50 protein-coding genes (1 of these 50 running past the window's edge) are annotated in these 57,671 nt (G+C 29.0%); 15 read left to right on the top strand and 35 right to left on the bottom strand.

The window, feature by feature from the left end:
- From H8S20_RS12605 to H8S20_RS12595, 3 genes are all read right to left on the bottom strand, one after another.
- A protein-coding gene (locus H8S20_RS12605) for an ABC transporter ATP-binding protein (RefSeq protein ID WP_186860347.1) crosses the window boundary here: on the bottom strand, positions 1 to 871 show its 5' end (the start). Its footprint begins 956 nt before the window's first position; only the first 871 of its 1,827 coding nucleotides appear in the window; its start codon is at positions 869 to 871; its stop codon lies off the left edge, out of view.
- Between the two features lie 137 nt (positions 872 to 1,008).
- Positions 1,009 to 2,169, bottom strand: a complete 1,161-nt coding sequence (locus H8S20_RS12600; protein WP_243177659.1) for a sensor histidine kinase — start codon at positions 2,167 to 2,169, stop codon at positions 1,009 to 1,011.
- Positions 2,160 to 2,876 (bottom strand): LytR/AlgR family response regulator transcription factor, encoded by a 717-nt coding sequence (locus H8S20_RS12595; RefSeq protein WP_032119399.1) that lies wholly within the window; start codon positions 2,874 to 2,876, stop codon positions 2,160 to 2,162. The genes H8S20_RS12600 and H8S20_RS12595 overlap by 10 nt, the downstream gene beginning before the upstream one ends.
- 328 nt (positions 2,877 to 3,204) lie before the next feature.
- Here H8S20_RS12595 and H8S20_RS12590 point away from each other — a divergent pair, with 328 nt between their 5' ends.
- Positions 3,205 to 3,750 (top strand): ECF transporter S component, encoded by a 546-nt coding sequence (locus H8S20_RS12590; RefSeq protein WP_032119400.1) that lies wholly within the window; start codon positions 3,205 to 3,207, stop codon positions 3,748 to 3,750.
- A 30-nt stretch (positions 3,751 to 3,780) separates the two neighbouring features.
- Entirely contained in the window at positions 3,781 to 4,914 is a 1,134-nt protein-coding gene (locus tag H8S20_RS12585) for a pyridoxal-phosphate-dependent aminotransferase family protein (RefSeq protein ID WP_186860346.1), read from the top strand.
- Positions 4,915 to 4,980: 66 nt separating this feature from the next.
- On the opposite strand, the gene H8S20_RS12580 is transcribed toward H8S20_RS12585, so the two are convergent.
- The 4 genes from H8S20_RS12580 to H8S20_RS12565 all read right to left on the bottom strand — a co-directional run bounded on the left by H8S20_RS12580 (position 4,981) and on the right by H8S20_RS12565 (position 8,837).
- A complete protein-coding gene (locus tag H8S20_RS12580; RefSeq protein ID WP_032119402.1) occupies positions 4,981 to 5,184 on the bottom strand; it encodes a hypothetical protein in 204 nt (67 codons plus the stop codon).
- A 169-nt stretch (positions 5,185 to 5,353) separates the two neighbouring features.
- Positions 5,354 to 6,184, bottom strand: coding sequence for an undecaprenyl-diphosphate phosphatase (locus tag H8S20_RS12575; RefSeq protein WP_032119403.1), 831 nt, complete (start codon positions 6,182 to 6,184; stop codon positions 5,354 to 5,356).
- A 203-nt stretch (positions 6,185 to 6,387) separates the two neighbouring features.
- Positions 6,388 to 7,347: an alpha/beta hydrolase gene (locus tag H8S20_RS12570; RefSeq protein ID WP_186860345.1), complete on the bottom strand. Its 960-nt coding sequence runs from the start codon at positions 7,345 to 7,347 to the stop codon at positions 6,388 to 6,390.
- Between the two features lie 218 nt (positions 7,348 to 7,565).
- On the bottom strand, positions 7,566 to 8,837 hold the full coding sequence (locus H8S20_RS12565) for an MFS transporter (protein WP_186860344.1): 1,272 nt from the start codon (positions 8,835 to 8,837) through the stop codon (positions 7,566 to 7,568).
- A gap of 222 nt (positions 8,838 to 9,059) precedes the next feature.
- Here H8S20_RS12565 and H8S20_RS12560 point away from each other — a divergent pair, with 222 nt between their 5' ends.
- Positions 9,060 to 9,572: a hypothetical protein gene (locus tag H8S20_RS12560; protein ID WP_186860343.1), complete on the top strand. Its 513-nt coding sequence runs from the start codon at positions 9,060 to 9,062 to the stop codon at positions 9,570 to 9,572.
- A 232-nt stretch (positions 9,573 to 9,804) separates the two neighbouring features.
- Here H8S20_RS12560 and H8S20_RS12555 read toward each other — a convergent pair whose 3' ends face one another.
- The 4 genes from H8S20_RS12555 to H8S20_RS12540 all read right to left on the bottom strand — a co-directional run bounded on the left by H8S20_RS12555 (position 9,805) and on the right by H8S20_RS12540 (position 12,932).
- Entirely contained in the window at positions 9,805 to 10,029 is a 225-nt protein-coding gene (locus H8S20_RS12555; protein WP_032119407.1) for a glutaredoxin domain-containing protein, read from the bottom strand.
- On the bottom strand, positions 10,029 to 10,940 hold the full coding sequence (gene trxB, locus H8S20_RS12550) for a thioredoxin-disulfide reductase (RefSeq protein WP_186860358.1): 912 nt from the start codon (positions 10,938 to 10,940) through the stop codon (positions 10,029 to 10,031). The genes H8S20_RS12555 and trxB overlap by 1 nt, the downstream gene beginning before the upstream one ends.
- A gap of 360 nt (positions 10,941 to 11,300) precedes the next feature.
- On the bottom strand, positions 11,301 to 12,488 hold the full coding sequence (gene nhaA / locus H8S20_RS12545; RefSeq protein WP_186860342.1) for a Na+/H+ antiporter NhaA: 1,188 nt from the start codon (positions 12,486 to 12,488) through the stop codon (positions 11,301 to 11,303).
- A 114-nt stretch (positions 12,489 to 12,602) separates the two neighbouring features.
- Positions 12,603 to 12,932 (bottom strand): winged helix-turn-helix transcriptional regulator, encoded by a 330-nt coding sequence (locus H8S20_RS12540; protein ID WP_032119409.1) that lies wholly within the window; start codon positions 12,930 to 12,932, stop codon positions 12,603 to 12,605.
- A 145-nt stretch (positions 12,933 to 13,077) separates the two neighbouring features.
- On the opposite strand from H8S20_RS12540, the gene H8S20_RS12535 reads away from it, so the two are divergent.
- Positions 13,078 to 13,482: a pyridoxamine 5'-phosphate oxidase family protein gene (locus H8S20_RS12535; protein WP_186860341.1), complete on the top strand. Its 405-nt coding sequence runs from the start codon at positions 13,078 to 13,080 to the stop codon at positions 13,480 to 13,482.
- A 53-nt stretch (positions 13,483 to 13,535) separates the two neighbouring features.
- Here H8S20_RS12535 and H8S20_RS12530 read toward each other — a convergent pair whose 3' ends face one another.
- The 4 genes from H8S20_RS12530 to H8S20_RS12515 form a co-directional block, all read right to left on the bottom strand.
- Entirely contained in the window at positions 13,536 to 14,858 is a 1,323-nt protein-coding gene (locus H8S20_RS12530; RefSeq protein ID WP_186860340.1) for an MATE family efflux transporter, read from the bottom strand.
- A gap of 361 nt (positions 14,859 to 15,219) precedes the next feature.
- Complete coding sequence (locus H8S20_RS12525; RefSeq protein WP_186860339.1) at positions 15,220 to 17,109, bottom strand: PTS fructose transporter subunit IIABC; 1,890 nt, start codon at positions 17,107 to 17,109, stop codon at positions 15,220 to 15,222.
- Between the two features lie 18 nt (positions 17,110 to 17,127).
- Positions 17,128 to 18,033, bottom strand: a complete 906-nt coding sequence (pfkB, locus tag H8S20_RS12520) for a 1-phosphofructokinase (protein WP_186860338.1) — start codon at positions 18,031 to 18,033, stop codon at positions 17,128 to 17,130.
- On the bottom strand, positions 18,033 to 18,785 hold the full coding sequence (locus tag H8S20_RS12515; RefSeq protein ID WP_186860337.1) for a DeoR/GlpR family DNA-binding transcription regulator: 753 nt from the start codon (positions 18,783 to 18,785) through the stop codon (positions 18,033 to 18,035). Before H8S20_RS12515 ends, pfkB begins: the two co-directional genes overlap by 1 nt.
- Before the next feature lie 536 nt (positions 18,786 to 19,321).
- Between H8S20_RS12515 and H8S20_RS12510 the strand changes: the two genes are divergently transcribed.
- The gene (locus H8S20_RS12510; protein WP_186860336.1) at positions 19,322 to 20,671 is read left to right on the top strand and encodes a [Fe-Fe] hydrogenase large subunit C-terminal domain-containing protein; all 1,350 of its coding nucleotides are present in this window, start codon (positions 19,322 to 19,324) and stop codon (positions 20,669 to 20,671) included.
- Between the two features lie 309 nt (positions 20,672 to 20,980).
- Here H8S20_RS12510 and H8S20_RS12505 read toward each other — a convergent pair whose 3' ends face one another.
- Together H8S20_RS12505 and H8S20_RS12500 are read right to left on the bottom strand one after the other, a co-directional pair.
- Positions 20,981 to 21,415, bottom strand: coding sequence for a MarR family winged helix-turn-helix transcriptional regulator (locus H8S20_RS12505; RefSeq protein WP_243177657.1), 435 nt, complete (start codon positions 21,413 to 21,415; stop codon positions 20,981 to 20,983).
- A 169-nt stretch (positions 21,416 to 21,584) separates the two neighbouring features.
- On the bottom strand, positions 21,585 to 23,366 hold the full coding sequence (locus H8S20_RS12500) for an FUSC family protein (RefSeq protein ID WP_243177655.1): 1,782 nt from the start codon (positions 23,364 to 23,366) through the stop codon (positions 21,585 to 21,587).
- Positions 23,367 to 23,558: 192 nt separating this feature from the next.
- Between H8S20_RS12500 and H8S20_RS12495 the strand changes: the two genes are divergently transcribed.
- The 3 genes from H8S20_RS12495 to H8S20_RS12485 are packed head-to-tail and all read left to right on the top strand — an operon-like array spanning position 23,559 to position 24,615.
- Complete coding sequence (locus H8S20_RS12495) at positions 23,559 to 23,720, top strand: spore coat associated protein CotJA (RefSeq protein WP_186860335.1); 162 nt, start codon at positions 23,559 to 23,561, stop codon at positions 23,718 to 23,720.
- 13 nt (positions 23,721 to 23,733) lie between these two features.
- Positions 23,734 to 23,982 carry a spore coat protein CotJB gene (locus tag H8S20_RS12490; RefSeq protein WP_186860355.1) on the top strand — a complete coding sequence of 83 codons (249 nt, stop codon included), beginning with the start codon at positions 23,734 to 23,736 and terminating at the stop codon, positions 23,980 to 23,982.
- A 15-nt stretch (positions 23,983 to 23,997) separates the two neighbouring features.
- A complete protein-coding gene (locus tag H8S20_RS12485; RefSeq protein WP_186860334.1) occupies positions 23,998 to 24,615 on the top strand; it encodes a manganese catalase family protein in 618 nt (205 codons plus the stop codon).
- A gap of 39 nt (positions 24,616 to 24,654) precedes the next feature.
- Here H8S20_RS12485 and H8S20_RS12480 read toward each other — a convergent pair whose 3' ends face one another.
- A complete protein-coding gene (locus tag H8S20_RS12480) occupies positions 24,655 to 25,869 on the bottom strand; it encodes a BaiN/RdsA family NAD(P)/FAD-dependent oxidoreductase (RefSeq protein WP_186860333.1) in 1,215 nt (404 codons plus the stop codon).
- 377 nt (positions 25,870 to 26,246) lie between these two features.
- Here H8S20_RS12480 and H8S20_RS12475 point away from each other — a divergent pair, with 377 nt between their 5' ends.
- A complete protein-coding gene (locus tag H8S20_RS12475) occupies positions 26,247 to 27,161 on the top strand; it encodes an ABC transporter ATP-binding protein (RefSeq protein WP_032119421.1) in 915 nt (304 codons plus the stop codon).
- The gene (locus tag H8S20_RS12470; protein ID WP_186860332.1) at positions 27,161 to 28,447 is read left to right on the top strand and encodes an ABC transporter permease; all 1,287 of its coding nucleotides are present in this window, start codon (positions 27,161 to 27,163) and stop codon (positions 28,445 to 28,447) included. Before H8S20_RS12475 ends, H8S20_RS12470 begins: the two co-directional genes overlap by 1 nt.
- Before the next feature lie 118 nt (positions 28,448 to 28,565).
- Here H8S20_RS12470 and H8S20_RS12465 read toward each other — a convergent pair whose 3' ends face one another.
- The 3 genes from H8S20_RS12465 to H8S20_RS12455 all read right to left on the bottom strand — a co-directional run bounded on the left by H8S20_RS12465 (position 28,566) and on the right by H8S20_RS12455 (position 32,013).
- The gene (locus tag H8S20_RS12465; protein ID WP_186860331.1) at positions 28,566 to 28,742 is read right to left on the bottom strand and encodes a hypothetical protein; all 177 of its coding nucleotides are present in this window, start codon (positions 28,740 to 28,742) and stop codon (positions 28,566 to 28,568) included.
- 132 nt (positions 28,743 to 28,874) lie between these two features.
- The gene (locus H8S20_RS12460) at positions 28,875 to 30,041 is read right to left on the bottom strand and encodes an AI-2E family transporter (protein WP_186860330.1); all 1,167 of its coding nucleotides are present in this window, start codon (positions 30,039 to 30,041) and stop codon (positions 28,875 to 28,877) included.
- 208 nt (positions 30,042 to 30,249) lie between these two features.
- Positions 30,250 to 32,013 (bottom strand): aminopeptidase P family protein, encoded by a 1,764-nt coding sequence (locus H8S20_RS12455; RefSeq protein WP_186860329.1) that lies wholly within the window; start codon positions 32,011 to 32,013, stop codon positions 30,250 to 30,252.
- 205 nt (positions 32,014 to 32,218) lie between these two features.
- Here H8S20_RS12455 and mprF point away from each other — a divergent pair, with 205 nt between their 5' ends.
- Positions 32,219 to 34,777, top strand: a complete 2,559-nt coding sequence (gene mprF / locus H8S20_RS12450) for a bifunctional lysylphosphatidylglycerol flippase/synthetase MprF (RefSeq protein WP_186860328.1) — start codon at positions 32,219 to 32,221, stop codon at positions 34,775 to 34,777.
- Between the two features lie 245 nt (positions 34,778 to 35,022).
- Here mprF and H8S20_RS12445 read toward each other — a convergent pair whose 3' ends face one another.
- The 10 genes from H8S20_RS12445 to H8S20_RS12400 form a co-directional block, all read right to left on the bottom strand.
- Positions 35,023 to 36,039, bottom strand: coding sequence for an oxidoreductase (locus H8S20_RS12445; protein ID WP_186860327.1), 1,017 nt, complete (start codon positions 36,037 to 36,039; stop codon positions 35,023 to 35,025).
- The gene (locus H8S20_RS12440) at positions 36,040 to 37,749 is read right to left on the bottom strand and encodes a diguanylate cyclase domain-containing protein (protein WP_186860326.1); all 1,710 of its coding nucleotides are present in this window, start codon (positions 37,747 to 37,749) and stop codon (positions 36,040 to 36,042) included. It abuts the gene before it with no gap.
- Between the two features lie 151 nt (positions 37,750 to 37,900).
- Positions 37,901 to 38,335, bottom strand: coding sequence for a DUF3021 family protein (locus H8S20_RS12435; RefSeq protein WP_186860325.1), 435 nt, complete (start codon positions 38,333 to 38,335; stop codon positions 37,901 to 37,903).
- Positions 38,328 to 38,780 (bottom strand): LytTR family DNA-binding domain-containing protein, encoded by a 453-nt coding sequence (locus H8S20_RS12430; RefSeq protein ID WP_186860324.1) that lies wholly within the window; start codon positions 38,778 to 38,780, stop codon positions 38,328 to 38,330. Before H8S20_RS12430 ends, H8S20_RS12435 begins: the two co-directional genes overlap by 8 nt.
- Before the next feature lie 25 nt (positions 38,781 to 38,805).
- Entirely contained in the window at positions 38,806 to 41,262 is a 2,457-nt protein-coding gene (locus H8S20_RS12425) for an FAD-dependent oxidoreductase (protein ID WP_186860323.1), read from the bottom strand.
- A 214-nt stretch (positions 41,263 to 41,476) separates the two neighbouring features.
- Positions 41,477 to 42,238 (bottom strand): N-acetyltransferase, encoded by a 762-nt coding sequence (locus H8S20_RS12420; protein WP_032119431.1) that lies wholly within the window; start codon positions 42,236 to 42,238, stop codon positions 41,477 to 41,479.
- An 18-nt stretch (positions 42,239 to 42,256) separates the two neighbouring features.
- Positions 42,257 to 42,874, bottom strand: coding sequence for a GyrI-like domain-containing protein (locus H8S20_RS12415; protein ID WP_186860322.1), 618 nt, complete (start codon positions 42,872 to 42,874; stop codon positions 42,257 to 42,259).
- 86 nt (positions 42,875 to 42,960) lie between these two features.
- Complete coding sequence (locus H8S20_RS12410) at positions 42,961 to 43,872, bottom strand: helix-turn-helix transcriptional regulator (RefSeq protein WP_186860321.1); 912 nt, start codon at positions 43,870 to 43,872, stop codon at positions 42,961 to 42,963.
- A gap of 119 nt (positions 43,873 to 43,991) precedes the next feature.
- A complete protein-coding gene (locus H8S20_RS12405; protein ID WP_186860320.1) occupies positions 43,992 to 44,735 on the bottom strand; it encodes a response regulator transcription factor in 744 nt (247 codons plus the stop codon).
- The gene (locus H8S20_RS12400) at positions 44,713 to 46,452 is read right to left on the bottom strand and encodes a cache domain-containing sensor histidine kinase (protein ID WP_186860319.1); all 1,740 of its coding nucleotides are present in this window, start codon (positions 46,450 to 46,452) and stop codon (positions 44,713 to 44,715) included. The genes H8S20_RS12405 and H8S20_RS12400 overlap by 23 nt, the downstream gene beginning before the upstream one ends.
- A gap of 158 nt (positions 46,453 to 46,610) precedes the next feature.
- Here H8S20_RS12400 and H8S20_RS12395 point away from each other — a divergent pair, with 158 nt between their 5' ends.
- Positions 46,611 to 48,386, top strand: a complete 1,776-nt coding sequence (locus H8S20_RS12395) for a flavocytochrome c (protein ID WP_032119435.1) — start codon at positions 46,611 to 46,613, stop codon at positions 48,384 to 48,386.
- Between the two features lie 94 nt (positions 48,387 to 48,480).
- Here the strand turns inward: H8S20_RS12395 and H8S20_RS12390 are convergent, their stop codons facing one another.
- From H8S20_RS12390 to H8S20_RS12380, 3 genes are all read right to left on the bottom strand, one after another.
- Positions 48,481 to 49,329: a PRD domain-containing protein gene (locus H8S20_RS12390; protein ID WP_032119436.1), complete on the bottom strand. Its 849-nt coding sequence runs from the start codon at positions 49,327 to 49,329 to the stop codon at positions 48,481 to 48,483.
- A gap of 28 nt (positions 49,330 to 49,357) precedes the next feature.
- Positions 49,358 to 50,764, bottom strand: a complete 1,407-nt coding sequence (locus H8S20_RS12385; protein ID WP_186860318.1) for a glycoside hydrolase family 1 protein — start codon at positions 50,762 to 50,764, stop codon at positions 49,358 to 49,360.
- Positions 50,765 to 50,872: 108 nt separating this feature from the next.
- Positions 50,873 to 52,741, bottom strand: a complete 1,869-nt coding sequence (locus H8S20_RS12380) for a beta-glucoside-specific PTS transporter subunit IIABC (RefSeq protein ID WP_186860317.1) — start codon at positions 52,739 to 52,741, stop codon at positions 50,873 to 50,875.
- A gap of 337 nt (positions 52,742 to 53,078) precedes the next feature.
- Here H8S20_RS12380 and H8S20_RS12375 point away from each other — a divergent pair, with 337 nt between their 5' ends.
- The 3 genes from H8S20_RS12375 (at position 53,079) to H8S20_RS12365 (ending at position 55,303) form a co-directional block, all read left to right on the top strand.
- Complete coding sequence (locus tag H8S20_RS12375; protein ID WP_032119439.1) at positions 53,079 to 54,257, top strand: MFS transporter; 1,179 nt, start codon at positions 53,079 to 53,081, stop codon at positions 54,255 to 54,257.
- A 71-nt stretch (positions 54,258 to 54,328) separates the two neighbouring features.
- On the top strand, positions 54,329 to 55,021 hold the full coding sequence (locus H8S20_RS12370; protein WP_032119440.1) for a FadR/GntR family transcriptional regulator: 693 nt from the start codon (positions 54,329 to 54,331) through the stop codon (positions 55,019 to 55,021).
- A gap of 87 nt (positions 55,022 to 55,108) precedes the next feature.
- Entirely contained in the window at positions 55,109 to 55,303 is a 195-nt protein-coding gene (locus H8S20_RS12365) for a hypothetical protein (RefSeq protein WP_032119441.1), read from the top strand.
- 611 nt (positions 55,304 to 55,914) lie between these two features.
- Here H8S20_RS12365 and aspS read toward each other — a convergent pair.
- Positions 55,915 to 57,204, bottom strand: coding sequence for an aspartate--tRNA(Asn) ligase (gene aspS / locus H8S20_RS12360; RefSeq protein ID WP_186860316.1), 1,290 nt, complete (start codon positions 57,202 to 57,204; stop codon positions 55,915 to 55,917).
- Between the last annotated feature and the right edge of the window lie 467 nt (positions 57,205 to 57,671).

The raw sequence follows: 57,671 nt of genomic DNA, 5'->3' as shown, positions 1-57,671 counted from the left end.
TATCCATCCCTCCATATACTCCATAAATTAAATATCCATAACAACAAATATCACGAATTAAACTCACTATTCTCTCTACTGATTGCGAATTAAATTTCCTTATTATTTCTTTTCTATTCCAAGAAAGTCTTTTTCCAATTAGCTTATTAAAACTCTTTACAAACCAGCCTTCTATTTGGTACATCCTAATATCTTTTCCATGCTTAAGATCAAGACATTCCTTTTGAAGATATCTTATTTTCACTTCTATAGGTATCCAATCTTTCTTATGGTTTTCTTTCCATTTTCTATTTATATTTAAAACAAATAACCTTGCTACAGGACATATAATTAATATCACCATTAAAACTGGATGTAAGCTTGCTGTTATTAAAGCATAGACTATTAACCCTAAAACTCCAACACCTAGCTTAGCTACTAACATAATCATGGCTTCTATTCCAACTTCATTACCACTATAAATAGCAGCTATAGCCTTTTGAAAACTTTCCTTTCCCTTAGGACTTTCTACATCTTCATAAGGTATAGATATACTTTTAGCTGTAAACTCCTTAGCAATACTTACACGGAATAAAAAAGTTTCATTTATTGCTACAATTTCTAATCTCTTTAATAAAAACTGAAGAATACATACTATTGATATAACCACCATAACAATACTAATCATTTTAAATATATCAAATTTGCTTAATAAAATTTTTATCACTACGCTAGGAAGTACTGCAATACTTAAAGGAACTGCTACAGATGTTAATACAAATAGCGGCACTAAAATAAAATACTTTCCCCCTCTATACTCCTTCAGTTTTTTATGACAATATATTATATTTTTAATTAATCCATATTTCTTTTTCAAGTTATCTCCTATCATATCTTATTTACCTCTCTCAAAATTTATAAGCTTTAATCACTATATAACTAGTGTATAACTTAAACAAAGCTATTAAAAAAAATCGCACGAAATGTATACCATTCCGCACGAAATGCACATTGATAATTTAATTCTATCTATATAGGTACTGTTACCTCCGAAGCAAAAATCCCTGGTTCATTTTGTAGATTTAAAAAGCCATTATACTTATTTACTAATATATTTACCCTCTTCATACCAAGTCCATGGTTTCCTCTTTTATTAGTTATATAATTCCTATCATTAAAATCCAACTCCTCTTTAGCTGAATTTTGTATAGAAATATATAGTTGTTTCTTAATTATTGCCACATAAATTCTTATAAATTTATTTTCATTTAGTTTCTGGCAAGACTCTATTGCATTATCTAAAAGATTTCCTAATATAACACATAAGTCTATATCACTAACAGGTAAATCTTTATTAACTTCAGCCTTACACTTTACTTTAATACTATATTTTTCAGCTATAGCAATCTTACTATTTAAAATGGCATCTAGCATTAAATTCCCCGATCGAACTCTAGAATCAATCCGTTCAAGCTCCCCCTCTAGCTCTAATAAATATTCATCTACTAAATCTAATCTATCCATATACAAATGAGCTTTTATAACTTGAATATGATTATGATAATCATGTCTAAACCCTCTCATATTCAAATATACAGTCTTAATCTCTTCATACTGATTTGTTAGTAAATCTTCTTGAAATTCAGATGTCTTTCTTTTGAAAATTTTGTTATAACCTAATAATATACTCTCAAAAGCACCAAATGTACTAACTACAAGAAATAAAATAACATAACTATATCTGCTATTATTAAGGGAATAGGCAAGAAATATATATGATAAATATATACTTATTACAATTACATTAGTTTTACTAGATATTAATTTACGATAACTACTCAATAATATATACATAATCAAAAATATAGCTATAATAACAACTACTTCTGTAAAATTTTTAAAAAGCTTATGTAAAAGAAATAAGGAACATACAGCTACACCAAAAGTTAAAATCCATTTATATTGTTTATGGAAACTTTCTTCATCATAAAATAAATCAAATAAAATAATTATAATCGTACCTAATACTGCTCCTAAATATTCTTTAACAAAAATCGCACTAACTATGGTACATATACTCATTAAAATAAATACAACTACTTTCTTTAACTTACCAGCTTCTATACTTCCAATCTGGCATACGTAGTATAAATATATAGCTGGCAACATAATCATAGATATTATCCACATATTACACCTCTATAGAAGTCTAAATAAGCTTTGTTTAAAGCTTCCCACTTCCCTCTAGCAATAGGAACATTTAAGCCATCTTCTAAGATAACTTCTCTTTTAGATATAGTCGATATTTTAGATAAATTTACCAAGTATGATCGATGACAGCGGTAAAAATATTCTTTCTTTACTTCATTTTCTAAAAGACTTATGCCTTTTTTACATACGATTTCTTTATCTATCATATGTAATATACTTTCATGTCCAATACTTTCAATGCTACATATATCTAACTGTCTAATCTTATGCTTAGCTCCATTACAGTTTACAAAAAGAAAATCCTCCTTTTTTTTAGTACATTCACTAACCTTATCAAGAATATTAAACAATCTCTCCTTATTAATTGGCTTCAATATATAATCTAGTGCTTGTACCTTATATCCTTCAAATACATAATCCTTATCACCTGTGATAAAGACTATTATCATATCTTCCCCAAAGCTTCTTAGCTTTTTTGCTAAAGCCATTCCATTAAGCTCCCTCATCTGTATATCAAGAAATAATACCTCATAATCTTTTACATCTTCATAATTAAACAAAAATTCTTCTGCACTTCTAAAAATATCTATAATGCAAACATCTTTTTTACTCTTGCTCCATTCATTGCAATATTCAGATATTAACTCTAATTCTACTCTTTCATCATCACAAATCGCTATCTTCATTAACTGCTACTCCAATCAATCGTTTTTTATAAATCAATTTCTTCTATTAATTATAAAATATTTACCCTTATAATTCCATATATTAATTTTTATGTAAATTAAGTCATATCTCCACTTAGCTTCCCTATCAAGCTTACTAACTTTCACCCTTTTGTGTTAGCAAAACTTTTTACCTACCATAAGCACCTTTCCCCATTGACGAAGTCAATATTTTTATATTCATGCTAGCAAAACCTTTTTGTATCGATACACTTGCATTATTCCATCATTATCCTATTATAATATTATGATTTAAAATTCAACTAACAAACAAGGGGGCTTTAATTTTATGAACACTAATTCCAAATCAAAATTTAACGCAAAAGAAATAGCTATATATGGTTTATTTATCGCTTTAGTATATATAGCTACAACAATCAATATTCAAATCGGATCTACCAGTGGAGGATTATTTCATTTAGGCAATGTTATGTCTTTTACTATAGCTATGGTATTTGGTAAAAAAGCTGGGGCTTTATCAGGTGGTATAGGTATGGCTTTATTTGACATCCTAAGTCCATATGCAGTTTGGGCTCCATTTACTTTAATAATAAGATTAATCATGGGATATGCTATAGGGTACTTTGCCTTCAAAGCTTCTAACAGCAAAAAGCAAAGCATTATAAACAATAGCATAGGATTAATTATAGCTTTTATAGTTATGATAGTTGGATATTATGTGGCTGAAGGCCTTATATACGGAAACTGGATAATACCTCTTCAATCAGTATTTGCTAATGCACTTCAATGTATTGTCGGAACTTTAATTGCAGTTCCAATATCAACAGCTTTAAGAGCTGGTTTTAAAGTAAGACATATAAAAACTGAGATATAATTAAAAGAGAATTTATGGAGGCTAAAAGCTATGGAAAAACTAATAATGACACCTGGCCCAACGTTTATAAGAGAAAATGTTAGAGAAGCTATGGGGAGACCTATAACTAATCCTGACTTAGATTTAGAATTTTATGATTTTTACAAAAACACTTGTGAAAAACTTCAAAGCATAATGCATACCAAAACCCAAGTTTTAATCTTAGATGGTGAAGGCATACTTGGTTTAGAAGCAGCCTGCGCTTCACTAATTGAAGAGGGAGATAAAGTCCTTTGTATTGAAAATGGTATCTTTGGCTATGGTTTTAAAGACTTTGCTGAAATGTATGGGGGAAATGTAACATTCTTTCATGGAGAAAGAGATCATGGAATAAACATTGAAAACCTTGAGAATTTCTTAAAAGAAAATCATGATTTTAAGGTTGCTACAGTAGTTCACTGCGAAACTCCATCCGGTATAACAAATCCAATAAAAGATATCTGTCCGCTACTAAAAAAATACGGTATATTATCAATAGTTGACTCAGTATCAAGTATTGGTGGTGAAAAAATACATGTTGATGAATGGAATATTGATATAGCTCTAGGTGGCTCTCAAAAATGTCTTTCTGCTCCTCCTGGATTAACTTTCCTAAGCATTAGTAAAGATGCCACAGAAGCTATGAACAACCGTAAAACTCCTATTAGAAGCTTCTACGCCAACCTTACTATTTGGAATGATTGGTATGAGAATAAATGGTTCCCATATACTCAACCTATTAGCGATATTTATGCCTTTGATAAAGCTATTGATAATTTCTTAGATGATAAAGATGCACTTCAAAGACATGAGCGTTATGCTGAAGCTTGTAGATATGCTTTAAAGGAATGTGGTTTAGCCCTACTACCTAAAGACTGTCACTCTAATACCGTTTCAACAGTATTAGTTCCTGATGGAATCAATTATAAAGATTTATTTAACAAGCTATATTCTGAGCATAATATTATAATTGCTGGAGGCTTTGATTTTCTACAAGATAGGATCTTTAGAATAGGTCATATGGGCGAAAACTGCTATGAAGAAAAACTTTATATTACACTTAAAGCTATCAACACAGTTCTTAATGAATTAGGCTTCAACCTTAAAGGCGACCTTCATAAGAAATTTGCAAACTATCTAAGTTAATATAATATGACATAAAAATAACCAGTCAACAAGACCGGTTATTTTTATTTATATTAATTACTTAAACTATTGAAGTGAATTTTGTTGTTGAGATTTTTTGAAGTTCTCAATATTTTGGTCTATTTGAGCCTTGCTTTGCATTTGACCTTGGCTTTGTGAAACATTATTCATTCCTGACTGCATTGATCCTTGGCTTTGATTGCTCATAGCATTATTCTGCATAGAATTTTGTTGTCCTTGTTGTTTGCTTTGGTTTGCGTATTTGTTCATAAGATTTCCTCCTTAATTTAAATTCATTATTATCTTGTGGAAATCTAATTTTAAAATACCTGTCAAAAACTTCTTAAGACAACTTGTGTAGAGATGGTCTATATTTCCTAGGTTGTCTAATACTTAAAAATAAAAGGACTATCACTATTGGATAATCCTTTTAATCTAACTATTTAATTATGTAGAAATATGCTAGAACTATAATACCAAGTACAATTCTATACCATCCAAACACTTTAAAGTCGTGCTTTTTGATATATGTCATTAAGAACTTGATTGCAATTACTGATACTATAAAAGCAACAACAAGCCCTACAACTAATAGTATAAGTTCATTTCCTGTAAAGCTAAATCCAAACTTAAGTAGCTTTAATGCACTTGCTCCAAACATAACTGGTATAGCAAGGAAGAATGTAAATTCAGCTGCTACAGTTCTAGATACACCAATTAATAACGCTCCTACTATAGTTGCTCCTGAACGTGAAGTTCCTGGGAATACTGCAGCTATAAGTTGCCATATACCAATTATTATCGCAGTAGTATATGTTATATCTGCTAAGCTATTAATAGTTGGTCTCTTACCTTTATTATAATTTTCAACAACTATAAATAAGATACCAAATACTATTAACATTATAGCAACCGTTGTTGGGTTATAAAATAATGCATTAAGCTGATCATCAAATAAAAGACCAACTACTGCAGCTGGTAAACAAGCTACTACTATCTTAAACCACATAGAGAAAGTATCTTTTTCTATATGCATTCCCTTATTATCAAAGGTAAAGGGAAATATCTTTTTCCAATAAAGAATAACAACAGCTAAAATAGCACCAAGCTGGATAACTACTAAAAACATCTCCATAAATTCTGGTGACACATTAAGCTTTAAAAACTCATCTACTAATATCATATGCCCTGTACTACTAACAGGAAGCCATTCTGTAATACCTTCAACAACTCCAAGTATTATGGCTTTTATAATTTCTAAAAATTCCATTTAATTACCTCCAACTAAAAAAGTCTTTACTTAACCCCTTCCCTATTATATATTATTTTTCCAATTTATAATAGCCAAATTACATATTCTTAATTATAATTTAAGAATATGTAACCTTATTTCCCCACATTGACTTTATTGCTAACCTCTCTATAATAAATTAAATCTATATTTTCTTATAAAAATATTATCTCACTATAAACTTAAACCATTTTTCTACTATATACCTCCTTTAAAGCATAATAAAATGATTCTGGTTCATCCATCATAGTCATATGCCCTGCATTAGGAACCATGTATATCTCCTTATCTGGTGCTGATATACTTTCAAAATACTTTTGCGCTATTGGATAAGGTGTTTGCCAATCCTTTTCTCCTAAAATATAATATACAGGAACTTTATAGTCTAAGGAATAAGAGTTCAAATCATATTCCCATAAAAAATAATATAAAGTTTGATTAGCCATAAGTGACTTTATCAAAGATGATATATCTGAAAATTTCATAATTGGACTTTTTAAAACAATTGATATAATTTTAAAGTTTAAGCTTATAGCCAATTTATATTTATTTTGAAGTCTACGTAGCTTTCCTATTTTAATAAAAGTATCATTTTCAAACTTATCTCCTGGATAATCCCCAAGAACTTCTAGTGTTTTTAGAGACTTTTTATCATCAACTTCTATTATTAGCTCCTTCACCTTTTCATAGCCTACTCTCTCATTTTCAATCATATTTACAACTTGCCCTACTCCAATATAATACTCAACCTCTTCAGGATGATTTAATACAAAAGTACTCCCTAAAACACTTCCCCACGAATGTCCAAGTAATATTATCTTACCTTTATTATACCGTGCCTTTAAATGCTGAATTATTTGATATAAGTCTTCAAGCATCAAATCCATAGTAGGGAAACTATTTGGATTTTTAGTAAGAGTTTTTCCTGCCCCTCGCTGATCCCAATGAACTACAGTATAAATTTCTTCCCATTTTTCTTGAAATGAATAAGCAAAAATAGACTCTGCCGAACCAGGCCCACCATGTAAAAAAAGCATAACCGGATTATTTTCATCAGTACCTGCATGGAATAAATATTGAAGTATACCATTTATATTTATATATTCCTCATCATAAATTTTTCTTTTTAATTTATTTTTCATACAATCACTTCCTTGTATACACTATATATAATTATATTTTATTAACTATAGAATTGATTTATGTTAACTTATTAAATGATGTAGAACAAGAAATGGAATGAGCTTAATTCCCATTCAGCTCATTCCATTTCTTCATATTAATTTTATATAATTTTACCCCATTGCAAAGTTCATTCCACCTTTGGCGAAGTTAACCCCCTTACCTTTTAGCAAGCAACCTAAACTCTTCTATTATATATTTTCTTAACGTACTCTCTTCCTCTATACATTACAAATAACACTGCTAAAATATTAAAAATAGAGAAGATTACAGTTACACTTCTTTCACTAATAAATTCAGCCATTCCTCCACCAAGAAGTTGGCCTAATATTCCTCCTGCTGCACATATCATATTAAATATTCCATTAAATCTACCTCTTTTTTCATCTGGTACATAGCTTTGTGTTGCAGAAATTCTTATATTATATGAAGTAACACCCATTATTCCTGTGATGAAGAAGCATATCATCATAACATTTACAGGCATAAATAGTTGAATACCTTCAATTATAGAAATACTCATATAAACAGTTATAGCAATTAAAAACTTCTTACTTACAGGGTACTTAAATTTATAATAAATCATTCCTCCAATAAGCCTTCCTATAACTCCGCAGCCTGTTACAAAAGTAAATAAAGTAACAACATCTATAGGAATATTACTAAATAATCCCGGATTATTCTTGAAGAATGGTAAAAGCACCGTCTGAGTAGCACCTCCTGAAAACATAGTTAAACAAAAATAGATAGTTATAACAAGAAGACCTTTTTCAACCCATATATAAGATAATCCTTCTTTAAAGTCATCCTTATATCCTTTAAAATCAAATTTCTTATACTCTTCATTAGATATATGGGTTTCTTTATATTTAATACTTGCTTCAAAACAAGCTGCAATAAAAAACGATATAGCATTAAACAAAAATAAGTATGCTGCTGTTCCCATAGAATTATATATAAAGGATGCAACTGGAACCATAAAAGCAGCTAGTGGATATATCATACTTGAAATTGAATAAGCCTTAGAAAAATTACCTTTCGTAATTAGGTTAGGGTAAAAACTTTCATACGCAACCGCATAAATTCCATCAATAACTCCTATTAAAAGACTTACTGCCATTAATATTCCATAGTTAAAATATCCCCCACTAATAAAAAGAAAAATCCCAAAGTAAATAATAGAAGATAAAAAGTCTAAAGTATAAATAACTTTCTTCCTAGAGAATCTGTCTAAATATGGCCCCGCAAATAAAGGCACTACAATCTTAGGTAAATTATATACAACCATAAATAATGCATATAAAAATGTTGAATTAGTATAATCAAGTACTACTAGCCCAATAGCAAACCCTGATACTGAATTCCCCAACATTGATATAATAGATCCGATAGTTATAATGGTAAAATCCCTTGTCCATAGTTTATTTTTATTTAATATTTTTTCATTCATAGCCTTTGCCCCCTTTAGCTAATTATTTTACCAATACTGTTAATTATATCATTTAATTGCATATATATACTATAAATTTCTGTATTTATAAATAAATCTCTTTTACCTAAACTATTTTAACCAAATATAATTTTAAAACCTTAATAAAGATATTTATAAAAAAACTTTCATATACTTTAATAAGATAATTACACTTGTAAAGTTAAAGGGGATGAAAAAGGTATGAAGAAATTTTTAATAAGCTTAATATTAGGAATATCCGCATCAGCATTGATTTCTTGTAGCAATAATGAAGTAAATCAAGACAATATCCCTAATAAATATCCTATTAATGAATTCACTGAAAAAGGAGCTACATTACAGGAATATAAAAAAACAGGCTCTGCTATTATGACAGATACAAAAAGTCAAAATTTTTTTGCATCTTTTAATAGCACGTATAAAGTACTATTAACTTCAGATGGAGTTTTAATGCCCTTAATTGTAGTTAATAACACTCCTTATTATTATGACTTTAAAGAAACTAAAAACGAATTACCTGAAAACTATAAAAAGACTGGAATATCATTTTTTAGTGGGAATAGCGAGGAACTTATAGGTGAAAAAGATAGTTATAAGTTTACACAATTAGTGACTGCTTATATAAATAAAGAAGATAAAAGTTCTATTTACTTAAAAATTAAAGATAAAGATGAATATCAGCTTTGGAAAAGCTACGACTCTTTAGCTAAATAACATAATCATAGCATACTCAAAAGAAAATGGAGCGTAAATTTACGCTCCATTTTCTTTTAGTTCATATATTTAAAATCAACTTTTCTATTTAAATCAAACTGCATATAATCTGTATTAAATAATAATTTATTTAATTACTATAGTAAATTCTTCACCAACTTGCTTATAATCATGTCTAATCTTACCACTTTTCTCTGGAAATGCTACTGAATATGGTATTAATGTTAATGTACTACTCCATTGCATCTTCGATTTTCTTTTTATCGAAACCTACGATGATTTCTCCATCAATATCAATTACAGGAACTGTTCTTTGTCCTGAAACTCTCATTACTTCTTCCCTATCTTCATGCTTGTCAGCAACGTTTATTTCTTGGTATTCCCATCCTTTCATTTCAAAAAATCTCTTAGCCTTTACACAAGATGGGCACCATGATGTTGAATATATTTTTATCATTACTTATCTCTCCTTTTTTCTACTATATACTTCTCTGCTGCTAAACTAGCTATTGTTCCATCGGCTACTGCAGTAGTTATTTGTCTAAATTCTTTTTCTCTTACATCTCCAGCTGCAAATACACCCTTAACATTTGTCCTCATATTTTCATCTGTAACTATATAGCCAGTTTTAGTAGTTTTTATATAATCTTTAAATAATTCTGTCTTAGGCTCAGTTCCTATATATCCAAATACAGCTTCAAGATCAATTTCTCTTTCAGTATTATCCTTAGTATTTCTTATAATAGCCTTTTCAACAAAATTGCTACCTTCAACATTAACCAAATCTTCATTATAAAGAATTTCTATCTTAGGATTATTTTCTACTGCTTCTAGCATAGCTTTTTCACCTTTGAAGTAATCATATCTTCTTATTATATATACTTTACTAGCAAACTTAGTCAAGAATTCCGCTTCTTCTAAAGCTGAATTTCCTCCACCAACTACAGCTACAACTTTATCTTGATACATTGCACCATCACAAACAGCACAATAGTGAACACCTTTTCCTGAGAATTTCTCTTCATTAGGAATAGGTAGTTTCTTTGGACTTGCTCCTGTTGCTATTATCACTGCTTCTGGCTTGTAAATATAATCTCCAGTTTCAACTATTAGTTCTTCTCCACTAAACTCTACTCTTTCAATCACATCAAATTCATCTATTTTCGCTCCTAAGCTTTCAGCTTGGTCTTGCATAATATCAGCAAGTTCACTCCCGCTTACCTTCTTAAATCCTGGATAATTCTCTATTGTATAACTATTACGTACTTGTCCGCCTAATATTTTATCTTCTAAAAGTAACATATCTAAATTAGCTCTTGCTGCATATATAGCTGAAGAAAATCCTGCAGGACCCCCACCTATAATCATTAAGTCTAATTCTTTAGTATTCTTTGCCAAAGCTATCAACTCCTTTCTTAGCTTTTAATTAAATATATTATATATACTTTTCGGAAATTAATCAATAATAATTATTATTTAATATATTTTGTTTTAATCTTTCAAACTCTTATAATAAGTATATTCTACTTTACTATTACTTTTCACTATATATTATTCTTTATTTAGCTTTATTTTATTTAACATAAAGGTGTCATTTATAAAGTAATTCCTATACTATAATGATTGTACTTATTAATTCTACCATTATTACTATCTGCGAGTCAAAAACTGGAAAGTCCTTATATTAATGAAAAGAGACCTTGAATAAACAAGATCTCTAAAAACATATTAACTACTCCTCTCTTTCTTTTTTTCAAACCTTGATACTATGAAAGCCAATACTATAGACAGAAGTGAAGCTGCTAAAATAGATACCTTAGATGCATTTAATTCTTCTGCTGTACCTTTAAATGCTAACTCAGCTACAAATATAGACATAGTAAATCCTATACCTGCTAATACTGAAACTGCAAATACGTCAAACCAACTAGCATTATTAGGCTTCCTAGTTATCCCTAGTAAGCTCGCTATATATGTAAATGTCATAATACCTATAGGTTTTCCTATTACTAGTCCTAAAACTATACCTGTCATAAGAGGATATTCCTTAAACAAATTAATTGATCCACTTAAGTTTACACCTGTATTAGAAAAAGCAAAAATCGGTAATATAAAATAGTTAGTAATAGGTTCTAGACTATGTTGCACCTTAAGACTTAAATCATTATCTTTATGTCCATCCTTAGTTAGTGGTAAGCTTAAAGCTAAAATAACTCCACTTATTGTTGCATGAATTCCACTAAAATATATAGCAACCCATAATCCCAAACCTACTATTATATATGGCCACAATCTATTCTTCTTATTTAAAGTCTTTATTAAAAATAGTATAGCTGTTAAAAATACTGCTGCAATTATCGCTGGAATATTAAACTTAGAAGAATAGAATATTCCTATTATAACTATGGAAAGTAGATCATCTACTACCGCTAAAGTAAGTAAAAATACTTTTAAAGATAAGTTTAATCGCTTACTTAAAATAGTAAAAATCCCTATAGCAAAAGCAATATCTGTTGATAATGGTATTCCAGCTCCTATTTCAAATCCACTATTATAATTAAATAAGGTAAAAATTATTGCTGGAGCAACCATACCTCCTATAGCTGCAATAACTGGAAAAGATGCTGCTCTAATATTAGATAACTTGCCAAAAACAACCTCTCTTTTAATCTCACAACCTACAACCAAAAAGAATATAGCCATCAAGAAGTCATTTATGAATATATGAAGATTAAACTCTCCAAAGCCTATATCTTTAAGTATAAATTCATAATACTTATCTAATGGGGTATTAGCTAAAATAAGCGCTACTACTGTTGCTATAACTAAAAGAATTCCAGGAAAAGCTTCCGATTGGATAATACTATTCTTTTTCTTTTTATTATTAAATTCTATGTTATTGATATGTTCTTCCATAACCTAACCTCCAGTTATGTATTTTATCTTTTGTTATAACATTAGTATTCTATAAAACAATCAATAATATTAATTTAAATCATCAAATAGAAAAACTAGTTATAGCTAACCGCTCTAACTAGTTTTTTCACGAGTTTTTTTATAATTATCTCCCCATTGTACCATAGCATCTAAAATAGGCTTTAAACTATATCCAGTTTGAGTTAATGTATACTCTACTCTTGGAGGTACTTCTGCATAAACTTTTCTTGTTAATACTCCACTTTCCTCCATAGCTCTTAAATTTGAAGTAAGAACTTTTTGAGTTATAGTTCCTAGCGACTTCTTTAGTTCTCCAAATCTCTTAGTTCCATCTAATAAATCACGAATTATTAAAACTTTCCAACGATCACCTATCAGACTTAAAGTAATTTCAACTGGACATATCGGTAAATTTTTATTCATCTTAATCCCCCTTAATTTCACAATAGTATCCAAAAGTATACTATAGCACTTTAAAGTGCTTACTATACAATTGATATCATTAAATTTATTATAATATTGTAATATAAAAAATACAACAAATCACTTTTAATAGGGGGAATTCATAATGAATGAAATAGTAAATTTTTTAAATGAAAATCCAGTACAATATTTTTCTAGCATAGGTATAGATGGTAATCCTAAAGTTCGTCCATTTCAATTTATGTTTGAAAAAAACGGGAAGTTATATTTCTGTACAAATAACCAAAAAGATGTATATAACGAAATAAAAAATAATCCTTATATAGAAATCTGTACATCTTCTCCTAATTTTGCTTGGATTAGATTAAATGGTAAGGTTACATTCACTAATGACTTAGAAATTAAAAAAGCTATAATAGAACATAGTCCATTAGTTAAGTCTTTATACCAAAATGCTGAAAATCCAATATTTGAAGTATTCTATATTAAAGATGCAAAAGCAACTATCGCAGACTTTAGTGGAAACTCACCAAAAGAATACAGTCTTTAATTAAAGATGCTCCTTTATTGAAATAAAATTAATAAAGGAGCATTTTCATTTTATTATAAATCTTTATTATTCATTACTTTTTTATCAGCATATAGTTTCCATACAGAAACAATAAATGTTAATAGTTCTGCAACAACAAAAGATATCCAAACTCCGTTCATATTGTAAATGTTAGCTAGAATATATGCTATAGGGATTAATAATACAAATCCCCTAAGCATAGAAATCATGAAAGCTGGTTTTACATTACTAGTTCCACTTAAAAATGCTGCTGATATTATATTTATTCCAACAAAAATAAAGCCTACAAAGTAAATTTTAATACCATTTATAGCTAACATAGTAAGCTCTGCAATATTTTCACTATTAAATATTGCAACTATTTCTTTTGAAAAAATATTTGCCACAATATATATAACTATTGATATAAATACTGATAATATAATAGAATACTTTAAAACTCCATTCATTAGTTCCTTATTTTTCTTCCCATATCCTTCACTTACAAGAGGCTGCATTCCCTGAGCTATTCCTGTAAAAATTGCTATTATAACAAGAGATATATTAGCTACAATTCCATATGCTGCAACTCCAATATTTCCAGAAATATTTAATATTATAAGGTTAAAAACCATAAGTACAACTCCTGAAGATACTTCTGTAATAAAAGAAGACATTCCAAGACTTATAATTTTAGATACTATCTTAAAATTAGGTTTAATAAGCTCTAACTTAAAGTTATTTCTCCTCTTAATAAAGTGTATTGATAGAACTCCTATACTTATAATTGGGGCAAGACATGTAGCAAAGGCAGCCCCAAACATTCCCATAGATAATGGGAAAATGAAAATATAATCAAGTATAATATTTGAAAGACTTCCTACAATCATTCCTGTCATTGATAATCTTGGATCTCCATCATTACGTATAAAAGCTAACAAAATATTATTCGAAATGAAAAATGGCGAAAAACAAAGTATAGTCTTAAGATAGACATTTGACATATTAATAGTATCTGTATCTGCCCCAAGAATCTGAGATAATTTTCTTGAAAATATCAGTCCTATAATTGCTAAGATGAAACTTACTATTAATCCAATAGTCAAAGCATTGGAAAATACTTTCTTTGCTTCTTTGTCTCTATTTTTAGATCTTAAGATTGTATACCTAGTAGCTCCCCCAATACCTATCATCAATCCAAGTCCCTGTATTATACAATATATTGATATTGAAAAATTAAGGGCTGCAAGTCCATTTGCACCTAAAGCCTTAGAAATAAAAAACGTATCCGCAAGAATATAGCAAGATAAACCTATCATCCCAAGTATATTTAAGCTTACATACTTGGCAAACTTTCTTAATATTTTTTTCTCCATATAAATTCCTCCAATCAAAAAAGTGCTTAAACATATTCCTTCTATGACCTACTGGAATATACCTAAACACTATCTTATTTACCCGGTGGCAAATATTATTTCTTCATATAAATTTTTATTTATTATACCATAAAATATTTCATTTTTAAACTATTTACATTTAAATAATTACCTTCCAAAATCAAAGCATTAAAATTTATTCTATTTTATTCATAATATCTTATATTATTTCACTTAAATATGAATCTATATAATAATAATCATAAATTTTCATATTTTATAATTCAAAAAGGGAAGTTGTTTTTACAACTTCCCTTTATATCAAACTAATGTCTATAAATTAAACATTAGTGACGAGGCATTATGCTTCTATTTTCTTTTTTAATGCTGCAAGCACTACCATTCCAACTACTGAACCTATAGCTATTGCTGCTAAGTACATAAGTGGGTTTGATACTATTGGAGTTACGAAGATTCCACCGTGAGGTGCTTGTAATCCACATCCAAATGCCATTGATAATGCACCTGCTGTAGCTGATCCAACTACACATGCAGGTATAACCTTTAATGGATCTGCTGCTGCAAATGGAATAGCTCCTTCTGTAATGAATGATAATCCCATTACATAGTTAGTTAATCCTGATTGTCTTTCTCTTGGTGAGAATTTATTCTTGAAGAATGTTGTACATAAAGCAATTGCTAGAGGAGGCACCATACCGCCAGCCATAACAGCTGCCATTATTTCAAATTGTCCACTAGCTAATGATGCTGTACCAAATACGTAAGCTGCCTTATTGAAAGGCCCACCCATATCTATTGCCATCATTCCACCTAAAACTGCACCAAGTAATATCTTACTGCTTGATCCCATACTCATTAGGAAGTTGTTCATTGCAGTATTTAAAGCTCCTACTGGAGGGTTAACAACAAATATAATTATCGCACCAATTAGTAATATACCAAAGAAAGGATATAGTAATACAGGTTTTAATCCTTCTAAGCTTTGTGGTAACTTACCAAATAATTTCTTTAATCCTACTATTAAATATCCAGCTATGAAACCTGCTGCTAATGCTCCAAGAAATCCTGAACCACCTTCATTTGCAAGCATACCACCAACGAAACCAACTGCTAATGCTGGTCTATCACCAATACTCATAGCGATATATCCTGCAAGAACTGGTAACATAAATCCAAATGCAGTTCCACCTGTGGTCTTTAAGAATGCAGCAAATGGTGTATTCATACCAAAGTTTGCTGGATCTATACTATAATCATCAAATAAAAATGCAAGAGCTATTAGTATACCTCCACCAATTACGAATGGTAACATATGAGAAACACCATTCATTAAGTGTTTGTATATTTGTCTTCCAACACTTTCTTTTTCTCCAGAATCTGAAGCTTCTTCTCCTCCACCAGTATGATGATATACAGGAGCATTTCCACTTATTGCATCATTTATTAAGCTTTCAGCCTTATGTATTCCATTAGCAACCTTAGTTTGGATAACTTTCTTACCTTCAAATCTAGCCATCTCAACTTTCTTATCAGCTGCAACTATTATACAATCAGCATTTTCTATTTCCTCTTTAGTTAAAACGTTCTTAGCTCCACCTGAACCATTAGTTTCAACCTTTATAGATATTCCCATATCTTTAGCTTTATTTTCTAAACTTTCAGCAGCCATAAATGTATGTGCTATACCTGTTGGGCAAGCTGTTACTGCTAAAACTCTATATCCAGTATTATTTGCTTTTGCTTCTTCTTCTTTTTTATTTTCAGCTTCTTGTCTTTCATTCTCTTTTGAATCAATAAGATTTAAGAACTCATCAACTGACTTAGCACTTATTAACATATCCTTAAACTCTGGATCCATTAACATCATTGATAATCTTGCAAGTACATCTAAGTGAAGGTTATTTTCTCCTTCTGGTGCTGCTATTAAGAAGAATAGTTTTGCTGGCTCTCCATCTAGAGAATCATAATCTATTCCATCTCTTAATATCATTGCTGCAAGACCTGGCTCCTTAACTGCTGTAGTCTTAGCATGAGGAATAGCAATATTATCACCAATTCCTGTTGTACTTAAGCTTTCTCTTGTAAGAACTGCTTTTTTGTATTCTTCTTTATCACTTAATCTGCCAGTAGCGTCCATTAGATCTACAAGCTTGTTTATTGCTTCTTCCTTAGTTTTAACTTGAGGATTGATAGCAATACCGTTTTTCTTTAGTAAGTCTGTTATCTTCATCTTTTGTGTCCTCCTATGTTATTTTAGTTCAGCTAATAACTCTTCTACTTTATCTTTAGTTGCTAAACCTTCTGAGAATGCTGACGCACTTCCTGTAGCAACTCCCATGATAAATCCATCTTCTAATTTTTCTTCTTTAATAAATCCAGCTATAAATCCAGCTACCATTGAGTCTCCAGCTCCAACCGAGTTTTTTAGAACACCTTTTGGCACTTCACTATATATAGCTTCTCCATTTGATTTAATTAATATAGCACCATCTCCAGCCATTGATATAAGAACATTTTCAGCTCCCATTTCTTGAAGTTTCTTACCATATTCAACTATTTCTTGCTGAGAATTTATTTTCACATTGAAAAGTTCAGCTAATTCATGATGATTTGGCTTTATTAAAAATGGTTTATAATTTAATACCTTTAATAGAGATTCTCCTGTAGTATCAACTATAAACTTAACACCTCTATCTCCATACTTTTTCATGATTCTTTCATAAATATCTACAGGTAAAGTCTTTGGAATACTTCCTGCAAGAACTAATATGTCTCCTGACTTTAAAGCATTTAATTTTAAGTAAAGCTCCTCTAAAGCTTCATTAGAAATATCAGGTCCTCCCCCATTTATTTCACTTTCAACATCAGCCTTCATTTTAACATTTATTCTTGACATACCATTTTTTAATCTAACGAAATCAGTTTCACAACCAAACTCTCTTACTCTTCTCTCTATCTCTTCACCAGTGAATCCAGCGATAAATCCAAGAGCTTTATTTTCTACAGATAAGTTGTTTAAAACTATTGAAACGTTTATTCCCTTACCACCAGCATAAACATCTTCTCTAGTTGTTCTATTAACATGCCCTAACTCAAACTTATCCATCTTAACTATATAGTCTAATGCTGGATTAAAAGTAATTGTATAAATCACTATTTGTCCACCTCCACAATTTCTGTCACTTTTCTATATTTATTATTTTCTATTTTTGTAGTAATTATTTTACTTTTTTCAAGTTTTCCAAAATTTATTGAGCTTACTTCACCAAACTTAGACATATCTGCTAATATATATGAAGTTTTACTTCTTCTTAAAGCCTCTTCCTTAACCATACCTTCTCTTAAATCAGGCGTTGTAAATCCTCTCTCTACATCGATTCCATTAGTTCCAAAGAATCCTTTAGTAAAATTGTACTTTTGTAGACTATTTATAGCTTCTACACCAACAATTGCTTCTGTTTTAAGTTTTAACTCTCCACCTAAAATATATGTAGTCAAGTTTTTATGAATAAGCTTTTTAGCATGACTAACTCCATTCGTAACAAATGTTGCTCCTTTTGCTTCTATATAATCTATCATAAGCTCTGTTGTCGTTCCTGAATCTATATATACAAAATCATCATGTCCTATTAAACTTGCCGCATATTTTGCAATTCTTAGTTTTTCCTCTTTGTTTATGCCTTGCCTTACTTCAAATTCAAAATCTTTCGTATTTATAAGACTACTATTTAATGAGGTAGCTCCTCCATGAACCTTCTTTAATAATCCTGCTTTGTCAAGCTGATTTAAATCTCTCCTTATAGTAAACTCTGAAGTTTCTAACACCTTAACTAAGTCATTCACATAAACAACAGATTCCCTTTCCAACTTATCTAAAATCAATGCATGTCTCTCTTGAGTTAACATTTACATCCCTTCCTTGTCCTTATAATACTCCAAAAAAAATCATCAGTCAATCACTTTCGGTCATTTTCATTCATTTTCAGTCATTTTGCCAAATTTCTTGCTAATTCATTCTTTATATTACATATTTTATAATATAAAAACTCCATAATCCACCAATACCATTCACATTTGTGCATATATTTACTTTACCCACTTTCCTTTATCTTTAATTATAATAAAATTATCTCTTTTAGTACTTGAAGCTATATACTATATATAAAAAATAAACATAACTATAAAATAAAAAAGAGACAACTTGTCTCCTCTTCTTATAACATCAAGCATATTTTCCCATTTATCATTTTTTAACCTAAGCACATAAAATTCTTCTAAAAAATGTATACTAACAATATCTATAATTTAAAGAAAATAAATCTTCATTGCATTCAGATCTGTAAGTTCAAATAACTAAACCGTAGATGCACTTTGTAAAAGTTTAATTAACAAAATTAAACTTTTGAATTTCATTTTTAGATTTTTATTTATGGGAGGAAAATATGAACAGTAAATATAACGATTTATTTGATGACTTGGTTAAGTCTTACTATATAGGAAACTTTGATGAAACACTTCATATGATAATGACATGTCATGATAAATCTCCACAAGAGACTTTTCAAATAATTACATCTCTTTGTGGAGTAGATATACCTTTTGATAATAACTTTGTATATAACTTAAAAAAGGCTATAACTAACTATGCAGTAAATAAGCGTATTGTAGCTAAACTTGAAGACTGTAGTACTAGTTGTACTCCAGATGAAAATCATAAATTTAGATGTCAAGCTACTTGTCCTTTTGATGCTATTAAATATGATGATAAAAAACATACAACATACATAGATCCTAATACTTGTGTTGAGTGTGGTTTATGTGTAGATGCATGTAAGGATGGTAAAATATTAGATAGAGTTGAATTCATCCCTATAAAAGATCTTATAGATCATAATAAAACAGTAGTAGCTGCAGTAGCTCCATCAATAATAGGTCAATTTGGTCCTAATGTAACTATAGATCAATTAAGGGCTGCTTTAATGAAAGTCGGTTTTACAGATATGTTAGAAGTAGCCTTTGCTGCTGATATGCTTACAATAAAAGAAGCTGTAGAGTTTAATAAACATGTTAATGGACCTAATGATTTAATGATAACTTCTTGTTGTTGCCCAATGTGGGTAGGAATGCTAAAAAAGGTTTATAGGGAACTTGTTCCAGATCTTTCTCCTTCGGTTTCACCTATGATTGCAGCAGGAAGAGTTATAAAAGAATTAAATAAAGATGCAAAAGTAGTATTTATTGGTCCCTGTATAGCTAAAAAAGCTGAAGCAAAAGAAAAAGATGTAGCCGGTGCCATTGACTTTGTATTAACATATCAAGAACTTGATTCAATATTTAAAATATTAGATATACACCCTGAAGAGCTTCAAGGTATTCCTAGTGTTGAATATGCATCAAAAGGCGGAAGATTATACGGAAGAACTGGTGGCGTTTCAATTGCTATTAACGAAATGGTAGAAGAATTATACCCTAATAAAAGCGAACATCTTAAAGCTGTTAAAGCTGATGGCGTTAAAGGCTGTAAAGAATTATTAGATAAAGCTATGAAAGGTGAAATAAACGGAAACTTTATAGAAGGTATGGGATGTGTTGGTGGATGCGTTGGTGGTCCTAAAGTGCTTATTCCTAAAGAAGAAGGAGCTATGGCAACAAATAATTTTGCCTTCTACTCACCTATAAAGATTGCAGCTCATAGCTCTACCTTAGATGATGTATTAAGTGAATTAGGCATAAATTCCCTAAAAGATTTTGAAGATGCTGATAAAATATCAATACTCCATAGAACCTTTTAAATAAGTTGTTCGCTATGCTCGCAAAGATAAATATTGCCTTTGGTAAGAGAAATATGTAGCTAAAGCTACAGAGAAATATTTTGCTTATGCGAAAGAGAAATATATGTCTTCGACATAGAGAAATATTTGAAAAGCTGAAGAGAAATATACGACTAAAGCCACAGATAAGCATAAGCCTACGGCATGGGTAACTTATCTGCCGCAGGCTTATTTATCTTCATCATAGGTGAATATTTCTCTGTCCGAAGGGCATATCTCTCTTAGCATTAGCTAACATTTCTCTTGTAAGCTTTAGCTAACAATATCCTTCTATTTTCCTTCAATCTTGTTTAGCATATTTCTTAACGACACTATCATCTCATCCATATCTTCATCATTACAATTAATAAATATATTTTCAAAACTCTTACTCATATTTTTTTTGAAATTATGAGCAAATTCTAAACCTTTCTCTGAAAACTTTATATAAGTATTTCTTTTATCATCTTCTCTTTTCTCTTTTTCTATATAACCTAACTTTTCCAACCTCTGAACTATTCCTGACATTGTTCCTTTCGCTAAAGACATCTCTTTACAAAGCTCAGTTATTGTCATTTCATTTCTATGAGCTATTAGTTGAATAACCATACATTGTTGATGCGTTAGACCACTATCTTTAAGATTGTCACTCATTATATTAGTAGTTTTGGAATATAGCTCCTTAATCATCATAGCTGCTCTGAATGCTTTATTTTTTCTTTCCATAATTCAGTCTCCTGATCTCAATTTAATTGCCAGTTAAATCAATTATATGACTGAGAATTTTTAAAGTCAATTATGCCTGTGGTAGATATTTTGCTTTACTCCACAGGCATATAATTTATTTATTATGTAATTATATATTTTTCTAACTTTTTTAACACTTCTCTATTATCTATCCATATCTTTCCTTTTGTTTTAATAACCTACTAATTTCCTCAAGCTTTACTTTTTTAAAATCTCTACTTTTTCCATATGACATAAGTATAGCGTATCCTATCTCAATTGCATCAAAAGTATTATTATCAACAAACCTATCTACCTCTTCATCTTCATATTGTAAATTTCTAAGATATAGTTTTTGGTTTAAAAGAGTTAAATGAATTATTATATCTCTTACAATATGAATATTTCCTTTATCTTGTAAGTATAATTCCCCTTCTTTAACTAACATGTAATTATATCTTTCTATTTTTTCTTCAAGTTGTTTTATTCCATCTTTTAATTTATAAGGATATATAAATTTATTTGCTAGGATAACTATTAAAACACCTATTATTACATATGTAATTCTGTATACTAAAAGCTCATTAATATTATTACTTAAAGACGCAACGCATATAGATGCAATAGCCGCAAAAAGAGAGATCTTGTGATATTCTTTAAATCCATAAAGTAAATATAATGATGCTATTAATATAACTATAGTCATATACCTATTATCCATAATATTTATTACTACTCCAGTAAAAACAATTGCTATAGTGTTTCCTACTACTCTATCCTTAGTTTTCTTTAATGTTTCTTCATAATAAGGTTGTATTACTGACATTATGGTGATTATCGCCCATATTATCTTATAAAAACCTAAAAGTTCTCCTACAAAAAGCGATAAAGTTAATGTTATTGCCATTCTCATAGCAAATTTAAATCTTATGCTATCTCTTCTAAAATACTCCTTAAAAGTATATCTTGTTTTATCTAAATAGCTTCTTTGCCATCTTTCATACACCTTATTTATATCTTTTTTATTTATATAAGCTAATGAAGTTATATTTTTGCTTAAATTAATTAAAACTACTGATATTTCATATCCATACTTTGCTTCTTTAATATGCTTATTCACATATCTATTAGTTTCATTAACTACATTATCTACACGTATCTTACCATCAGAAAATTCTATAATTTGCTCAAGTAAATTTATTAACTCTTCAATTTCTTCCTTAGCTATATCTTTATGAGAATAACCTTCTTCAATTTTCCTTAAAAACAAGTTTAAATGCTCTATATCCATAAATATTTTAAACTGAATTTGCCCTAAATTAGTAGTAAGATAATCCCTATATCTAGATACATAAATCTTATAAGCTAAAGATCTCATAATATTGGTACATTCAACCTCTTTTTCTTTACTATAATTCCCCTTCAATATATCCCTTAAACTCTCTACTATCAGACTTAGTGACTTAGATATACTTTTACCTAATAAGCTTTTTTCATTTATCTCGTTAATCGCCTTATTACAGATTACTATTATTAAAACGCCAAATATTACAGCTAAATATCTATTTGGTATTTGATTTAGAGGAACCCAAGCATATTGTGTAAATACATACAACATAACAAAAGGCTTATAGAAGGTTGGATCATATTGATTCGTTATAGTATACATAATTAAAAATATACTTATAAAATTTATCACTATTCCAGTTATTAAATTTAACCTTGATATATATGCAAAAGTCACAATAATTAAATCTATTATTATTATGCCTAAAGTCTTATCAAAGGTTTTTACTCTAAAATTTTGTCTTCCAAGTACTGCTGATGTTAATGCAATAGGAAATGCTAACATAATATTCTTTTCTCCAAAAAGAATTGCTACACCAAACATTGTAAGTACAGCTATCGTTCCGTTTCTAAGCATTCCATAAGTATTAATTCCTTTAAACATAATGCTTTCCCCTTATATATGAATCGTAAAACTTCGTTCAGTAGATATTCTTGACAATAATAAATAATAACTTTCACATTTTCAAATAATTTATATATTTTCGATAATTTTTCTCTTTTTATGCCACTAAATTACATCTTTTGTATATGATATAGTATATATAAATTCATTAAGGAAGGTTTAGTAAAAAAAATGAAAGTTAAAAACCCTAATTTGACTAATAATGAATATGCAAAAGCATGTATAGTACTTCAAAAATATGATAATTTACTCTCAACTACTGAGGCTTTTAAGCTTGGTACAATATTTAAAGATCTTTATAGTCCCTATGAAGAAACTGAAAAAGTAAAGTAGAGAGGTGAATATTATGTATGAAAATCCATTGTTAATAGATATCATGAAATACATGTTTTATGCTATAGACCTTAATTTATATTTAGATAACTTTCCAACAAATAGTAAAGCCACAAAAGATTATAAAATGGTTTCAGAAAAACTTGATTCTTTAATCTGTCAATATGAACAAGCTTATGGGCCATTAACCAACTTTGGTTCTTCTTCTATAGAAGATCCTGAAAAATGGACATCCTGTCCTTGGCCTTGGGAAAATGAATAGGAGGAGAAATAATTAATGTGGTATTACGTTAAAACATTGGAATATCCAATAAATTTAAAATCAAAAGATCTTAAAATGGCTAAATTTCTTATATCTCAATATGGAGGTCCTGATGGAGAGTTAGGTGCTGCCCTTAGATATTTAAATCAACGTTATACTATGCCAACCGGAAAATCAAAAGGTTTACTAACAGACATTGGCACAGAAGAAATGGGACATGTTGAAATGATAGGAACTATGGTATATCAATTAATGGCTAACGCTACGTTAGATGAATTAGTAGAAGCTGGTCTTGGTGCTCACTATACAGACCATGGTAGAGCTCCATTTTATTGCGATGCAAGTGGAAATCCTTGGACTGCAACTTATATTCAAGCTAAAGATGATGTAGTTGCTGATCTATACGAAGATATGGCTGCTGAACAAAAGGCAAGAGCAACATATGAGTGGCTAATTAACTTAACAGATGACCAAGATATAAAAGAAATATTAAGATTCTTAAGAGAAAGAGAAGTTGTTCATTTCCAACGATTTGGCGAAGCCTTAATGAATGTACAAGATCACTTCTCATCAAATCCAAATTACTGCTGTGAAAAAAGAACTATAGTAACTGCTGATGATTATATAAGATAAACAAAGTGCGAAGCAACTTTTTGAATTGCTTCGCACTTTTTAATAGTCACTTCCTGCTAATGTGCCTGTTGAGAATGCAATTTGAAGATTGAACCCTCCTGTTTCTGCATCTACATCTATCACTTCTCCTGCAAAATAAAGACCTTTAATGAGTTTTGATTCCATAGTTGAAGCATCTATCTCCTTAACAGCAACCCCTCCTGAAGTTACCTGAGCAGCTTTTATAGATAAAGTTTCACGTACAGTAAGCCTCATCTCTTTTATATATTCAACAAGCTTATTTTCATCTACTTTTTTTAGTTCCGCTGCCTTTGTAGCAGTTAAATTCAAGCTTTCTATTAATTCTTTTAAGAAGCTTTGTGTTAAAAGACCTTTCATATTATTTAATATAGTCTTATTAGGATTACTTCTTATTATTGATGAAATCTCTTCTTTACTTTTATTTTTTAAGAAGTCTAGTCTTATTTCCATTTCTCCATTTTCTAAAGCTTTATTTATATATGATGAAAGAATTAATACTCCTGGTCCTGATAACCCAAAGTGAGTAAATATCATGTCTCCAGTAACTTCAATATTTTTTTTCTTAATTTTAGTTTTGAAAACTACCTCTTTCATAGATATACCTTGTAATCTCTTTACAAAATCTTCTTTTATAACTAAAGGTACTAAAGCTGGATATAATGGATTAATCTTATGTCCATATTTAGATAGTATTTCAAACATACTTCCATCTGAACCTGTGACAGGGAAGCTCTTCCCTCCTGTTGTTACTATAACCTTATCTCCATTAATTTTATTATTATCACTAGTTACTACGCCTTTGATAACTCCATCCTCAACTATTAAATCTGTAACCTGCTTATTATAAAGAATTTTAACTTTAGATTTAATCAAGTTATTTTTTAATAATTCTATGAAATCCTCTGCTTTATCAGTACTTGTATATACTTTATTATAATTGTCAGATTCTATCTTATATTTAAAGTTACATTCATCAAGATAAGCTAAAAGATCTTCATTAGTAAAGTTATAAAATGAACTATATAAGAATTTACTATTAGTTACTACCCTTTGGAAAAACTCTTCAATATCCCTTTTATTAGTGATATTGCATCTTCCACCACCTGTTAACTTTAGCTTTTTACCTATCTCATCATTTCTTTCTATTAATATAACTTCATTATTTTTAGCTGCATTTAGCGCTGCCATTATCCCTGCTGGTCCAGCCCCTACTATAATAACTTTTTTACTCATCTTAAGTTCCTCCAGTATTTTTTCTATCTATAATTATTTCTTATATTTTATTTATTATAACATTAAGACAGGAAATTTCGTATTATAAATACTTCTATTCTTCATTTATCATATTATTTTTACTTATTTTTAAAACTTAATATTTTCTTAATTTAATTTTCTGTATTAATTTGGTAAAATATTTGTAACAATATTTTCTAAAACCTATTGCAAATGGTATAAAATACTATTATAATAAGTTTTAAATTACCACTTTATAAGCTTATCTTAACCTCAATTTAAAATTGCTAAATAAACTAAGTAGGTAATTTCAGAAAACAAATCTAAGATTTGTATTTTAACTTAAACATTTAAATTTTCAATTATAGGGGGTAAAAATGAAATTAGAAGTAAAAGATTTACGGAAAAGCTTTGAAGAAACCGAAGTACTTCACGGTATATCATTTTCTGTTCAAAGTGGAAAAGCACTAGGATTGTTGGGGAGAAATGGAGCTGGCAAAACTACTACTATCCGTATTTTAATGGATGTTTTTAAAGGAAACTCTGGTGAAATATTAATTAATGGTAAAAAGTTTAACCCAAGAGATTATCAAATAGGTTATCTTCCAGAAGAAAGAGGACTTTACCCAAAGAAAAAAGTTACAGAACAAATTGTATACCTTGCTACATTAAGAGGTATGAACAAAAAAGATGCTAAAGAAAGTACAAAAAAATGGTTAAAGAGGTTAGGTGTCGAAGAATACGCAAATAGAAAGCTTGAAACTTTATCTAAAGGTAATCAACAAAAGGTTCAGTTAGCTCAAACATTAGTATGTAATCCTGATATAGTTATATTAGATGAGCCTTTTAGTGGTCTAGATCCTGTTAATTCACAAATTCTTAAGGATGTTGTTAATGAATTAATAGCAGAAGATAAATTAGTTATTTTCTCAAGTCATCAAATGAGCTATGTTGAAGAGTTCTGTGAGGAAATTGCTATCATAAACAAAGGTGAAATAGTTTTAGCTGGAAATCTTAGAGCTATAAAAAAGGATTTTGGTAAAAACAGACTTGCATTTAGTGCAAATAACTATAATCTTGAAGACCTAAGTAACTATTGCAAAGAAAATTTTAACGATATAGTTTCTATTTATGAAATTAAGAAAAATTTTATAGTTTTAGAACTTTGTGAAGGCTTCACAAAAAATGCTTTACTAAATAGAATTTTAAAAACAGATATAGATATTGAACATTTCTCAATTTATGAGCCTACATTAACAGATATATTTGTATTAAAGGCAGGTGACGAATAATGAAAAAGTTTCTTAATGTTTTAGGATTTGAATTGACTAACTATTTTAAGACTAAAGGATATATAATTACTACAATATTAATATCATTGATTTTAGTAGTTGGATTATCCTTGCCATCATTCTTTGATTTGTCTGGCTTAATTCCAGGCTTAGGTAAATCTGATAGCAATATCGAACAAACTCAACCTGAAGAAACTTCTAATAATGAAGAAAAAGATAATTACGTCTTATTTGATAAAAGTGGTCTCATAAGTGATGAAAATTTCGATTTGCTTAAAAGCTATTTTCCTAATGCAAACATAGATAAAGTAGCTAGTGAAACCGATGCAGAAAATCTTGTTAAAGATGGAACTGCTAATGCAGGTTTTGTATTAGAAAGCTCAGTTAAATATAATTATTTAGTCGAAAATACAAACTTTGTTGACATGAGTCAAATGACATTCCAATCAGCTCTTTCTGCCATCAATCGTAAAGAGTACGCAGAAAAGAATGGAATAAATTATCTTGAACTTGAATCTATAGTTAATCTACCAATCCAATCCGAAACAACAGTTTTAGGAAAAGATGGTGCTGGTAACTTTGGTTATGTTTATATTCTTGTATTTGTAATTTATATGATGACAATTCTCTATGGACAACTTGTGGCAGTTTCAGTTACTTCTGAAAAGAGCTCTAGAGCTATTGAAGTATTAGTAACTAGTACTAGTAGCACTAGCCTAATATTAGGTAAAGTAATTGCAGCTACACTTGCAAGTATTATACAAGTTGGAGTAATGCTTTCTGCTGGAGTAATAACATACTCTATAAACAGAGATTCATGGAATGGAATGCTTGATGGTGTTCTTAAAATGCCTGCTAACATACTTATAACCTTTGCATTCTTTGGCGGTATAGGATATCTATTCTACTGCTTTATATTCGGTGCTTTAGGTGCATTAGTATCAAAAACTGAGGATATAAGTTCAAGTATAGGATCAATAACTATGGTGTTCGTCATAGTGTTCTTTATAAGCATGTATGGAATGATGGGTAATGCTGATAGCTTAATAGTTAAGATAGCATCCTTCGTCCCATTCAGCTCGGCTATGACAATGCTAATTCGTGTAGCTATGGGAACTGTAACAAATATTGAAATAATAATTTCATTTGTTATACTAGTTATTTCTACAATATTAGTTGCGTGGGGAGCTATTAAGATTTATAGACTTGCTACCTTAAGATATGGAAATCCAATAAAATTAAAAAATGCACTAAAATGGTTAAAAAAAGATAGTACTAAAATATAACCTTAAAAAGGTCTCACTCTGAATATTTAAATTCTAGAGTAAGACCTTTTTATTTTAATAAAATATCAACTTTTTAATAAATTATATCTAACTACAAATACGAATCTATCGTTCATACCTATTTCAAAACACTAAGTAATTCTTCTATTTCTTGATGTTCTCTCATTGCTTCCTTTATTTCTTCAGATGTTATTGCATAATCATATTTACATTTTTCTAAAAGTATATGATCTAAGTTCTCTAACTTTTCTATTATTTCTTTAGTATTATCCTCTGTTAAAATTCTTTTTTCCATTTCCACACCTTCATTTTATATTCTAAAGAATCTTATACTATAAGTTATTCATTACCATAGAAAATAGTACATCATTTTTTTACTTAATAAATAATATTGCTAAATTTACTTATATAATTTAAAATGTTATATTTATTGCTTTCTTTCATTTTTGTATCTTGCATATCTATTAAGATATACTCTCATAAGTCCTGCTACTGGCATTGAAAGAATCATCCCTAATGCCCCAAAATAGCTTCCACCAATTAGTACAGCTATAAGTATCCAAACTGGAGATAACCCTATTTGGTCTCCTACTATCTTAGGCTGAACTAGATTTCCATCAATTTGTTGATATAGAAGTAATAGTACAGCACCCATAACTCCTAATGGTATACTGGTAAATATCCCAAAGAAAAAAGCTAAGGCTGCACCTATAATAGGTCCTACATATGGAATTACATTTGTTATACCTGCAATAAATCCAATAAGTACCGCAAATGGATGCTTTATAATTAAAAGTAGTACTGTTGATACTATTCCAACAATAGTTGAATCTAATATCTCTCCTACTAAAAATCTTCCTACAATATTATCTAAATCATGTAAAAAAATAGTTAATGCTGTACCAACACTCTTAGGTAATAAAACATCTCTAACCTTTCTTATTTGTCTAACTAAAACCTCTTTATATATTAAAAAATATATAACTAATATTACTGTAACAACAAAATTAACTAAGAATGATGATAGATTACTAAGTACGCTTACAATACCGCCTAATATTTTCTCAGAAATTACACCTATCCTATCTATTATCTCTTTTGATAACTTTCCTGTATTTTCTATATCAATATTTTTGCTATTAAGCTTTTCCACAACTTCATTCACCCACATTATTAACTTTTCTTGAAATTCTGGCAACGACGCTATTATGTTTTTTATATTTTGCAGTATAGGTGGAATTAAATAATTATATACAATAATTAATATTATAATAGTAACTATAAATACTATTGATATACTTAAAGTTCTTACTAATCTACTATAATCTTTATTCTTTTTATTTTTACTTGATATTCTCTTATTAAAATATTTTTCAATAAACTTAATAGGCTGATATAAAAGATATGCTATTAAAAAAGCATATATCACTGGAGCAATTATAGATATAAATCTATTGATAGATCTGATAGTCCAATGAAGTATCTCTTCTCCATGAGTAATAGTTTTTGCAGTTAACACCACCACAATTGCAATAAAAATTATTATTATTCCATATTTAATATAAAATTTATCTTTCTTTAGTTTATCAATCATTTTATTCTCCTAATAATTCTATATAACTACATATACATTATTTACATTTACTTCTCTACTCACTTCTTTATAAATTTATTATCTTCATATTATTTACAAAATATAAAGAAATAATTATAGAAAAAAGTTCCACTCTATATAAAAATATAAAGTAGAACTTTTTCTAACTAATTATAAGCAATTTAAATTTTTAGCCTAATTTATCTTACTATATCACTCTAGTAAGCTCTTGTAGAAATTCTTTTTCTTTCTCATTCATGAATGGAGATAACTTATTATATACGGTTTCGTGATAATTATTTAGCCACTCTAACTCTTCTATACTTAGCAATTCTTTAACTACTCCATTTAAATCTATTGGACAATATGATATTGTATCAAACCTATAAAAGTCGCCAAACTCTGTAGTTTCATCTTTAACTACTACTAATGTATTTTCAGTTCTTATTCCATATTTACCTTCTTTATAAATTCCTGGTTCATTAGTTAATATCATTCCTGGCTCTAAAACAACAGTATTGTTTTGAGGTGCAATTCCTTGTGGCCCTTCATGAACGTTAAGGAAAAATCCCACCCCATGTCCTGTTCCACATTTATAATCTATACCATATTTCCAAAGAGGTCCTCTTGCTAGAATATCTAAATTTACCCCTGTTGTTCCTCTTAAGAATTTTGCCATAGAAAGATTTATATGACCTTTAAGTACTAACGTAAAGTCTCTCTTTTCTTCTTCAGTTATATTTCCCATAACAAAAGTTCTTGTTATATCCGTAGTTCCATCTAAGTATTGTCCACCTGAATCTACAAGGAACATTCCTTCATTTAATATTTCATAATCAGACTCTTCATTGGCTGAATAATGCATCATAGCTGCATGCTCTTTGTAGCCAGCTATAGTGCCAAAACTATCACCCTTTGCGTATTTACCTTCTGCTCTAATGCTAGATAATTTTTTTGTTGCACTAATTTCAGTTACTCTCATATTACCAATAGACTCTTTAAGCCATTTGATAAATCTAACCATAGCAACTCCATCTCTTACTTGGCAGTTTTCTAAATTTCTTAACTCAACCTCATTCTTTATAGCCTTTAAACTTGTAGTAATATTTATACCCTCTATAACTTTAATTTCTTTTGGTATAGCATTAAATATACTTGCATTTACCTTTGCTGGATCTATATATACAGAATCTGTTAATGTTTTTACATCAGATATAATTTCTTCATATCTCTTTATGGTAATATTTTGAGATTTAAATTCACTTATGATTTCATCGGTAACCTTATTATTATCTATATATAAAGTAACTTCATCCATTTTAATAATAGCATAAGCCATAACCACAGGATTAAACTTTACATCATTTCCTCTTATATTGAAAAGCCATGCAATATCATCAAGTGAAGTTAAAATAAAGCTTTTAACCTTTAACTCATTCATCTTCTTTCTAACATTTGATAACTTATCATTCCTACCTTCCCCACAGAAATCAATATCATGTAAAATTATTTTATCCTTAGGAACGGTTGGTCTATCCTCCCATATTTCATCTAATAAATCATTATTTATTTGAATTTTAAAACTATTTTCCTCTGATAGCTCTAGTAGTTTCTTATAGGCATTTGTTGAATAACAGTTACCATCAAATCCTATAACTTCTCCTTTATTAACATTTTCTTTTATGTACTCTTCTAGTGTAGGATATCCTGTAGTCCTCATTTTCATTAAATCTATTCCAGAACCCTTAAGCTCATTTTCAGCTTGAATGAAATATCTCCCATCTGTCCATAACTTTGAACTATCATTTGATACTAATAACGTTCCTGATGAACCTGTAAACCCTGAAACATAAGCTCTTCCCCTATAATGCTCTGCTACATACTCACTTTGATGTGGATCATTACTAGTTATAATATAATGATCTATATTTTTATTTTTCATAATTTCTCTTAACTTATTAACTCTTTTCATAATTGCCCCCTATTAAGTACTTACTAAAAAACTTCTTATTACTAAGTGTAGCAAAAATGTAAATATAATGAAATATATTTTTAAAATAAGAATATATTTATTTTATGTTAAGAAAATATTAATTTTTTGTTAATGAATTTATGATATTATGGTATTATTATGAATAAAATCATATTTTTATAATATTTACAGAGGAGGATTCATTTTGAAAATTAAATCATCTTATAAAAAGATATTTCAAATTTCACTTATATCTATAGTTTTATTTATTGCATTAAAAGAATTTTATTCAATATTAATCAATATAGACAAAAGACTCTTGTATCTATATGCAGATAAATTAACTCTTGATAAATTACTAATAGTTGCAGCTTTGGGAATAATCTCTTATCTACCTTTATCCTTTTATGATTTATTGGTAAGAAAGAGAGTTAAAATAAATCTTAGCCTGTCAAGATTATATAAATATTCTTGGATTGCTAGTTCAATATCTAACGTTGTTGGGCTTGGTGGCAGTTCTGCTATTATACTTAAAAATCACTTTTATTCTAACTATACTGACGATAATAAAAAGCTTACTAAAATCCTTTCCAAAATAGTCGTGTTTAATCTTAGTGGTTTTGCTATGGTATGCCTTGTATTTTCAATTTCAAACTTAATAAAAGGTGATTTTTCTGGATTAACTAATATTGCTGCAGTTATAATATCACTTTATATACCAATAATATTAGCAATATTAATTCGTAACTATTTTAAATCAAAAGATTCAGGAGAGTTCTTATTTTCAATTAATGTATGTTTAATATCTATATCTGAATGGATAACTACTATAATTCTTATATATGGATTAATGCTTATATTAGATGTAAAAATAAATCCAATTGATTTTCTATCAGTTTATGTATCAGCTATAATTGTAGCAATGATAAGTATGACTCCTAGTGGTGTAGGAACTTTTGACTTAGCATTATTAGTTGGGCTTGGAAATTATGGAGTTCCTTCTGAGCAAGTATTACTATTAATACTTTTATATAGAATTAGCTATTACTTAGTACCAATGCTTATAGGAATAGTACTTTATCTTTTGGATTTATACAAAAAAGTTAATTTAGAAGCAAAAGAGTTAATAAAAAATATATTAGCTACAACTTCACATTTTATTTTATGTACATTTATTTTTCTTCTAGCTTTCTGTATGCTAATCTTTTTTGTTCATGATTCAATAATACCTGCTAAAATTGCTAATTTAGGTAATAACTTTACCTTAATGGATAGACTTTCACCAACATTAACTATAACACTATCCTTCCTATTAATTATTTCAGGAAGAATATTATATTATAAATCTATAAAAGCATATTGGATTAACTTTACTTTACTTATAATAGCATCCCCACTTATTATCTTCTCTTTTGGAGCAGGAGAAATAATAGTTCTAATTACAATTTTATTTTTATTAATTACAAGTAAAAGTAAGTTTTATAGAAAAGGATTTATAATGACATGGTCTCATGCTTTCCAAGATTTATTTATCTTTTTAAGCATACTTACAATTAATTTGTTTTTATTAAAGTTTGGTAAAATAAGATTAGGCATATTATCAAAATTTAGTCCTTCTCTTTTAGCAAATCAAAAAGAATCCTTTACAGCTGACTTATTCTTCGCGTTAGGAATTTCTTTAATATTCATAGTTATATTATTCTATAATAACTCTAAAAATAAGTTTCCTAAACATCCTCTAGATAAAGAGAAGTTAAACAAACTAATCTCTACTTATGGTGGATCAAGATTAATACATTATGCATTTTTAGAGGACAAGTATATTTATATGAACAAAGCTGAAACTGTAGCATTACAATATCAAATTTCATCTAATAAAATTGTTGTGTTAGGTAATCCTGTTGGTAATAAACCTGATTTTATTAATTGTATAGAGGAATTCTATAGCCTAGCCGATATTTATGGATATACTTTAATATTCACAGCTATAGATGAAGAATTAATACCAACTCTACATGAAATGGGATTTGAATTTATGAAACTTGGTGAAGATGCTTTTGTAGACTTAGAAAGCTTTTCCCTAGTAGGTAACAAGAACAAAAGTAAGCGACAAGCCGTTTCTAGAATTGAAAAACATGAATATACTTTTTCAGTAGTTAGTCCTCCGTATAATAATGAATTTATTGAGGAGCTACGCTCTATATCAGATGAATGGCTTAAAGGACAAAATGAAAAGGGATTTTCTGTTGGCTTCTTTGATGTAGATTATCTTTCTTTATCAGATATAGCTATAGTAAAAAGTTCTGAAGGTGAGATTAAAGCCTTTACCAATCTAATGCCTATGTATGATAATAATGAAACTATCTCTGTCGATTTAATTAGATTTAAAGAAATAGAACTCAACGGAATAATGGATTTCTTATTAGTTAAGATATTCGAATACGGAAAAGATCACGGATACAAGAAATTCAATATGGGACTAGCTCCACTATCAAATGTCGGTGAAAGTAAATATGCCTTTTTAAGAGAAAAAATAGCCTATCAAATATTTCAATACGGAAATATGCTATACTCATTCTCAGGACTTAAAAACTTTAAAAAGAAATATGCTTCAATATGGGAAAACAGATATATAGCATATAGAAAAAACTACTCTATTTTAAGTTGCGTTTCTAACGTACTACTTATCGTTTCTCGCCCTACCAAAAAGATACCGGTTGAAGAAAGCATAAAGAAAACGATAGAGGAAACACTTAATATATAAAGTGCGAAGCACTTTGGAGAAAAGTTTAACTTTGTCAAAGGGGAAATGTCAGCTGAAGCTGAGGTGAAAACATTGCCTATGGCAATAAGGAAAAGATCTCTAACGAGATGAAATATCTTTTTCTGCTACTATAGTAGAACTTTCCCCTTAACGTAGTTAACTTTTCCCCGCTACGTAGTAGCCTTTTCACATAGACAAAGTCGACTTTTCACTTGTGGGCCTTAGCTCGCACCTTATTTCAATTTCTATTTTAAACTCTTAACCCCTGTTTCAAGAATTTCCATTTGTAATAGTGTTTGCTCATCTGTAATAGTTTTTTCTTTTCCATTTATGATAGCTTGATATAAATCATCATAAACTCTTCCGTAATCACCATTTACAGATTTAACTTTTTCTTCATGAACAGTGCCTTCTTCATCAATATAGGTTAATATACCATAATGTTGTTCTTTATCAATCCCAAAATCATCATTATCTGGCATATAAAATTGTTTTAAATGTTCTTCTTGACGATCTTTTGTTTGCTTAACAAAGCATCCCTTTTTACCATATACAACAAAGCTTGGTCTTTCTTTTATTCTAAAATAACTAGATTTAACAGATACTTTTAATGTTCCATAATATAAATCTAAATCAAAGTAATCGTTCATTCTGCCATCACCTAGTAATTGTCTAACATCATAACTTATACTATCTGGTTTTCCAAAATAACTAATAACTTGATCTAATGTATGACATCCATGACCATATAAATATGACTCAGAAGGAACAAATCTCTCTACCGATTCTGGGATTTCTGGACGATAATAATCAAAGTGCATTTCTAACTCTAATAAATCACCTAATTTTCCATCCTGAATTACTTTTTGTACTGTTAAAAAATCACTATCAAACCTTCTATTTTGATATGCTTGGACAATTAATCCCTTTGATTTTGCAAGTTCAAATATTTCTTTTGACTCTTCTGAAGTTTCCATAAATGGCTTTTCAACTAAGCAGTGTTTATTATGCCCTAATACTAATTTAGCATATTCATAATGACTATCATGTCTTGTACAAACTACTATAAGTTGAATTTCTTTATCATTTAATAATTCATCTAAATTAGATGTATACTTTACCCCTTCAATTCTATCCCACTTTTCATTTTTAGGATTTCTTTGATATATCGTTTTAACCTTTATATTTTCTCTTTGCATAACAAATGGTAAATGATATCTATTAGTGCTTTTTCCATTTCCTATATATCCTATTGTAAGCATTTAATTACCCTCCCTAATTTTATATATACATTTTTTATTTTTAAGTTCCATCTTATTTTTATACATTGCATCATCTGCTCTTGAAAATACTTCTTCAAATGACTTATCATTAGTACTATCATAAGTAGCTACTCCATATGCTATACTAATTTTTCTATTATTTAACAAATTAAATTCTTCTAATTCATCTATAAACTTATCTATTAACTTGTCCCACTTGTATGTATCAATATTCTTTAATATAACTACTATCTCATCTCCACCTATCCTATAAACATCATTCCTATTAAATACACTAGAAATAATATTACAAGAATCTATTATAAGTTTATCTCCAGCTTCATGACCTAACATATCATTTACTTTTTTAAGATCATTTACATCAAATACTATTATTGAAAATATTGATGTACTAGATAAATCTGATTTTAACTTTTCAACTTGTTCTAAATATGCTCTTCTGTTATTAATACCTGTTAAAGCATCTTTATATGCAATTTCACGTAATACATCTAACTTCGCATTTTCAATTATAATATTTTTTATATCTCTAAGTATTCTTATAAATTGAATGCTTAAAAAAATAACAAAGCTTAGTCTAAACCAAATAGCATATGGCATTATCTCAGTTAAATTACAAATAGCATCGGCTAAGACTCCAATAAGGAGAATTACACTATATATAGATAGTTTTACAATTTCCTTCTCTTTAAAAACACGTGCCTCATAAACTGTACAAACTAATATAATTACTGAAAAACTTCCACATATTATTTGAATAAATTTCAAATAATCATAATAATCATTAGCTCCTATAAGTTGCATTATTGTTGAATATGTAATAAAAATTAATATAGCTTGAGCTAATCCCAATAATACATTTTTTCTAATATCAGTTAAAAATAATGCATAATAGCCTAATGAAAAAAATATCATAAACAATAATGCTAAAACATCAATACTATTATTAAACACCGGATATGGTGTAAAGTATCTTTGTAGATCAAAATCTATAAAACTCCAAATTCCTGTTGATATAGATAATCCTGAAAAACATATAAGTTTTAACATTGATCTTTTCATCTTGAATAAAATATAAGAGATTACACTTACTATTATTCCTAAACATATAAGAAAAATAGATATTAAATAATTAATAAATTTCCCTTTAATATTGTCTACTATTAATATACTTTCATAACCAACATATAAATTATCTAAAAAACTAGTAAATGTAAACTCTACATGGTCTGTATATGCATTATATAACTCTATTATTACATTATCCTCCCTTGAAATCCCTGGAGAAACAAAACTATTCCAGCAATTACCTGGAGATTTTGAAAACCGTGTATATGTTCCTTCTTCTCCAAAACCAAACACCTTCTTATTATTTACAAATATTTTCACTTTCAAATTATCAGTTCTCATCATTAGCATTTTATTTTTAGGAATATCACTGCTAAAATGTCCTTTGATAACAATCTTATTGTTCCCTTCTAACTTTAGGCTATTATTGTTATTCAAAGTATACTTTTCTTTACTATCATTGATTGTATATTCCCCTAGTATCTTGACTTTTTCATTCTTTTCTTTATTATTAGTATATTTTTTATCACTTCTCAGAATTATTCCAAGAGATATTAATGTTAATAATACTGTTATTATAATGGAAAGAACAAAAAGCTTTTTAAATAAGTTTTTTTTCATAAGATAACTCCTATAGAACCTCTTCTCTCTAAATTATAACCTTATTATATTATGTACTGTATAACATTACTACAAATATACATATTTTTTAATATTTATGATAACTAATTTAAAACATAACTGTCATGTAAATTTATATGACAGTTATATATTATTTATCGCTTATGTCTTTTTGATATTTTTTTAATTGTTTGTTCAATCTATCATCTTCTTCTTTATTAGATAAATCTATAAAGAAATATACAAATAAATATATTAAGGTGAAAGAGCCTACAAATATAATTATATACCATATATTATTCCAATCTCCCCACCTAAATAATATTGCCCAACTTACAATTATAGTTACTAGAATTAGATATTGTATCCAAACAAAACAATCACTAGCTAATAATTTAATCTTATTGCTTAAAGAATCTAAAGCTGTTAATACTACAGCAAATATTACTGCTAAGCCTAAACACTGTAAAAATCCTCTATGAAATATTTCATCTAAGCTTGTAAATACGTTAAATATACCATATGTTATAGTAATTACAGTAAACATTACACAAAATTTATAAAAAAATGATTTCATACTACTCATATCTCTTATTAACCCCCAGCTTCTCTTTAAATAAAAATACATTAGCCCTTGAAATAATTACTTTTTCATTATTATCAAGATTAGCTTCCATTTTCCCATTAAGTAAAGACTTAATGCTAACTATTTTTGAAATATTTATTATCATTGACTTTGATGCTCTAAAAAAGTATTTACTTGGTAACATCTTTTCTAGTACGTAAAGCTTATGACTTATTTCATATACCCTATTTCTTGTATATGCAAATACTTTATTATCTATAGTTTCAATATAATATATATCAATTGGATTTAATATATAAGATTCTTTCTCTAATACTCCCCAAATCCTCGTATCCAAAAGTTTATATTCGTTTATGAATTCTAATATTTCCGATGATACAGATTCACATTTTATGTTTATCTCTGTTTCTCCAAATCCTTCTATTTCCTCTATATTGATCTTCAAAACTATACCTCATTAAATATATTTTTTATGAAAACTCACTTAGTTTTAGTTTAGGATAATAATATGATATTATCAACCCAATTATAGCTAAAAATTGAGATACATTACTTAATGGTCCTGCTATAGAAACTTTTATAATAAATTGAATTAAGAATATTCCTGCCCATAATAATGTCAACTTAATATTTATATTTTTAAATAAATTAGTCTTTACCATTCTCTTGTTATAAGCTTCTTTAGCATAATCTTCTGTTATAGGCTTTCTAATTAAAGCTGAAATTAAAAATATAAGTATTAATGCTATATTTATCATATATTTACCTTCCATCTTAAAAATATCTGACATTAAGTTATAAGTTAATCCATACATCGCAAAAGTTACAAGTGTTAAACCTTCTAGTTTAGTAACTTCCTTTAACCTCTTTGGCTTTATAAATAACATCAATACAGATGTATATAAAACACTTCCTAAAGCTATTACTGAACCATTAATATAATAATCACTTATAATATCTGTTACTATCCATGGCAATAGTGTTAAAGTTAACCATATTAATATATTAATTTTACTTGTCTCATCTTTTAAAATATTATTAGCTTCTAATTTTTGACTACCATCTTTGCTTTTAGGCCCCTTCTTTAAAGAGCTCGTGCTAAAGTACTCCGGTATTTTTAAAAAAATATTTGAATTTCCTAACACCACTAATTTTCCATCAAACATAGCCCCTTTACCATCTAATCCACAAAATGCTATATTAAACCAAACCTTATATGACGTTTTTATAGTTACATCTATCTTATCTTCTGTATTTTCACGAAGTAGCCTTGCTTTTTTATTTTTTATTTGAATATAATATTTACTATTATGGTCAAATATAAATTCTAATAATATCTTCTCCCCTTTAGAAACAGTTTTTGAATCAAAGTTTGCTGCCATTCCAACCATAAAAGTATTTATATCCATATCAGGAACTACTAAATCATCATTTTCTTCGGTAACCTTAACTAATTTATCTAGCGCAATTTCCTCTTCTCTTAACAACCTTTCAGCTGTTAAAATTCCACCAGTAATAGCTCCTTCAAATCCTCCCCCAGGATTGGTCCAAGAACCAGCTAAATATACGTTGGTAAAATCTGCTTTATTAGATAATCTATTAAATCCACCTTGTTTTATATTTTGTTCAAACCCGTACACAGCACCTTGTGAATTATTTGTATAACGTTTCATAGTGTGTGGTGTTCCTAGTTCTACTACCTTTATATGATCTTTAACATCTGGGAAATACCTATAGACTAACTCTAATAATTCTTCTTTTACTTCTTCTTTTTTAGCCTTATATTCATCACTTTTATAACTTGGCCAATTTTTTATATGATCAGCTACAACTACTACAAATACTCCTACATCTTTATTCAAATCAGGATCTAATATATCATAACTTGTTATTCCATAGCTTGTATTTGAATAATCTCCTTTTAGTGCACTTTCATAAGACACTTCATGATCTGCTGTATTTATTAGGTAATCTCCCTTTGTTATTCCGACTTCCGTTGTTTTACAATCAAGCCCGACATAAAGCTGAGATAAACTAATTCCTATATCATTATTTTCAAGCTTATTTTTATAACTTTTTACCACTTTATTATCATCACTCATTAAATTTGTAAGATGAATAGGGTCACAAGCAAATATAAATTCATCTGCCCTATACTCTTCACCACTTTTAGTATGTATAGCAGTAACTTTTTTACCTTTAACATCTATCTTAACAATTTCGCTTGATAAATAAATATCCCCACCATTTACTTTTATCTCTTCTACGAAGGTATCAGATAACTTTCCAGCTCCCCCTTTAACATAGAATGTACCACCAATATGGTAAGATATCCACGCTAAAATATAGTATAATGCATTTAGCTTTTTAGGCGGTAATCCATAATATAACCATAAGAAGCTAAACTCATTAATTAATTCATCATCTAAATTAAAAGATTTTAAATAATCATATAAGCTTATATTTTGCAATTTTTGATAAATCATTGGAATTTTTTTTGATCCTAATTCTAATTTCAATTCATTTATCTCATAAAATAATTCTCTAATCCCTTCTTCACAATCTTTATATTTATTAATTAGAAGGTTTAAATACTCTTCAAAATCGTCTGGAATATCTATTTCCTCATTCTTACTAAAAATTGTTGCTGTTTCACTCTTTCTTAAAAACTCTACTTTATCAATCATATCTATACCTTTCATATGATTGTAAAAAATATTGTCAGGTAATAATCCCCCTATTCCATGCAAAGCTACATCAAATACATATAAGTTTCCATCCTTATCTTTTCTCTTGAAATTAGTAGCATATCCACCTATCATATAATGCTTCTCAAATACAGCTACCTTCTTTCCATTCTTGGATAATTTTAATGCTGATGATAATCCAGCAAGTCCACCGCCAACTACAATTACATCGTATCTCATACAAATCCTCCTTTGAAAAAAATCTATATACTATTTTTACAGCATATAGATTTATCTATCAATATAAGAAACGGTATGTTACATTTTTAATATTGTAAGTTGCATAAATTGATATACGAAAAGCATAAAAGTTTATTTTAATTTGCCTTCTCATATCTAATATCTACTTCACCACTTCCAATTATACAGATTGTATATCCTTTACTAGTTTCTTTTAATATTCTATGCAATCATCTAGAATTTTTATAAACTTTTTCTCGCTTAATACTTCATTGGTTATAAACTTTCCATTATAAAATAAAGAATATGTTGTAAATGGTGATGGTGCGTTTTGAGCTTGACTCTTATTTTTATATTTATTTATTTTAATCTTTAACTCTCTACTATCTGCTACTTTTTTTATTATTTGAACATATTTTTCCGTATGAGGACATTGATTAGAATAATTTAATACCAATCCCATTTCTTCTATGTCTCCATTTTTTGCACATTCTTTTATTGAAGGTGCTACTTCATCTTCATTAAACGAAATATATAACAATTCATAATCTGGCTTAGCAGTATCTGCTACTTTAAAGCCCTTATATTTAAAATAATTTCCATCACTTAAAAATGGCTTTTTATTTTTTGATGACAATACTACAATTCCTCTTTTTCCTTGTAATTTACTATCATTAATACATTCTTCTAATAATAAATTTGATATACCTTTTCCTTTATATTGCCCTGATACCCAAAAACAATTTATAACCATATACCCTTCTGCATTAAAAGGAAACCATGCACTTTCTGCTGGAATGTACTCTATAAAAACCTTTCCTCTAACATTTAGCTTTTTAAATATTAAGCCTTCCTTCAGTCTTTCCCTCATCCAATCCTTTTTAGACTGAATGCAATTTTCACCCTTCTTTTCAGCAATTGAGCAACATATATGTTCAGTATCAATATTGCTTTCAGTTATTTTTATAATCTCCATAAATTATTCCTCTCATTTTTATCTCACCCTATATCTTAAAACAGTCTTTAATTTATCAGTTGCTGTCTTTCTAAAATCTGATATATAAATTTCTCTATGAACCAATGTCTTTATTTCTAAATTATTGTCATTGCAGAACTTTTTCATTACTTCAAAAGTCATAGCTTCATCATCAAAAGATCCTATATGCATCATTTGAACACACTTTCCTTCTTCTCTACTTTCAAAGTTAACATTATCTAATAATCTATGAGGCTTTTTCTTTTTAACTATTTCCATAGCTTTATTAAATACTTCTTCAGTAACAAAATCAGGTTGTCTTATCATTAATGTATAGACTAGCTTATCTTTATCTAAAACTTCCTTACCTCTTGCTTCTTCTTTTAAATCCCATAAACCTTCTAAAGGATATACTACGTAATCATAATAACCATCTATATCTATACCATTTCTAGGCATCATTTTTATTGCATATGCTAATAAATATAAAACTCCAATAGCTTCAGAAAACCCTTCACTATTTGGATTTCCTTCACCACTTAATTGAATAAATTTAAACTCCTTAATATCAACTACTTCTGGTTTTGATTTTGGCAGATAATATTCCTTCTCTTTTTTTCTCCACTCATACTTCATAATTATTTCTCCTAATCGTCTATAATCTATTTAACTCTTTAACTTACTATAACTAAAATAATATGACATCTATATGTCATATTATTTTAAGAAGAGTATATTTTTATCATTTTCTCTAGTCTACTAGCTATAACATCTCTTATATAAGCTGGTTCTAAAACCTCTACGTTACAGCCAAAAGAAAGAATATATCCATAAATCCACTCACTTTCAGGTAGTTCCATGCTTACTTCATATGTATAATTACCTTTATCAACTACATCCTTACTATCAAACTCATCAAGAATTCTATATAAAGCTTCTTTATTAAATAATAACTTTAACTTAATTAAATTTATATTTTCTTTCTGTGCATTATTAACCTCTATTTTATCTATCTCTCTTCTAATAAACCCTTCATTAAGTAACTCTAAATCCTTTATTCTACTTATTCTGAACATTCTAAGGTCCTCTTTTAATCTACAATATCCATATAAATACCAAGCTTGACCTTTATATATAAGTTTCATCGGCTCAATAATTCTTTTTGATTCACTTGCAATACTATTTACATATGAAAACTTAATTAACTTATTATTTAATATTGCATTTTTTATATAAGTAAATTTATCACCTTCATTAAAATTACTTCCCCACCTTGAAAAATCTATTTCTACCCAATTTTCTAATTCCCCTTTATTAAACATAAAACTAATTTTATCTATTACAGAACTAACTTCAGGATACTTTATAGATTGTAAAGTTTTAAGTGCAACTATAAGACTTTGTTTGTCGCTATCAGATAATATTGTCTTATTTATTGAGTATCCTTCTAAAAGTGAAATTCCTCCACCTTTTCCCTTACTCATATATACTGGTATTCCAGAAGATGACAAAACTTCAATGTCTCTGTATATTGTTCTTGTAGATACTTGAAATTTTTCTGCTAGCTCTTTAGCTGTAACAATATTTTTATTTAAAAGTATCACTGTTATCTCTATCAATCTATTAATCTGCATTTTATTCTCCTTTTAATTCGAAATAGCTAGTACTGAATAAAATTCCTTACTAGCTATTATAACTTTACATCATATATACTTAAATAACTTCCTCTAACCTCACTTATTAGGCTTTATCTTTACCTATTTTTATATTCTAATGGCGATAACCCAGTATATGTCTTAAATACTCTACAGAAATAATGATGACTTGAATATCCAACTATCTCAGCAACTTGCCCAACCATTATATCTTCCCTTTCGCTTAATAACTTCATAGCTTCCTCCATCCTTAGCTCAGTTATATATGCAGAAAAGCTTTTATTTACTTTTTTCTTTATTATTCTAGTCATATAAGATTCACTAACATGAAACATTTTAGAAAGATTGCTTAAATTTACTTCAGCATCTTTATAATTTTCTTTAATATATTCAATAGCCTTATTTGCTATAGATCTACCATTGTCTAATTTAGATTTTGATACATCTACAACATTGCCTATATCCTTCTCTTTTATATTATCTATAGCTTTTTTAATAACATCTATAAGTTGCTTTTTATTTATAGGCTTTAATAAATAATCAAAAGCCCCTAATTGCAAGGCTCTTTGGGCATATTTAAAATCATCATGTCCAGAAATAATTATAACTTTTGAATCAGGAATATAAGGCTTTACCATCTCTATAACATCTAACCCTTTTATCCCTGGCATATTTATATCCATTAAAAGTATTTGAGGTAAAAACTTCTTAATAGTTTCTAAAGCCTCTTGTCCATTTGCTGCAGGTTCTGCAATATTAAGTGGTAAATCAGAAACTTCTAACATTTTCTTTAATCCGTTTCTTATAACTCTTTCATCATCAGCAATTACTGTTCTTATCATCTATATACTCCTTATTTGTTATTGGAATTTTTATTAATACAGTAGTGCCCTCCCCTAAGGTACTGCTTACTTCTACTCCTGAATTTTCACCGTATACAATCTTTATTCTTTGACTCACATTATATAATCCATATCCAAACTTTTCATTTTTTATATTTAGTGATGCTCTAAGTTCATTTAATGTTTCTTCATCCATCCCTACACCATCATCATATACTGAAATATATACATAATCATTTATCTCATAAACAGATACCTCTATATTTCCACTACTTAGCTTTGGCTTAATTCCGTGATAAATGGCATTTTCTACAATAGGTTGAATAATAAGTTTTATTACTGTAATCTCACTTAAGCTTGAATCAAAATCAATAGTAAACTTTAAAATATCTTCATACCTCTTCTCTTGAATAAACAAATAATTTTCAATATGTTTTATTTCTTCGCTCAAAGGTATAAACTCTTGTCCATTACTTAAAGATATCCTAAAAAAGTTTGATAATGCTTCTACCATCTCAGCTATTTCAAGTGCATCATAATCATAAGCCTTCCATTGTAAATTGTCTAAAGTATTATATAAGAAATGTGGATTTATTTGTGCTTGTAACACCATCAATTCTGCTGATCGCTTTTCTTTTTCCTCTTCGTATATCCTATCCATAAGAAATCTTATTTTACTTACCATGCTATTAAAGCTTCTAGAAAGATTGGAAATTTCATCATTGCTATTAATATTAACATCACAATAAACCTCTAAATCCCCATCTTCCATCTTCTTTATGGCCTTTGTTAATTTATTTATAGGATTAGATATAGACCTACTAACAGCAGTACATAATATTATTGATATAATTAACATCCCTCCCCATATAAATAATACTGTATACACTAATCTATCTTTATCCCTAGATAGCTCTTTAGCAGATACCATGCTACAAAGTGACCAGCCTCTAGTATTTGGGATAGTTGTAAAAAATACAACCTTGTCTACTTTTTTGCCTTCCATTATGTCGTATGAACCCACTCCTGTATTAGGATAAGTTCTAATTATCTCTTCTAATTTATTAATATCTTCTACTAAAATATCATCTGGTTTTTGAGCTGAATACATATTCCCCTCACTATCCATTATCCATGATGTGCAATTATAAAAATCTATACTTCTTGCAATTTCAGAAATCTTCTTTAAAGAAATAGCGCCATTTATAAATCCAGTCTTTATTCCATCTTCATTATATATAGGATAACAAATAGTAACTATTGGAGCCTTATCAGTATGAGAAACTATAGGTGTACTAATAACATACTCAGCATTAGTTGACATAGCCTCTTTAAAATATTCTCTTTCTGAAATATCTATAGTTAATTCATCACTTACCCATCCTAGGCCATTGGTACTTCCAATAGCAAAGGTCCCAAAATCATTACCATAAAGTTTGCTTAACCTATCATTTAGTCTATCTATATATGGCTTTATTTTCTCCATATCCATATTCATAACTTCTTCAAGTTGACTTATAATTCTAATCTCACTAATCCTCTGATTTAACCATAACCCTGCATCAAGTGCCTTGGATTCAATTACATCAGTATTTAAATCGTAAGTCATCTTATTAACAGAATTAATTATTTTCGATCCTGCCAAAACAAGAAAAACTATTAGTACAACTGTTACACAAGAAGTAAATAAAATCGTTATCTTTGTTCCTATTTTCATTTGTAAAATCTCCCCTTTTATACCTTGTTAGTTCGTAAAAGTACAACTTTGTGAAAACTTTTGCAAATACTTTTTATTTGATACCTATTATAATATAAACATGATAATTAATATAAAACAACAATAAAATTGTTTTTATTAGCGAAAGGATGATAGTAATGGTTAAAAAGAGAGTGTTAGCATTAATTCTTTGTGCTGCAATGAGTATGTCTGTAGTTGGATGTGGATCTACTTCTTCATCAGATTCAGGAATTCCAGATGGAACTTATACTGGAGAAGGTACAGGAAAAGGTGGAAAGATTGTTGTTGAATTAACAATGAAAGATTCAAAAATATCTGATATAAAGGTAGTAGAACATGGTGAAACTCCTGGTTATGCAGATGCATTAGAAAAAATGTCTGCTGAAATGATAACTAAAAATACTTTAGAAGTTGATATGGTAAGTGGAGCTACCTTAAGTTCTACAGGTATACTTGAAGCTGTTAAAGATGCTTTCAATAAAACTGGAGCTAGTACAGACAAGCTTGTAGCTCAAGAAGGTGAAGTTTCAAAAGAAGAAAGAGAAGCTGAATACTCTGCTGATGTTATCGTACTTGGCGGTGGTGGTGCTGGTTTAACTGCTGCTATCGAAGCTGCTCAAAACGGTGCCTCTGTAATATTAGTTGAAAAAATGCCTATGGTTGGTGGTAATACCTTAATCTCTGGTGGAGAAATGGCTGCTCCTGGAAACTGGCTACAAGAAAAAGAATCTATTGAAGATAGTAAGGAGCAATTCTACCAAGATATATTAAAGGGTGGAGATAATGAAAATGATCCTGAGCTTGTAAGAGTATTAGCTGACAACGCTACTACTGATGCTGAGTGGCTTAAAAATGAAATAGGAGTAACTTTCGAAGATTATATGCTATTCTTTGGTGGACACTCTGTTAAGAGAAGTCTTGTTCCAAAAGATGCAAGCGGTGTTGAGTTAATTCAAAAATTATCAGCGAAAGCAGAAGAGGTTGGAGTTATAACTCATTTAAATACTGCTGCTACTGAATTAGTACAAGAAGATGGAAAAGTTGTTGCTGTAAAAGCAAATTTTGATGGAAAAGAAATCACTTACAAAGCTAGCAATGGTGTAATATTAGCAACTGGTGGATTTGGTTCTAACTTAGATATGAGAATTAAGTATAACGAAGAAATGAACGAGAAAATTCTTTCTACAAACTCTGTAGGAAGCACTGGTGACGGTATCACTATGGCTGAAAAATTAGGTGCTCAATTAGTAGACATGGAATACATTCAAACATATCCAACTTGTGATCCTGAAACTGGTACTTTACTTTATGTCGGTGACGTAAGATTAGAAGGTAGATCAATATTAGTTAACAAAGAGGGTAAGAGATTCGTTGAAGAATTAGAAAGACGTGATGTTATTTCTAAAGCTACTGTAGCTCAAACTGATAGCGTATCATACATGTTCTGGGATGAAGCATCTATGGAAGCTAGTAAAGTAAATGTTAAGCATAAAAAAGAATATGATAACTTAATTGAAAGAGGTATTTTAGTTAAAGCTGATACTATAGAAGACGCTGCAGCTCACTTTGGAATTGATGCTGAAGAGCTTAAAAAGACTGTAGCAAACTATAATGAATATGCCGCTAACGGTAAAGACTTAGAGTTCAATAAAAGAGGTGAACTTGTAGCATTTACTGATGGTCCATACTACATCATGAAATCTAGACCAGCTATACACCATACAATGGGTGGAATTAAAATCAATACAAATGCTGAAGTTTTAAATACAGCTGGTGAAGTAATTGATGGTCTTTACGCTGCTGGTGAAGTTACTGGAGATATCCACGGAACAAACAGACTTGGTAGTGATGCCATTGCAGATATAACTGTATTTGGTAGAGTTGCTGGAAGAAATGCTGCAAAAGCAGAATAATAACATGTTATATAAAGCTATTTTTATATAAACCCCTAAAAAAAGACAGTAGTTACGTTTCTAGTAACTGCTGTCTTTATTTCTAACTTATCTTTTATTCATTTCCACTTAATTCACCAAGGATTTTATGAATATGTATCATTAAATATAACTCCTCTTGTACTGGAAGTTCCCTTGAAAATTCAGTATAGATATAAGCTCTAATCTTTTTAATACATTCATATTCTGCCTTGCAATTATTACGAACTTGCTCATAAATAAAATCCACTTTTTCTTTTGTTGGCTCATTAGCTAAAAACCTTTGAGCAAAAGCCTTTAGATGCATTACAAAACGTTTATAATAAAAAGAGTCCTTATTATAAACAATTGAAAAATGGTAATGAACAATTTGTAAGATAGCGTTAACTATTTTAGAGCTGCTCTTATTTCTATCACTATAAGGATTATCCTGTTGAGCATTTATAAAATGACCTGCAATATTGCCAATTTCCTCTTCAGGAAGCTCTAAATCTAAATACTCTTTAAGAACTTTAAGTGCATAAACTCCAATATCATATTCCTTAGGATTTAATTCCCTCATTTCGTCTAGATAGTAATTTTCAATTAATATGCCATCTTTAAAACGTCTTACTGCAAAAGCAATATGATCAGTTAAAGCTAAATATATATGATTCATAAGCTTTAAGTCATACTTTTCTACTGCATACACAATTATAGTTTGAGCTATATTAAAATATTCTACATCTATTTCTGATGCAAGCTCAACAATATTCCTCTTTATAGTTTCATCACGAAGAACAAATGTCTTTTCAATATCTTCTTTATTTAGCTCAGAGCCTATTTTATAATTATGTCCTATACCTTTTCCCATCAAAATTATTTCTTTTTCATTAGCATCCTTTGCAAGTAGCAAGGAATTATTTAATACCTTTGTAATGTACATGCTAAAAACTCCAATATAATTATTATCTCTATTTTGTTACACCATTATTTTTAATAACTTCTTTATACCAATAGAAGCTATCTTTTTTTATTCTTTCTAAATCTAACTCTTCGTGGTCTGTTCTATTTACATAAACAAGACCATAACGCTTCTTAAATCCTTGTGCTGAACTCAGAAGATCCATAAATGACCACGGACAATATCCAAGCATTTCAACTCCATCCTGAATAGCTAGTTCACATGCATTTATATGATCTCTTAAATAATCTATACGATAATTATCATGAACTTGCCCCTCTTCTAGTACATCATGAGCACCAAGTCCGTTCTCTGTTATTATAATAGGTAAATGATATCTTTGCCAATATTCATTTAATGCCACTCTTAAACCTGATGGGTCAATTGCAGCTCCATATTCTGATGCCTTTAAATTAGGATTCATTGACATTCTAAATAATCCATAAATACTATAATCAACAGTACCTTCCCTTAATCCAAAAGGATGCTCTTCATCAACTGGTAAAGCTTCAGCACAATTTGTTCTATAGTAGTTTATAGCTATAAAATCCATTTTAGCCTTCTTTAAAACTTCTTTATCCTCTTCTGGCATATATGGCATTATATCTCTCTTTTTAAGATACTCCATATAGTACCCTGGATACTCACCATGGTAATGCATATCAAGAGTTGAATAAACCTTAAAATTATCATTCATTCTTGCTGCAAAAACATCTTCTGGCTTAGAAGTAAGTGGATAAGTTACAGATGATGATACCGCTGCCCCAATTTGACTTCCAGGAATCATTTCATGACAAGCATTAACTGCTAAAGCATGTGCTAAACATAAATTATAATCCATTTGTGCACGCATTTTATCTATCTTCCATGGATCTGTTTCATCATAGATATTTATTCTCTCTTCAACTCTTACAATTAAGTTATGTTCATTATGAGGTTGCCAATATTTCACCCTATCTCCAAAGTTCTCAAAGCATACCTTTGCAAATCTCTCAAATGCATATACAGTTTCTCTGCTTTCCCAACCATTGTATTTTTCTACTAAAGCAAATGGTAAATCAAAGTGATATAAAGTTACGAATGGTTCAATACCACATTCTATTAGCTTGTCTATTACCTTATTGTAAAACTCTATACCCTTTTGGTTTATTTCACCTTCACCATCTGGAATTATTCTTGCCCATGAAACTGAGAAACGGTAAGTTTTCATCCCTAACTCTTTCATTAGTTCAATATCTTTTTCATAGTTATGATAAAAATCTGATGCAACCTTAGTATCAGCTTGAATATTAGATTTTTTAAATGAGTTGTAGTCTGCAACTGTCATCCCTTTACCATCTTCATCCCATGCTCCCTCTATTTGAAACGCTGAGGAAGATGCTCCCCATAAGAATTTTTTTGGAAATACTGTATTCATATTATGACTCCTTTTATATCTAAATTTTCGACTCTGTAATAGCTAAAACTTATCTTATTTTATTTAAATTACAGAGTCTTATTTCTAATTTTTCTAAGCTCTTTAATATTAATTGTTTACTAATGAGATTATTGTATCATTAGTTGATACGTAGCTAACTTCGCATGGTACAACATTAGCAAAATCAAAAGTATTGTTTACTATAACTGGTGTTGTAACATCGTATCCTGCTTTTTTTATTTTCTCTATATCAAATGATATAAGTTTTTCACCCTTTTTAACTAAGTCACCTTGGTTTACATGTTTTTCGAAATATTTACCGTTTAATTCTACTGTGTTAATCCCAACATGAATTAGCATTTCTGCTCCATTATTAAGCTTTAACCCTACAGCATGTAATGTAGGGAATAATGAAACTACTTCACAATCAGCTGGTGCTGTAATAACTCCCTTTTTAGGTAATACAGCTATACCATCTCCCATAACTTTTGATGCAAAAACATCATCTTTTACTTCTGCTAATGAAACATAATTACCTTCTACTGGTGAAGTTATATCAAGACTTACATTATCACTAGAAAGCTTTACAGTTGAAGTTTCTTCATTTGAAGCATCTTCAATATCTTCAAATCCAACTATATACGTTAATACAGCAGATCCAACGAATGCTATAGCACAACCAGCTAAGTAACTTAAAAATCCCATTGTTCCAGCTTCAGCATATACAGGTATTGTTAAAATTCCTTGGTTTGCAAATGCATTACCATAAGCTCCACCTATACCCATTATAGCACCACCTATAGCACCACATATTACAGCACAGAACATTGGCTTTTTAAGTCTAAGGTTAGCACCATATATAGCAGGTTCAGTTATTCCAAATAAAGCAGTGATTGTAGCAGACATAGAAATTGTTTTTAAACCATTATTTTTAGTTTTAAAGAATACCCCTAAAGCAGCTCCAGCTTGAGAGAAGTTTGCAGCTCCAGCAAATGCTAAAAGATTTTGTCTCCCTGTTTGAGCAACATCATTTATACCTATTGGTAATAAAGCTCTATGAGCACCAAATATAACGAATACGCACCATAGTCCTCCTACTAATGCACCACATAGTGCAGGACTTAATTGATAAAGATATTTATAAGTAAAATTAATAGCGTCCCCAATATATATTCCTATTGGTCCAAATAAGAAAAGTGTAGCAGGTAACATTATAACTAATGCTAATGTTGGAACCATTATTATTTTAACTACTTCTGGTATATACTTTTCTAATACTTTTTCAAGGTAAGAAAGTGCCCATATAGCAATAATTATTGGAATTACTGATGATGTATATGTAGCTTTTGTTACCGAAAGACCTAAGAATCTAACAGCTTCTTCCCCTGTCATCAATGCTATGAATGCAGGATAACAAAGTGTAGCACCAAGTACCATTGAGATAATCTTATTAGCCTTAAATACTTTAGCAGCAGTATATCCTAACATAATTGGCATAAAGTAGAATATAGCATCAGCCATTGCATTAAATATTATATAAGTTTGAGTCTCTTTTATATTAACTCCATGTTTATTTAAATAGTACATTGCAAGAACTGATAAAATACCTTTTATCATACCTGATCCTGCTATAGCTGGTATAATTGGTGTAAATATTCCAGCTACTGCTGAAAGAATAGAATTCATTATCCCTTCTTTTTCATCATCTTCAACATTACCTGTACCCGCGTTTTCTGGTACCAACTTAATAACTTCTTCATATACCTTTTTAACTTTATTTCCTATTACAACTTGTATTTGACCCATACTTTCAACAACAGTTATAACGCCTTCAACTTTAGATAACTTGTCCTTATTTACCTTTGAAGCGTTTTTAACTTTGAATCTAAGTCTTGTCATACAATGAGTTACTTCATTAATATTTTCTTTCCCACCGATATTAGATAGGATTGCTTGTGCAATATCTTTATAATCCATAAAATAATTCCTCCAATTTTCAATTATAGGCTTTTTGTTTTATGGCCAATCAAACAAAAAAAAGACCGAAGCAATTAGATAGATTACACCTATGTTAACCTATAAAAATTGATTCGATCTTGCCTGCATTACCAGTAACACGTCTACTGTTATAATATTCAAATTTGTATTTTTATATTATCATAAACGTTTTCAGAAATCAACCATAAAATTTAAAATTTTTTCATATAATCTTTATTATAAAAATTTATCCTATATAAAAATCGTAAAATACTTGATTAAACTTCACAAATGGTATATTATTCACTTTATAAATATACCATTTTGGAGGTAAAAGATGAAAAAACTACTTAATCAAAAGCTATTATTACTTATTATCGTTGTGTTATTCTGGTTTTCACAATATGTATACATACCTTTTCAAACACCTTATTTAAATGCCTATAATGTATCTTCTAATATGATCGGTATAATAATAGGAGCTTATGGTGTATCTCAATGTCTATTAAGACTTCCTGTTGGCCTTTTTGCTGATTCAATAGGTAAACATAAACTTTTCATTTTGTGTGGAATTGTTTTTGCTGGTTTAGCATCAATAATTAGAGTCATTTTTCCAGGAGGATATGGCTTCCTAATAGCTAATATTTTTTCTGGAGTTGCATCATCAATGTGGATTTCTTACATTGTTCATTTCACTGAATTCTTTTCTTCAGAGCAACAACAAAAAGCTACAAGTACAATAATTTTAGTTAATAACTTAGGTATGTTAATTGGATTTATTGTGAGTACTCTATTTTATGAAAAACTAGGAATGAAATTCCTATGCATCATGAGCGTAGCTTCTGGAATAATAGGTACAATCTTAGCACTAAATATAAAAGATCATAACTTAAAAGAATCTAATGAAAAGTCATCATTTAAAGATTATTTATCTATATGTAAAGATAAAAGACTTATATTTTTCTCACTTCTTGCATTAATTCAACAAGGTATTCAAATGTCTACTACAATGTCATTTACTAATCAAATACTAGAGGATTTAGGTGCTAATTCTATATTTGTTGGATTGTCATCAATATTTTATATGTTATGTGCAGTAGCATCATCTTGGTTTGCCTCCTCAAAACTATGTAGCAAACATGGTCCAAAGTTTTGGATTCCAGCTGTATTCTTTTTAATATCAGCTTACTGTACTCTTGTTCCAACTATACAAAACATATATATAATATTTTTACTACAATCACTCCCTGGAATGTCTACAGGAGTCCTTCTTTCATATTTAACCAGTGAAGCTATGAAAGATGTTCCCAAAATAAAAAAATCAACTGCAATGGGATTCTTCCAAGCGACTTATGCTATCGGTATGTCAGTTTTTCCAATGATTGTAGGGAAAATTGCTGGACTTATATCAATTAAAGCTAGCTATTTCACTTTAGCTTTTATCTCAATAATAGGAATAGTAGCGTCTTATTTCTATTATAAAAAATCGGTTTTAGTTTCTATTGAACATAACTAATCACTTATATATTGAATTAATACTAAGTTCTGGGCTATTATAGTAATAGAAACATTAGTGTAGGAGTTTTTATGTCTAATTTAAGTGCTACTAATCAAATTATTAATTATATAAAAGAAAATATTTTAAGCGGTAATTTTAAAATTAATAGCAAATTACCTAGTGAGAGAAAAATTGCTGAACAATTTAACATAAGCCGTATTCCAGTACGAAAAGCTATAGAAAAACTTTGTGATGATGGAATACTTATGTCTGTTCCATATTCCAGTCCAATAGTGAAAGGTTTCAAAAAAGTCGATTTATTTAATGATAATGAAATATACAAAAATCATAATATTCAAGAGTTTTATGTTGAATCATTAAGAGCTAGACAGTTTATTGAAAGTGAAGCTACTAAATTAGCTGTTTTGAATGCAAGTGATGAAGAAATAGAAAGAATAAGAGTTGCTTATTTAAAATCTATAGCTGAATTAGATAAAGTTGCTAAAGGTTTAATAAAAGAGTGTAGTGATGCTGATTTAAAATTTCATAAAGAAATTATAGCAGCCTCACATAATCCATTATTTTATAAGTATTATGAAATAATCCCTAAAACGATATTTTCTAATCAATATTTTGGATTTAAATATAGAACATCACTTAATGATATGATAGAACATCACGATAAAATAATGGAAGCTTTTGAAAAAAGAGATCCTATTTTAGCTTACAATGCAATGTATAACCATTTAGAAGATGTAATTCAATTATTTCAAAGTAAATAATTTTACAATATTTAAAATGATTTATTCAACATAACCGCCCCTCCTGAATATCATATAGTATTAAACTAATGATAGGAGGATACGTATATGTCAAGAAGATGTTGTAGAAGTTGTTGTAGAAGTTGTTGTAATTCCCCAAGACGTTGTGGATGTAGTGGTTTTGGTAATGGCTTTGGTTGTGGAGGTTTTGGTAACGGCTTCGGCTGTGGCGGTTTCGGTAACGGCTTTGGCTGTGGTGGCTTTGGCTTTCTTCCACTACTACTCTTATTTGGATGCTGGTAAAATATTGTTTATTAATTAGATAAATTTCAGCTAGTAAAACATTTATGTTTTACTAGCTTTTTTTATTATATTAAAACAAATAATGAAAGTCTTTGAGAGCAAATTATCTGATTTAACTTACATATTAATGTACACTCTATTATAATATGTAATTCTATTATTTGTTAAAAATAATTTCAAATATTATTTGCGCATAACGTAACATAATATAACATTATGAATACTATATAGTATAAAACAAATAAAAGGGGGAGATTTTATATGTCAAGTGAATTCCGTAGAAGATGCTTCAGAAGATGTTTAAGAAGATGTCGTAGAAGATGCTCCAGAAGATTTGATAATAGAAGCTTTGATGAGTTTAACAGATTTAATGACTTTGACCTATTTGACAGTTTTAATGAATTTGACGAGTTTGGCAGATTTAACAGATTTAACGACTTTGACCAATGCGACGATTTTGACGACTTTATTTTCTAGTACCACTTCGTTACCTTTTAATATTTCCAATAATATTCCTATTAGCTAAGTAACTTTTGGCTAGGAAAATATTTATGTTTTCCTAGCCTTTTTTATTAATTAAGATAATAATTTTCTTTGATTTTCAGTCTTACTTATGGTACTAATCTCTTTCTATCTCTTGGAAATAGTGTTGCTTCTCTTACATTTTCTAAACCTAAGACTTTTGCTGTTATTCTTTCTAATCCTATAGCCATACCACCATGCTTAGGCATTCCATATTTAAATATTGATAAATAGTTTTCATAATCTTCTATCGTAAGACCTTTATACTTCATATTCTCTATTAACATATTATAGTCATGGATTCTTTGCCCTCCTGTAGTTATTTCTATTCCTCTAAACAGCAAATCAAAGCTATGAGTTCCAAACTCTCCCTTAGGCATTGTATACATAGGTCTCTTCTTCCTTGGATAATTAGTTAAAAAGATAAATTCACTATTTAACTTTTCTTTAGAATATTTATAAAGAAGTTTTTCTGCTTCTGGATCTAAATCACCTTCTAAGTCAGTCTTATTATATTCTCTCTTTAATATTTCAAGTGCTTCATTGAAATCTAATTTAGGTATTTCTCCATTTATCTCTGGTATTGAAATACCTAAAATTTCTACATACTCTTTTCCATGTTTTTTTAGAGATTGTATTATATACTTTAATAACTCTTCCTCCATAATCATGATATCTCCCTCATCTTCTATAAATCCCATCTCTAAGTCCATACTTACATATTCATTAAGATGCCTATTTGTATTATGCTCTTCTGCCCTATAAGCATGACCTACTTCAAATACTCTTTCTAATCCAGCTCCAACCATCATTTGCTTATAAAATTGTGGACTTTGAGCAAGGTATGCCTTATTTTCAAAATATTTCACTTCAAAAACTTCTGTACCTCCCTCTGCTCCTTCTTTGACTATCTTAGGAGTATGAATCTCTGTAAATCCATTATTATTTAAAAATTCTCTAAAAGCGTTTACTATGATATTTTGAACCTTAAATATTGCCGTAACCTTTTGATGCCTCATGCTTAAAGCCCTGTTATTAAGCATTGTATTAAGATTTACTTCTAAGTTTTCTTTATTAAGCTCTATAGGAAGCTCTTCATAAACTTTACTTATAATCTCTAATTTTTTTACTTCCACCTCGAAAGGATTTAATGTGTTTTTACCCTCTTTAACAATTCCATTAATAGATATTACTGACTCATTAGTTAGCTCTAATGTATCAAACTCAGTATTATTTATAACACATTGAACCAATCCTGATCTATCTCTTAAGATTATAAAAGTTATAGATTTTAATCTTCTAACCCTATATATCCACCCTTGGATACATACATTTTCATTTATATAATACTTTAATTGATTTACTAATTTTCTTTCCATAATAATTTACCTCCAATAAATTTTTCTTATAAAATTCGCTTTTTATATCTTTATAAAGCATTATGCGCATTCAACTTTTTTTATAGATACAAAAAACCCCTTGAGTAAAAACCCAAGGGGCAAAATAAATTTTCGCGGTACCACCCTTTTTAATAATGTAGCTAATCCTGTACAATAAATCTTCTTTTTCCTAATCAGAATACAAAAAGTTAAGATTTATATTTTTATTTAATGTATATTATAAAATCAGAATAGTTTAATTTCCATCAATTTATACTCTCATTTATAAGATGAGCTCTTTTCCAATAAATAAGATTTAAAATAAAAAAGCTTTCACTCCATAATAGGAGTGAAAGCTTGATTTCACGGTACCATCCTAATTTAATAACTAATTAATACAGCATTAATACATTATCATCTCAAGTCCCTATAACGGAGGATAACCGACTTAACTTAAGTGAATTTCA

The sequence above is a fragment of the Clostridium hominis genome (assembly GCF_014287825.1).
Taxonomy (GTDB): domain Bacteria; phylum Bacillota; class Clostridia; order Clostridiales; family Clostridiaceae; genus Clostridium; species Clostridium hominis.
Note: the sequence above shows the minus strand (reverse complement) of the source record. Positions and strands in the feature narration are given on the sequence as shown.

Bases quoted from the DNA above. Each gene is read 5' to 3' on its own strand.
- H8S20_RS12525 (WP_186860339.1), bottom strand. From the start codon at position 17,109: ATGAAGATAACAGACTTACTAAAGAAAAACGGTATTGCTATCAATCCT.
- H8S20_RS12530 (WP_186860340.1), bottom strand. From the start codon at position 14,858: ATGGAGAAAAAAATATTAAGAAAGTTTGCCAAGTATGTAAGCTTAAAT.
- H8S20_RS12370 (WP_032119440.1), top strand. From the start codon at position 54,329: ATGTCTAATTTAAGTGCTACTAATCAAATTATTAATTATATAAAAGAA.
- H8S20_RS12465 (WP_186860331.1), bottom strand. From the start codon at position 28,742: ATGGAAAAAAGAATTTTAACAGAGGATAATACTAAAGAAATAATAGAA.
- H8S20_RS12555 (WP_032119407.1), bottom strand. From the start codon at position 10,029: ATGATAAAAATATATTCAACATCATGGTGCCCATCTTGTGTAAAGGCT.
- H8S20_RS12495 (WP_186860335.1), top strand. From the start codon at position 23,559: ATGAAAGTTAAAAACCCTAATTTGACTAATAATGAATATGCAAAAGCA.
- H8S20_RS12500 (WP_243177655.1), bottom strand. From the start codon at position 23,366: ATGTTTAAAGGAATTAATACTTATGGAATGCTTAGAAACGGAACGATA.
- H8S20_RS12365 (WP_032119441.1), top strand. From the start codon at position 55,109: ATGTCAAGAAGATGTTGTAGAAGTTGTTGTAGAAGTTGTTGTAATTCC.
- nhaA (WP_186860342.1), bottom strand. From the start codon at position 12,488: ATGGAAGAACATATCAATAACATAGAATTTAATAATAAAAAGAAAAAG.
- H8S20_RS12600 (WP_243177659.1), bottom strand. From the start codon at position 2,169: ATGTGGATAATATCTATGATTATGTTGCCAGCTATATATTTATACTAC.
- H8S20_RS12585 (WP_186860346.1), top strand. From the start codon at position 3,781: ATGGAAAAACTAATAATGACACCTGGCCCAACGTTTATAAGAGAAAAT.
- H8S20_RS12425 (WP_186860323.1), bottom strand. From the start codon at position 41,262: ATGAGATACGATGTAATTGTAGTTGGCGGTGGACTTGCTGGATTATCA.
- H8S20_RS12380 (WP_186860317.1), bottom strand. From the start codon at position 52,741: ATGGATTATAAAGATATTGCACAAGCAATCCTATCTAATATCGGTGGG.
- H8S20_RS12460 (WP_186860330.1), bottom strand. From the start codon at position 30,041: ATGATTGATAAACTAAAGAAAGATAAATTTTATATTAAATATGGAATA.
- aspS (WP_186860316.1), bottom strand. From the start codon at position 57,204: ATGGAAAGAAAATTAGTAAATCAATTAAAGTATTATATAAATGAAAAT.
- H8S20_RS12505 (WP_243177657.1), bottom strand. From the start codon at position 21,415: ATGGAAAGAAAAAATAAAGCATTCAGAGCAGCTATGATGATTAAGGAG.
- trxB (WP_186860358.1), bottom strand. From the start codon at position 10,940: ATGATTATAGGTGGGGGTCCTGCAGGATTTTCTTCAGCTATATATGCA.
- H8S20_RS12375 (WP_032119439.1), top strand. From the start codon at position 53,079: ATGAAAAAACTACTTAATCAAAAGCTATTATTACTTATTATCGTTGTG.
- H8S20_RS12420 (WP_032119431.1), bottom strand. From the start codon at position 42,238: ATGGAGATTATAAAAATAACTGAAAGCAATATTGATACTGAACATATA.
- H8S20_RS12515 (WP_186860337.1), bottom strand. From the start codon at position 18,785: ATGTTAACTCAAGAGAGACATGCATTGATTTTAGATAAGTTGGAAAGG.
- H8S20_RS12385 (WP_186860318.1), bottom strand. From the start codon at position 50,764: ATGAATACAGTATTTCCAAAAAAATTCTTATGGGGAGCATCTTCCTCA.
- H8S20_RS12560 (WP_186860343.1), top strand. From the start codon at position 9,060: ATGAAGAAATTTTTAATAAGCTTAATATTAGGAATATCCGCATCAGCA.
- H8S20_RS12470 (WP_186860332.1), top strand. From the start codon at position 27,161: ATGAAAAAGTTTCTTAATGTTTTAGGATTTGAATTGACTAACTATTTT.
- H8S20_RS12415 (WP_186860322.1), bottom strand. From the start codon at position 42,874: ATGAAGTATGAGTGGAGAAAAAAAGAGAAGGAATATTATCTGCCAAAA.
- H8S20_RS12405 (WP_186860320.1), bottom strand. From the start codon at position 44,735: ATGATAAGAACAGTAATTGCTGATGATGAAAGAGTTATAAGAAACGGA.
- H8S20_RS12400 (WP_186860319.1), bottom strand. From the start codon at position 46,452: ATGAAAATAGGAACAAAGATAACGATTTTATTTACTTCTTGTGTAACA.
- H8S20_RS12590 (WP_032119400.1), top strand. From the start codon at position 3,205: ATGAACACTAATTCCAAATCAAAATTTAACGCAAAAGAAATAGCTATA.
- H8S20_RS12595 (WP_032119399.1), bottom strand. From the start codon at position 2,876: ATGAAGATAGCGATTTGTGATGATGAAAGAGTAGAATTAGAGTTAATA.
- H8S20_RS12535 (WP_186860341.1), top strand. From the start codon at position 13,078: ATGAATGAAATAGTAAATTTTTTAAATGAAAATCCAGTACAATATTTT.
- H8S20_RS12475 (WP_032119421.1), top strand. From the start codon at position 26,247: ATGAAATTAGAAGTAAAAGATTTACGGAAAAGCTTTGAAGAAACCGAA.
- H8S20_RS12455 (WP_186860329.1), bottom strand. From the start codon at position 32,013: ATGAAAAGAGTTAATAAGTTAAGAGAAATTATGAAAAATAAAAATATA.
- H8S20_RS12445 (WP_186860327.1), bottom strand. From the start codon at position 36,039: ATGCTTACAATAGGATATATAGGAAATGGAAAAAGCACTAATAGATAT.
- H8S20_RS12565 (WP_186860344.1), bottom strand. From the start codon at position 8,837: ATGAATGAAAAAATATTAAATAAAAATAAACTATGGACAAGGGATTTT.
- H8S20_RS12490 (WP_186860355.1), top strand. From the start codon at position 23,734: ATGTATGAAAATCCATTGTTAATAGATATCATGAAATACATGTTTTAT.
- H8S20_RS12480 (WP_186860333.1), bottom strand. From the start codon at position 25,869: ATGAGTAAAAAAGTTATTATAGTAGGGGCTGGACCAGCAGGGATAATG.
- H8S20_RS12570 (WP_186860345.1), bottom strand. From the start codon at position 7,347: ATGAAAAATAAATTAAAAAGAAAAATTTATGATGAGGAATATATAAAT.
- H8S20_RS12580 (WP_032119402.1), bottom strand. From the start codon at position 5,184: ATGAACAAATACGCAAACCAAAGCAAACAACAAGGACAACAAAATTCT.
- H8S20_RS12510 (WP_186860336.1), top strand. From the start codon at position 19,322: ATGAACAGTAAATATAACGATTTATTTGATGACTTGGTTAAGTCTTAC.
- H8S20_RS12540 (WP_032119409.1), bottom strand. From the start codon at position 12,932: ATGAATAAAAATTTACCGATATGTCCAGTTGAAATTACTTTAAGTCTG.
- H8S20_RS12485 (WP_186860334.1), top strand. From the start codon at position 23,998: ATGTGGTATTACGTTAAAACATTGGAATATCCAATAAATTTAAAATCA.
- H8S20_RS12410 (WP_186860321.1), bottom strand. From the start codon at position 43,872: ATGCAGATTAATAGATTGATAGAGATAACAGTGATACTTTTAAATAAA.
- H8S20_RS12440 (WP_186860326.1), bottom strand. From the start codon at position 37,749: ATGAAAAAAAACTTATTTAAAAAGCTTTTTGTTCTTTCCATTATAATA.
- H8S20_RS12435 (WP_186860325.1), bottom strand. From the start codon at position 38,335: ATGAGTAGTATGAAATCATTTTTTTATAAATTTTGTGTAATGTTTACT.
- H8S20_RS12390 (WP_032119436.1), bottom strand. From the start codon at position 49,329: ATGTACATTACAAAGGTATTAAATAATTCCTTGCTACTTGCAAAGGAT.
- H8S20_RS12575 (WP_032119403.1), bottom strand. From the start codon at position 6,184: ATGGAATTTTTAGAAATTATAAAAGCCATAATACTTGGAGTTGTTGAA.
- H8S20_RS12395 (WP_032119435.1), top strand. From the start codon at position 46,611: ATGGTTAAAAAGAGAGTGTTAGCATTAATTCTTTGTGCTGCAATGAGT.